The following is a 56,730-nucleotide window of genomic DNA, read 5'->3' as shown; positions in this document are numbered from 1 at the left end:
CGAGGACAAGCAGTCAGCCATCTCGATGGCGGTTGCCATCGTTGCCGAGATGGCCAATGCCGCCACCCGCAAGGGCGTGTCGACCTCGCAGTGGAACCTCCTAAAATCCGCCGTACAATGGACGATCGAAAGCGGGCGAGCGCAGGACGGTATCGATGCGGTGCGCCAGTGGCTCGGCGCCTATCCCGCTGAAGCGGCCAGCGACCTCGACCGGGTCGAGCATCTCATCCCGACCGCGCGCGAACTGGCCTTCAACCTGCGCGATTTTGCTTCCGACGGGGCTTACGGCCATTTCTTCAACGGTCCTTCCAGCTTCGATATTTCCCGCGACGAATTTGTCGTGCTCGAACTTGAACGGCTCAAAGCCATGCCCGATCTTTTCAATGTGATCGTCATGGTCGTGGTCAATGCGGTGACGCAGGAACTCTATCTCTCGGCCCGCGATCGGCCCCGCTTCGTGCTCTGCGACGAGGCCGCGCAATTCCTCACCCGCTCGGAAGGGCAGGATCTCTCGCGCCTCGCCGAGGCCTTCGGCCAGGGCTATCGCCGCGCCCGCAAATATCAGGGCAGTTTCGGCGTGGTTCTGCAAAGCCTCAACGATCTGCTGCTCTTTGGCGGCACCGGCCAGGTGATCCTCGAAAACGCTGCCACGCGCTTTCTGCTGCAAGGCTCGACCTATGCGCAGGCAGCCGAGAACAGGATCATCGACTATTCACCCTTCCTGCTCGATCTCCTCAAATCGGTGCGCAACGCCAAGCCCCATTACAGCGAGATCTTCATCGACAGCCCGCTGGGTGTCGGCATCGCGCGCCTCGTCGTTGATCCCTTCTCTTACTGGATCAACACCTCGGCCCCGCGCGAGGTCGCCGCTTTCGAGAGCCTGATCCGGCAAGGCGCCAGCCCGCTTGAAGCGATCTGCCATCTGGCCGGGGTCGATCCGGCCGAGATCCTCCCCAAAGAGAAGGATATGCAACCATGAACGGACGCAAGCCTCATCCCGACCAGCTGTCGATCCTCTATGGCCAAAGCGAGTCCCCCCAACCCTTGCACCCGCCGCTCACCACCTTCGAAGCCGAACGCGAGGCAGTCCGCTGGCGAGCGCGCCTCGTCCTTATCGAGAGCGTGATGATGGCGGCGCTGATGCTGGGCGCGGGCCTTGCCATGAACCATGGTTTCCGCACCGCTCTGCAGAACGCGGTGCTGGTCGGCATCGCCTGCCTGCTGACCGGCATGCTGCTCATTGGCCTCTCGGCCCTGGCAAGCCGGTTGCTCATGCGTTTGTCGCGCCGGCGGCAGGCGCTCCGCAAGGATCGGAGCGACAAGCTGTGAGCGGCGGCAAGACAACGGTGCCCCGCAGCTTTGCCCGTCTGGCGCCGAACCCTGACGATGCCGAGGATCGCCTGCTCGAGGATCTGTTCGATGTCCCGGGCGAGGTCGGGACAGATGGCCAGGACCGGATGACGATGGCCGGCGAAGCCCTGGCGCTGACAGCAGGCCTTGCCATCGCCTGCCTCGCCCTGGCCTCCGGCCTGCCGCCGATGGCATCGGGCATAGCCGGCCTCCTCGCCACCTGCATCACCGGCTTTACCGCCATGCCTGCCTGGCGGTCATGACCACCCCGGCCGCCACAGCAAACCACGGCAAGGGCGGTCGCATCAGGCCCCGCGCCTTCGCGCCCCTCTGGCTGCTGGCGCTGGCCCTGCCCGGCTTCGCCCATGGCGAGGTTTCCAAGATCGGACGGACCTTTCCGATCGCCGAAGCCGATGCGCTGAGCGAGATTGAAGGCAAGGTTGCCGCCCAGCCCGCGAGCATGGCCAGCCGTTTCGGCCCGATGCGCCAGTGGCAGGCGCTGCGCTCGGCCCCGCTCGCGCCCGCCACCATCAACCGGACTAGGTTTTCCGTGCCCTTCCATACGCTCGAGGAAGACATCCGCCTGCCAGACGGCAAGCTGCTTTATGCCAAAGGTTACACGTTCAACCCCTTGAGCTATGTGACACTGGCCCAGCGCCTCATCATTGTGGCGCCGCGCGATCTCGACTGGGCATTTGCCCGCGCGAAACAGAGCGATTTCATCCTGCTGGCGGCGGGCGGGCCGAAGGATGGCGATGCTATCACATTAAGCAGGAAGAAGGCCCGCGCCCTTTTCATCCTCGAGCCACGGGTGAAGGAACGCCTTGGTCTGACCTTTGCCCCGGTCATCGTCCGTCAGGTCGGTCAGCGCCTCCAGCTCGACGAATATCACCTGCCGCCCCGGAGGGCAGGCTCATGAGGCACCGCTCCCTCGCCCTCGTCGCAGGCGGCGCGCTGCTTGCCTCGCTGGTCGCAGTCACCAGCCCCGCACACGCCTCCAAGTGCGAGGCAGGCACCGTCTTCAACCCGATCACCAAGGTCCGCTGGTCCTGTATCTTCCCGATCACCATCGGCGGCGTGCGCATCGGCGGTGACAGACTCGACAAATCGCTCGACGCGCAAAGTGCCTCCAAGCCGCTCTGCGCCTGCCGCAAGGGCGCCGGTTTCTGGTTCGGGCTCAAGGTCAGCTTCTGGTCGCCCAGCCGCATGGTCGATGTCGTGACCGAGCCGGGCTGCATGATGGGTCTGGGCGCGGATCTGATGGCCACCCGCGGCAGACTTCAGGGCAGCCAATCCTCGATTGCCGACGGCACCAACACGCAAAAGCTCTTTGCCCAGATGCATTATTACATCGCGCCGGTCTGGAAGATGCTCGACATGTTCACCGACCTGCCCTGCTTTGCCGACGAGGGCTTCGATGTAGCACTCATCACCGAGGTCATGCCGACCTGGCAATCAGGGACACTGGGCGCGATCATCCAGCCCGAGAGCATCCTGTTCGGCAATCCGGCCGCGGGCCTTGCCTGCATGGCCGACAGCGCAGCGGCCGCCGCAGGGGCCACGCTCGATCCTTTGTTCTGGTGCATGGGGAGCTGGGGCAACACTTACCCGATCGCGGGCGACATCCATTTCAGCGACAGTGTCGAGGCCTGGGCGGGCCTTGCCGCGCGCGGCATTTTCATGATGGGGCGGCTTGGCCTGTCCACCATCTCCTCATCCGACGGCTGCTCGTTCAAGGCCCAGCCGATCTGGAACAAGAGCCGCTACAAGCTTCAGATCATGGAGCCGGTCAAAGGCGGCAAATGCGTCAATATCGGCCGCCCCGGTTCGCTATGGACCTCGGCCAAACACGCGCCGGGCAAGGACAATGCCCAGTTCATGGTCTTTGAGAAGACGATCTGCTGCGCAGGGGTCTCGACGCCATGAGCGCCCCCCTTCCTCCATTCTGCGAATCCGAGACGGGCCTGGATCGGTCTGCCCGCCACAGCCTCCCTGGCCGTCCGGCCGGATGCGCAGAAGGAGCGACGCCGCCGCCTCTCAGCGGCGTCGCTCCACCCCCACTGCTTAGCGTTGACGCAGAGCTTGCCGCAACCGAAATGCGGCCAGTGTTTTCGATCGCGGTTCTGACCTGCTTTGAAGGGCAGGCCGTCTTCCGGATCGTGGCGGGCGAGGAACCCGCGCTCCCTCACGGCATGCTGTTTCGCCTGCGCAAGGGGCAGCGGCTGGTGACGGGAGGCACGCGATGACCAGCATTTGTCGCCTGCTTCTCGCCCTTCTCCTGAGCGCTATCAACCTCACGCTCACCGATGCGACCCGCGCCCAGACCGTAGAGGATCGCGCCCGCGCCGCCGCATCAGCAGCCCAGGCGAAAAGCGGCACCAGCGAAACGCTCCGCCGGAATTACCTCACCCCCGCTCTGGCAGGCAATGATGTCAGCACGCTCGACGACAGCCAGAGTTTTACCCCCACCATCGCCTGCCGGAAGAGTGCGACCATGCTCGAACTGCTCGCCCAGCCCGCCGTCGGCGGTGATATCGGTACTCTCACCATCTCGCGCGACAGCAATCTCGACGGGTCCTTCGATGAAGTGCTGAGCGTGCCCAGACCCGTCTCAGGCATCTGCGCCAATGGCGTCATCGCTTGCGATCCCGGAAGCTGGAACAATTGCCGGAATTTCCAATGGGGGATCGGATCTGCGGGCAACCTCAAGCTGACCGAGGTCGATCTAAGCCAATTGGCGGGCTGCTATTGCATCAACAATGCCTGCGGCAGCAATCTGGCCTGGGGCAATATGGCCTCCATCCTCAAAGATCTGGGCGGCGGCGTGGTGGGCGCACTCACCAGTGCCGACCCGCGCATCGGGATGGTTGAGGCCAGCGTGGATGGCCCGCTCATTCGCTATAGCGGATCGCAGACCACTGCCTGCACATCGAACCCTTCGCTGACCGTCAGCAGCTATGCGACCAATCCATCAGCACTCTCCGGCGACGCCTATGCCGCCGCGCAGAACAGCAGCGTCTTTCAAACCCTCGCCGGATCACCCGCCGGAACCGGCAGAACTTCCTCCTCACGCGATTGCACCATCACCCGCAATCTGACGCTGACAGCCATCTCGCTCAATGATGTGATCCAGCGCGCCTCGGGCGGCTATGCGACCTCGAACCCGACGCCCGGCAGCGCCGATTTCCTGACAGGTTCGCCCGGCGACAACACGCTCGATGGCGGCTCCTGCACCCTCTTCGATTATCCTATTACGCTCCATGTCGAGAAACCCGAACGGCTGAAGTCTGTCACCATCCCGGCATGGTTCGCCGATGACTGGGGGCAGGTGAGGATCGATGGCGAGCTTATTTCCTACGGGCCGGGCGCATGGACGGGCTCGGGCATACCGCCCGGATCCTGCGATCGCGGCCGTACCAGCTATTTCTCCCCCAACATCGATCTGATGCCCTGGATGACCAAAGGCGATCATACCATAGTCTTGCGCCTCGCGGTCGGCGACCGCGGCGAGGGCAACCTTCAGGTCCATGCCGAGGTCGATACGTCCTGCGAGCTTGCCGAAACACTCACCGATGCCTGCATGGGCGATGCCGCCGATCCGACCTGCACTCTGCAGAGCGAGAGCGTCGATGGTGTCGAGACCTTCCGCAATGGCGTGGCCACCGGCCTGCGACCGCTCGCCCAGACCAGGATCGTAAGTTCAGCCAGTTGTTCGCAAACCGTGACGCGCAGCTTTTTCGAGAAGGAGCGGCGCTATAAATGCGTGGCGACTTCCACCACGCCGGACCTCTCACGCGCCACCTATATCATCGATCATTCGAGCCCAAGCGTGCTGGCAGACCGCATCACAACCGGCGATGGCACAGTCTCCACCACGATCCGCGCCTTTGCGCTGCCGGGCCAGGCTTCGGTGGCGAGTTGCGAGGCGATCTGCAAGACCCGCGCGCCCAAGGCCAACAATGATGCGGCGGTCGATGGCGTGGTGGGCGCAAAACAGAATGCGCCGACCGGCTACGACACATTCTACCATAGCTGCGGTAGCGACAATATCTGTCCCCTGGGCGCGGGCGAGGAACTCGTCAGTGCCTGCGGCTGCCTCGATGATTTTCCCGAAGCGGCGGTGATGATGCAGAGCCTGCGCCTTGGCGGGGCCGATCTTGTCTGCACGGCGAGCCGGCGATGAGCCGAGCACCTTCCCCCGTCCAGCCCCTCCTTCGGCAGATGGTCCTGCCCGCGCTGCTCGGTGCAGGCAGTCTGGCCCTTGCCATGCCCGCACGGGCACAATCTCAGCCTCAGACCGAACAGCTTTGCGCCGCCGATCTCAACGGCAATGGCGATGCCGCCGATCCGGGCGAGATCGCCACCTGCACCGCGATGGCGGGGAGCACGTTTCTCTGCCCGCTCGGACAGGTGACCTGCGCCGCCGACGCGCAGGGAGCCTATAGCTGCCCCCTCGGCAGCCAGTATCAATGCCTGACGCCTGACAGTGGCGGGACACCCGCCTGTTCGCCCAATGCGTGCACGCCCAGCGCCGGTGCAATCACCACCAGCCCGGTGGTCGACGATCTCGGCGCAGCCAATGACGGCACAATCGATGATGCAGGCAATTGCAGCGGCGCGATCGAGATCTTTTCCGGGAGGGCTTTGCGCTGCCGTCCTGCGGGCCTGCTCACCACATTTTCCAATTGCTGCCGCAATCGCGGATCGGTCATCAAGGACGGGACCGGTTCGGCGCTGACCTCGCTCTCGACCAAGATCGCGGTGGCCAAGGGCGTGTTTTCCGGAATGCGGGCAGCCTATGCCGCCTTTCAGGCGGGGGCTTCGGCCAGTCAGGCGGCAAGCGCAGGGGCCGGCGCCATTATCGGCATCGATCCCACCTCGCTTGCGATCAGCCTTGCCATCAATCTCGTCCTCGAATTCCTGCTCTCGGGCTGCGATCAGCAGGATATGGAAGCAGGCATCCTGCGCGGCTCGGGCATGTGCCACGAGGTCGGCGCCTGGTGTTCTTCGAGCATCCTTGGCGTCTGCATCCAGAAGTCGGTCGGCAATTGCTGTTTTAACACCAGGCTCGGTCGCATCATTCAGGAACAGGGCCGCCCGCAACTCAAATCCTTCAACAGCATCGGCTGGGGCAGTCCCAAAACCCCCTATTGCCGGGGCTTTACCCCCGAAGAGTTCCAGGCGCTCGATTTCAGCAGGATGGATCTCTCCGAATATTATTCGGACCTGACCGCCAAAACCCAGAGCAACATCCAGATCGACATGAAGGAGCGGATCGATGCCTATATGCAGACGGTCATACCCTAGGTTTTGCCTCGCCCTTGCGCCGGTCGTGCTGTCCGCCACCGCGTTGGCTCAGGACCGGACCGCACCCGGCAACGCCCGTTCGGCCCCGCAGGCTCAGGGTGATGCAGCGATGGAGCGCCTGAAGGCCGCGGTCACCGCGCAGCAAAAGCGCCGACCGGCGGCTGGAGCACCGCAGCCCGTTCTGCCAGCCAGCGCATTGCCTTCGATCCCCGACAACAAAGCCCGTCGAGCCTTCGAGGGATTGCGCAAACGCTCCCCATTGCCCGCCATGGAAGCCCGCGCCCGCGCGGCACTGGATGCCGGCCGCGCCGGGCTTGCCGCAAGCCGCGAAGCCATGGTGAAACGCGTGGCCCAAGCGCTGGGCCTGGAGGCGCCCGATCGCGCGGCGCTTGAAGGTGCCATCGCCCCCACCGGCCCCAGGGCCTATGTCCCTGTGCTGTTCGCCTCATCCTCGATGCCGTTTTCCCAGCTCCGCGCCTATGTCGCCCAGCTTGAACCTGTCGGCGGAGTAATCGCCTTTCGGGGGATGGTGGGCGGGATGGGCCGCGTCGGCCCGATGGCGAAACTGATCGCTCAGGCGCTGCGGCTCGATCCCGGCTGCGAGGGTCCCGCCTGCGCCATGCGCAAATTACAGGTTATCGTCGATCCGCTGATCTTTCGACAGCATGATGTGCGCCAGGTCCCCGCGCTCACCCTGATCCCGGGCGATCCTACCCGTCCCTATTGCGAACGCGAGGAGGACAGCGAGCGCGGCGCCCATCTCGTCTATGGCGATGCCTCGCTTGCAGCGCTGCTCGATGAATATGCCCGCCTCGGCGGCAAAGAGGGGGTGCGCGATGTTACAACGCGTCTGGAACACCGGTAAGCGCCTCTGGCCTGAGGTGAGACTCCTCCCTCTGCGCGCTGCCGTGGCATTGGGCAGCGCGGGGCTTGGTGAGCCACCACGCCCACAACAGCTCTGGAAAGCCTATTGCATTGTTTTGCCGATTGGTCTCCTCACCTGGTATGCTCTTCCCAGCGTAACGCTGGTCGCCAGCCCTTCGATCGATGCCTATCTGGTCCATGCCGCGCCCGGCCCAATCCGACGCGGGGATCTGGTGTCTTTCAAGCTTTCCCATCCGCTCGCCGGTCCCGTCCAGCTCGATGTCACCAAATATGCCCTGTGCCTGCCCGGCGACAGGATCGCGATGGTCGAGCGGCCTTCCCCGATGCATCCCGGATCTCAAGACGGCTGGTATTATTGCAATGGCAGGCTGCTTGGCTCGAGCCTGCCTGTCGGGCGCGAAAGACAAAAACTTGCGCACTGGCAGCCTGCTTACCCGGTCATCCCGGCAGGCTATATCTATGTGGGCTCAGCCCATCCCCGCGGTTTCGACAGCCGCTATTACGGCCCCATCGCCATCTCCCGCCTGCACCGCATGGAAAAAGTGCTGTGAACCCGCTGATCCGCGCCGGACTGGTCGCAGTAACTCTTGTCCATGCTCCAATGGCACTCGCGCAAAGTGCACCGTCCAGCTGGACCGGCACGCGGCAGGGCTATTGGTGGTATCAGCCACCGCCCAGGACCGCACCGGATGAACCTGCAAGCGAGCCGGATGAACTGGTCAAGCCCGCCATCCCGCCGATGACCGAACTTGCGCGCCTGTCCCCGGCAAAAATCCGCAAGCTGATCGAGGCGCAGCGCGATTATGCCGCCACGGTCCTAAGTGTCGAGGCGGTCACCGATTTCTGGAAGCTGGAGGACTTTGCCCGCCGCAAGGCCCGCGCCTTTGCCGGGGTCACCCAGATCGCCATGCTCGCCCATCCTGAGCTCAATTCAAAAACGGCCAATCCGATGGTGGGCGATGCCCGCGACCGGATGACGGCGCAAAAGGACGCTTTGCGCCGTCAATATCTGCGCGCTCATGGCAACGAATTTGCGCTTGTCATGTTTTCGCGCGCATCCTGCGCCTATTGCCGCGTGCAATGGCCGATCCTCCAGCGGTTTCAGGAAGAAACGGGCTGGCAGGTCTCGGCCATGAATCTTGATCAGCGCGCCGACCTTGCCGCCCGTTTCGGGGTTGAGGTTACGCCCACCACCATGGTCATCCGTCGCAATTCGTCCCAGCGCATGGTGATCGCCAGTGGCGTCGAGGCCTATCCCAATCTCATCCAGACCGCCTATAATGCCGTGCGCCTGCTCTCAGGGGATATCAGGCCCGAGCAATTCCTGACCGGGGCCGGCGAAGAGGACGGGTTCTTCGATGCTCTCGCCAACGGGCCAGTGTCAGCCAGCGATCCGCGAGTGATCGGCGGCGATATGGTGAGCGGGAGGAGGCCGTGACAGAAGCGACCATCAGGCAGTCGGCTTCACTGAGGCAGCAAGACCTTCACGCCCTGCGCCCGCAGCAGGGAAACGGCTTTGCGGTCGAAGGAGGCAAACGTCTCGCCATCGAGCCATTGTCCGCCTTGAGCGATCACGCCATCTGCAAAATCACCTCCTGCATCCAGCATGGCAAGCCCCGCTTCAACAGCAGGCCCTTCGACGGAAACATTCTCGCCGCCGGTCAGCAATCGAAGAGCGTGAGCAATCTCTGCGGATGCAAACCCGTATGCCCGCCCCATGACCCAGCAAAACTCGCACAGAGCCATCACAGGCATCGCTACCAGTTCAGCACGTTCGAGCAGGTTTTGGGCAATCCGGGTCTGTTCAGGATCATCTGCGGCGACGGCACGCACCAGGACATTGGTATCGGCAGTAATCTTCACGGCTCGCCCGCCCAACCCCTGGCGATCACTTCATTCATTTCCTCAATCGAGATGACCCGCTGGCCTTCTCTTTTCAGCAAGCCGAAGGCATCGGAAATCTTGCCCTTGGGCCGCTCGGCCGCAACCTCAATCCGGCCATTGGGCAACTTCTGCACAGTAATCTTCGATCCCGGGTGGATTCCCAAATGCTGGAGCAGATCCCTCCTGAGAGTGATCTGGCCCTTGCTCGTGACGGTCAGCGTGGTCATGGCCTATATCCTTAGCAGCCCCGCCAAGGTAATGCAAAAACGCCTTACCATCAAGATTCTTGTCGTGCTGTTTGCGGTTCCATGGATTGCCCCCTTGTCGGCCCGCCCCATCACCCGCGCTGATGCTGCCCGCGCAGCGATCCATCCCGTCCATGATGCCGCCCAGATGCAGGCATGGCTCGCCCGCGTGCCTGTAACGCGCGACTTCCCGCCCGACTTTGCCGAAACTCTTTCCAGCGCAGCCTCGCTCAACGTAATCGAAATGACCACCGCGCCCGGCTGTCTCCCCTGCGCCGAACTCTGGGCAAGGCTGGGCGAGTTTCGCGCACGCTATCGCTTGCCGGTGCGGATCATAGGCCGCGATGAAGCCATGCTCCGCGCCGGCCGGCTCGGCCTGCCATGGGTGGGACACCCGGTGGCCTGGGTCAGGCCGATAGGTGACGAACGCCGGGCCATTCCCATCGCCATCGGCACCGATCACCTCGTCAATCTGGCGCGCAACGTCTATCTCGCGACCAAGATGCTCTCTGGCGTCAGGCCCGATGTCGGTCTTCGCGCGATGGCCAAATATACCGGCATTGTTGCAGTGGCGGCGCGATCTCCGCAAGGGAGGCCATGATCTATGGCCAGCCTGCCGCGTCTCCTTTCAAAGTGCGAGAGCCTGCAACGCTTCGGCAGCCTGCCGGAGCGGCATCACCTCGATCCCATGGCCCAGTGGGAAGGCCTCCTTGCCGGGATAGATGACAATCTTGCGCACAGGCTGAAGATCCTCGCAGGCGTGGTGAAAGCCGCGCTCAACTTTAGGCGAAAGGCTGCGCTTGACCTCGAATACCCACAAACCCTGCCCCGGCAAATCCAGCACCAGATCGATTTCTGCCCCGGCTGCGCTGCGATAAAAGCAAGCCGCCGTGCCCTCGGGCGATGCCGCGATCAGGTTCTCGATGACAAAACCTTCCCAACTCGCACCCGCAACCGGATGGCCCAGCACATCGTCCCTGGCCGCAAGGCCAAGCAACGTATGCACAAGGCCGCTGTCACGCACATAGACGCGCGGCGATTTGACGAGCCGTTTGAGGCCATTGCCATGCCAGGGCTCAAGCCGCCGTACCAGCAGCAGATCCACCAGGAGATCAAGGTAAGATGCCACCGTCTTGCTGTCGACGCCCAGACTTCGGGCAAATTCCGAGGCATTGAGCAGACCGGACTGGTGATGCGCCAGCATGGTCCAGAAACGCCGCAGAGTTTCTGCAGGAATGCGGGGCCCCAGCATCGGAATATCCCGCTCGAGATAGGTCCTGATGAAATCCCGGCGCCATCGCTGGCTAAGCTGGTCCGAAGCGGCGAGAAAGCTCTCGGGGAAGCCGCCCCTGATCCACAATTGCTCACTGTCCGCTTCGACGGTTTCGAGCGCATCGAAAGGGCGCATTTCCAGAAAACTGATCCGCCCCGCAAGACTTTCGCCCGATTGGGCCATCAGGTCGATCGAAGCCGGTCCCAGCAACAGGAAGCGACCGGACTTCCTGCCCTTGCGTCTTCCCCGATCGATCAGGCCGCGCAGGGTCTGAAACAGATCCGGCATGCGGTGGACCTCATCGAGAATGATGAGCCGGTCGGCATGGCTTTCCAGGTAAAGCTCCGGCTCGCTCAGTTTTGCGCGATCCGCGTCCGATTCCAGATCAAGATAAAGCGCGGACCGTTCATCACCGATCTCCTGAGCGAGCGTCGTCTTGCCGACCTGCCTTGGCCCAAGCAGGGCAACCGCAGGCGCGTGATCGATCCTTGCGATCAGTTCGGGCTTGATCCTTCTTTCAATCATCCATGCATTATTGGATCTTTATTCCGAATTTGCAAGGTTTTTCCCATCACCTCTACAACCTCAAGGGAGGCCCGAATGGCGGCGGGCTTTCCGATTACCTCCCAGGAACAAGGAAAACCGCCATGCCCAAAACCCGCCCGCTCCTGATCCTGTCCCTTCCCGCCCTGCTGGCAAGCTGCGCGGCCAGTGAACCCGCCTTCGCGCAGAGCTGGACCGAAAGCTGGTTCGACAATGCCACCTATAGCTCCCCCGGCAGCTTCAGCGACCAGACCCGCGGCTATGTCACCGCAGGCGGCATGTCGGGACGCTTCGATGTCCATGACGATTATCTGATGTCGCTCTCGCTGCCCAAGGTCAAAGCGGGCTGCGGCGGCATTGACATGTTTCTGGGCGGCATGTCGTTCCTCGACCCTGACTACCTCGTCCAGAAACTCGAGAGCATCCTGCAGGCAGCCCCAGCCGTTGCCTTCCAATATCTCCTCGAAACGCTCGACGAGAAAATGGGCAACATCATCTCGAAGATGGAGGCAGCCACCAATTACCTCAACTCAATCCAGGTCAATGATTGCCGCCTTGCCAATCGCATGGTTCAGATGGCGCGGGGCGATGAGAATATGAGCGGGATCATCGAGGAGATGACCGGCTCCAAATCGGTCTCGGCAGGCTTTGCCAAGAGCTATCAGCAGAGCCGTGAGAAGCTCAAAGCCAACAATGGCAATCCTACCGAGGATCTGAAGGAGGCTCTGGAAAACTGCCCTGCCGAAGTCACCGACATCTTCCGCACCGGCTCACTACTCGCTCATGCGGCCCAGCGCGTCGGCGCGGGCGACTGGGCGGGCGTGATGCGCGCCCGCGTGGGCGATGTCTATATGCGCTGGGATGCGGGTGACAAAGTGCCGGTCTTTTCGGCGATCCCGGCCTGCCCGCATCAGGACAGTGACACGCCCGAGGATTTCCTGACCGGCAAAGTGCAGACCCGCAGCCTCAATGTCCCGGCAACTGCGTCGGACTGTTCGGCGCAGACCGGCAAGGGCGCCCTCGAATTGGCCCGCGAGCGCATGGTCTCGATCAGCGCCAAGATCCGCACCCGCGTCGGGCTTACATCGGAGGAAAAGCAGTTCGTCGCCAATGTAAAGACCTTGCCGGTCTATCGACTGCTCGAATGGGGCGTGCGGCAGGGCGTGCCCGATTCCGTGATCTCCGACACCGATCAGCTGGTGGCCTTGAGCCTTGCCTATCAGATGCTCAATGATCTCACCCGCTCGATCGACTTTACGCTGACCAATGCGGAACGCGGCGCCACGGTGGCCGGAGCCGCCAGTTCCGAGAGCAGCAAGATCTGCCAGACCAAGATTCTCTCGAAGGGGATCGAGCAATTGCGCGACCTGCGCGAAGATGTGCTGCGGCAGCGCGCACAGATGCGCCAGTCTTATCTGGCGGCTCTCAGTCAGGCCAATCTCTCGGCGAGCTATGCCGGGCTGCTGCGCCAGCGCGACCGCGATGCCCGCGATGCCGCAGGCGCCGCCGCCTATCGCAACCGCTGACGGAAAGGCCCCTGCTCATGCGCCTGGCCCTTTCGTGTTTTCCCTACCTGAGGGCACACCGCCAGATCGTTGCCGGATTGCTGACGGTCCCGCCGGCTCTGATCGCCAGTCCGGCTCGCGCGCTGGACGCCAGCTTCTACAGCTATGACGGCTTTGCAGAGACGGTCGACGCGTTCCATCTCGTCTCGCTGATCTTTGCCGACGCGCGCTATGAAACGCTGGTGGTGATCTGCGCTGTGGCAGGAATCGCACTAGGGGCGCTGCTGGCCGGCATCCGCGGACAGGGCATGGGCATCGTCACTTTCGGCTTTCAGATGCTGTTCGGCATCGGCCTCTTCGTCGGCCTCGTTTCGACGACCGGCACGGTTCACGTCTATGACAAGGTGCGCAATGCCTATCAGAGCGTCGGCGGGGTTCCCAATCTCATCGTGATGGTCGCGGGCACCACCAATCTGATGGAACGCGCGCTATCCGAAGTGATCGACGACAATACCGCCGATCCCAATGCCAAACTGGAATTTGGCGCGGGGGGCCATGCCTTCGACCTGTTCCTCAATGCGGTCTCACCGCGCGGGCCGATGAGCGATGCCTTTCTTGAAGCAACGGTCAGGGACTATGTCCGCCAATGCTATCCAGTCGCGAGGACATCGAGCGCCTATCAGGTCGATGACGACCAGCTCTTCCGCACCTCCACCGATCTGCCCACCAGTTTCGCCGCCATGGCCGGGCCCGCCACCTATAGCACCGTCTATTCCGCGACCAATAAGGCCGGCACCACGGTGAGCTGCACCGAGGCGTGGGATGCGATCCAGACGCGCCTGTCCGACCCGGCCCTGTTCGACGATTACGCAAAACAGGTCTGCGCGCGCAGCGGCTATGATGTGAGTGATGCAGGTCAGCTTTCGCGTTGCCGCAGCAATCTGGGCCAGATGGGCGACATGATGATGGGCGCCTCGCTCACCATGCAGGCGCTGATGAGCGATATCATGCTGGGCAATGCGGTGGGCGATGTTCTCTTTGAGGACAGTCCGGCGACCGCTTCGCGAGTCATGGCCAATCGCGCGGTGATCTCAGGCGGACTGGCTTCTATGTCGGTGGCGAATGAATGGATGCCGACCATCCGCGCGACGGTCTTTGGCATCATGCTGTTCATGATGCCGATCGCATTGATGTTCATCCTCACCCCGATCAATCTGCGGGTCGCCAGCTTTGCCTTTGGCCTTTTCGTTTTCGTGGCGCTCTGGGGCGTGATCGATGCCGGCATCTATCAGCTGACCCTCGGACGGGCGATGGCGGTGCTGGCCGAGATGCGCTCGAACCATGTCGGCGCCAATGCCTGGCTGCTGGCTCCCTCCTCGGCGATGAAGGCGCTTGCGATCTTCGGCTCCTTCCGCACGGCAGCGGCCGGCGTGGCGGGCGCCTTTACCTTCACCGTCTTCCGCTTCTCGGGCAATGTGTTCTCCTCTTTCACCGGCGAAGCTCTACAGGCGCAGGGCATGGCCAGCACCGCCGCCGCGCCGTTGATGACCAAGGAAGGCTATGCCTCCGCGCTCGAAGCGCAGGCCTCGGCCTCGGGAACCATGGCGAGGAGCAGCGCCTCAGCAAATTTTGGCGACTTTGGCGAGCGCAGCAATTTTGGCGCCAATCGAAGTTTTGGTATGGCCGGGACCGTGATCGGCGAACATGGCAGCGCTCTGGCGGGCGGCTCCGCCTTTGCGCTCGGCGGGATCGATGCGTCGCGCGAGCTGGGTGGCATCGCTCCTGCCCTTGCCGGGCGCGATCTGGCCGATCCGGCCGGCGCGCAGGCCGTGCGCGCCAATGCCGCCACCGGGGCGATCCATAATTTTGCCGAGAGGGATGCTCTGCGGCGTTTGGGAACGGGCTATTTCGGGGGTGGTCAGGCGGGCGAACGCACCTTTGCCGCCTTCAGCCAGAAGATGGTGCAATGGAAGGCCTTTGGTGACACCAATGCCTATGACATGATGATGTCGGGCGCACAGCGGCATTTCGAACGCGGTGGTTATGCGCCGAAGGATGCCGCCCTCAAAGCTTCAACCCTTATTGCGCAGGCCTCGGCAGATCCGACCTTTGCCAAGCTCTCAGCCAATGCTTTCGATCAGGAGCAGATGCTGCGCAACGATCTCACCAGCGCGCAGATCAGTGCCGGTGCAATGGAGGGCCGCCGAGACTTTGCAGGGAGCCGGGTCGCGGCCGGCGAGCGCAGCAATGTAGCAACCGAACAGGCATGGCGGACCGGCTCCAATGCGGGGCAAAGGCAAGCCGCCGCCATGCTTGGCCTGCCGCTTGACGAGGCCGGCCGCAAGATCGGCTTCATCAACACACTGGCCGGCGAAGCACGCTCCTCGGCGGTCAGCCAGTTGGCACGCAGCACCGGGCGTAATGAAGCGCAGGTCGAGCACGCGCTCGCGACCTATCATGCTGCCAGCCAACTTGGCACGGCCGATGGCGCGGATGCCGAGGCGACGCGCGAGCATACCAGCATCTATGGCCGCACCCGGGAGGCCTCCCGCTATGATTTTGCCGAGAGGTCGGGCAAGCTCGATGCTCAGCGCGAGATGGGGCCTGCTGGCACCCGCTCGACGGCGCGCATCGGCGAAGCAAGGCGGCAGGCCGACAATGCCGGATTTGCGCAAGGGGCCGCCGCCGCCGGCAGTTCTGTGCGCGAAGCCGCGCGGCTCGACAGTTTCATCCAGGCGCTGGGTCGCACAGCAAGCAATCAGACCGACATGGCGGAAGGCCGTGCTCCCGGCATTGCCGATCGCGCGCGCAACGAAAGGCTCGGCCGGATTGTCGAACAGGAACGCCTTACCCGTATGCAAAAGCTGCTTGGCGAGCATGGCGTCAACCTGTCGCGACGCCAGATCGCGATGGATCAGAATGGTGATCTCAGCCTCAATCTCTCACCCGAGGGCGCAGCCGCGATGTGGAAAGGCGGACTCATCAACGAGAGCCAGCTGGGCGCCATCGCCAATGGCGGGCGGGCGCGCTTCAGCTTTACGCATAGCGATCTGCTGGTATCGAGCAGTGCCGGCTTCAGCCAGTCGGCGCGCTCGGACACCAGCACCCGCTTCGAGGCGGGCAAGCAGGCCGGTCCCGATACGATCGAGCATTTCCTCGGCGACGGGCAGCAGGGGCAGGCGATGATGGAAGGATGGCTCAAAGGCGGGTTCGAGATGGACCGCAAGGGGCAATGGCGTTTGAAACCTCAAGTCGCCGACACGCTGCAGCGCGATGTTCAGGCGATCATCGCGCAAACCGGCTGGACCCGCTCGCTCTCGCGCTCGGCGCAGGATCAGACCTCAATGGGCACGGATATCAATGCCGGGATTTCCGGGTCTGCGGGGCGACAGCTTGCGGGCGGGACTGGCAAGACGGGAGGTCGGGCGACAAGCGGTTCGGTTGGGGCGAATGTCAGCGGGAGCGTCGGGTTTCAGAGTTCGGATCGTGGGATGACCTCAGAAAGCGCGGATGCCAAAATGGATATCGTGAATTATGACGTTCGACATGCGATTGCGGCCGCCGAACGCAAGGCCGCCCGATCTCAAATGCCTGCCGAAAGCTTTATTCAAGAACTTCGGAGTCAGGTGCTGGGCAAAGACGGACTGCGGAACCGCTATCTCGATCAGGCGAAAGCTGGGCGAGGAACGTTTGATCTCAACGCACCTATCACCTCGCTGGAGCAATCGTCGATTTTGAGTTCAGGCCGTTTATTCTCGGATACGGGGCAAGGATCAGGAGACGACGAAGACCGATCTGGAAGCCATCGCAATAACTGAGTTCAATCTTCGGGAAGGAGCTTTCGCTGGGAGCAGACAGGTCCCGCTCAGGTTCATGGGTTTCTCCGGTGGTAATCGATGATCTCGGCAACCAGGGTTGCGGCTCCAGCTAACCCTTGGGCTAACAAACGCGAAGCTACAGCGGCTTGCCAGTCAGTTGAACCATAGCAAGGAAATTCTGGGGCCACTTGCCGTGCCGGGCTGCGCCCCTGCGGACGTGCTTCAGCTTGGAGAAGAACCGATCGACCAGGTGGGGCACGCGGTTGAGCCACGTACTTAAGTACGGATTCGATCAAGGGGGCCCTAGGCGGAAGCTTAGCGAACGCGACCTTTTCGCGGAATGGTGTCCGGATGCGATCGGTCTCAGATGCCTTTTCCCCCAATACGATTGTTCCTGCACCAGCATGATCAAGCAGTTTATAGGCAGTTGGAACGTCATGAATGTGCCCGGTGATCGGACTTGGCCGTATAGGGAGACCTGGCCCGTAATGATCGGGTGGATCTTCATCGTAAGCCCAGCTCGGGCGCTCGCCCTCCCATTTTGCCCTTGCTGCCTGCCGACGAGCCCAACGGAGAGGCTGTCGATCATCTGGATGACGTCATCTCTGCGGTAGTGATGGCGTCCATCACCAGATACCGCACTCCTGCTTTGCCCCATCGCATGGAGCGATTGTCGCACGTGGTGCGCGGCCCGTAACGCTCAGGCCAGTCTCGCCAGGGCGCAAAGGACCGCAGCATCCAGCCGATGTCGATCGGAACGCGCCTGCTATCCATGCGGCGCGCGCCTCTGTATTTGTCGGGCAGCAGCGAGAGTACGCGCCCCTCCAACTCGGCCGGCATATACAGGCTCACGCTGACGTTAAAATCAGACTTGCTGCCCCTGATCAACACCCCGGTTTCCCCTCCAAATCAACGCCAAGCCCGCAACCTGCGCCTCCAGCGAAACTTCGTTGTTCAAAGGCAATCGGTCGCCGTCAAACGACAACGCAGCTTTCCTGCAAGCGAAGGCTGGAGACCAAAATCCGGGCGGGCTAAACGTCCGATCAACGTGTTGGCTATGGTATTTCCTATCCTGGCCAGGGGAGGATGCCGGCGACCAATTTTCAATTTAAACAGTGCCTTATTGCGCGCCTAAAGCCACGTCTCGGCTCTGGTCGTTAAGCCCACCTGACAGCTTGCAATCACTTCATTCGATTGACAGGAAAGGCTCGATCGTGCAATTGCTGCGCCGCAATATGCTGGGACGAAATGCCTTCAAACGCTTCTTTAGTGGCCTCTCTTTTCGTACAATGGATCGATAAAAAATGACAAAAATCATTATAATCGATTCGCGCCGAGCAGGCCTAAACCCAAGCAAATGCCTCACCAACACCAGCCGTAACTTGGTTGCCAAAGAATATGGTCCACCACGGAGACGAACGGTTAGGCAATCGAGTGAGTGCAACCGATGATTCACACTGGAGATCGGTCGTGAGTGTGCTGCTGGACCAAATGACCCGCATCAGATTATTGGAAAATTCTGATATGAGGCCCTGGGGGATGCTGGATCATGTTCTCGCAAAGAAAATCGGGAGCAGTCTTGTTTTTGAAGGCTTCTGAGGTCTCGTTTCGCTATGGGGAGGGCAGGATTGAACCAGGCGAAAAACAGGGACATGCGAGATCGAATAGGTTCGCGAAAATGCTGCTGCGGAGATCGGTTTCGATGCTCGATTGCTATCATTTGGGTTATGCGCTTGCGATAATTGCCAAATTGGACTTAATGTGAGCACATCACCTCTAAAGATTATCGGCATTTTATAATTTCACATAATTATTAATTTAATAAATAACTTTCTGCGACATGGCTATTGATAGTCTAAGGAGCTAATAGTGTCTCACCCCAAAAAAGCGCTTATTACTGGGATTACCGGCCAAGACGGATCATACCTTGCTGAGCTCTTGCTTGAAAAAGGCTATGAGGTTCATGGCATTAAGCGCCGGGCATCTTCTTTTAACACGCAACGCATCGACCATATCTATCAAGACCCCCATGCCTCAAATCCCAATCTCAAACTGCATTATGGCGACCTCACCGACACTTCCAATTTAACCCGTATCGTGAAAGAAATTGAGCCGGACGAGATCTATAATCTTGGCGCACAAAGCCATGTGGCGGTGAGCTTTGAGGCACCTGAATATACGGCCGACGTTGATGGCGTTGGTACCTTGCGTTTACTTGAAGCGATCCGCTTTCTTGGTCTCGAAAAGAAAACACGCTTCTATCAGGCGTCGACGTCTGAACTCTATGGTCTTGTGCAGGAAACGCCTCAAAAAGAAACAACGCCATTTTACCCGCGTTCGCCCTATGCAGTCGCAAAACTGTACGCTTACTGGATTACAGTAAATTACCGGGAAGCCTATGGTATTTATGCCTGTAACGGCGTTCTTTTTAATCACGAGAGTCCTCGTCGTGGTGAGACTTTTGTTACCCGCAAGATCACGCGCGGCCTGGCCAACGTTGCTCAAGGGCTGGAAAGCTGCATCTACATGGGCAACATTGATTCTCTGCGAGATTGGGGGCACGCCAAGGATTATGTTCGCATGCAGTGGATGATGCTTCAGCAAGAACTGCCTGAAGATTTTGTCATTGCCACGGGAGTTCAATATTCCGTACGCGAGTTCATCATTTGGTCTGCGGCACATCTAGGGATCACCCTACGGTTCTCGGGAACTGGCGTTGACGAGGTTGGCATTGTCGAAGATATCCAGGGCAGCGATGCACCCGGAGTAAAGGTGGGGGATGTGATCGTCCGCGTGGATCCACGATACTTCCGCCCGGCAGAAGTCGATACACTGCTTGGTGATGCGACAAAGGCCAAGGAGAAGCTGGGCTGGGTTCCTGAAATCAGCGTGCAAACGATGTGTGGAGAAATGGTCAAGGAAGACTTACACACCGCCAAGCGCCACGCCCTACTAAAGAAGCATGGCTTTGAACTGCCGGTTTCGATTGAGATTTAAAGGGGGCAGGAGCGATGCGTATATTTGTGGCAGGCCATCGAGGTATGGTTGGCGGCGCGATCACACGTAAACTGCGTGAGCGAGGCATCGACGTTGTTTGCCGTACCCATGCTGAGCTGGATCTAGCTGACCAGACCGCAGTCCGCGCGTTCTTTGCCACTGAAAAGGTTGATGGGGTAGTGTTGGCCGCTGCCAAAGTTGGCGGCATTTATGCGAATAATACCTATCCGGCTGATTTCATCTATTCAAATTTGATGATCGAAGCAAACGTCATTCATCAGGCCTATGCCTCCGGCATACAGCGACTGCTTTTCCTGGGGTCATCATGCATTTATCCCCGTGATGTCCCTCAACCTTTGAGTGAAGATGCTTTGCTGACGGGGAGGCTGGAGCCGACCAACGAACCTTATGCCATAGCTAAAATCGCAGGTATCAAACTTTGCGAAAGCTACAATCGTCAGTATGGCACTGACTTTCGCAGTGTAATGCCTACCAATCTTTACGGCCCTGGCGACAATTTTCATCCTGAAAACAGCCATGTAATGCCAGCGCTTATCCGCAGATTTCACGAAGCCACGCAAAATGGACTAAATGAAGTCGTCGTATGGGGATCAGGCAAGCCGATGCGCGAATTCCTGCATGTTGATGACATGGCAGATGCCTCGCTCTTTGTATTCGATCTGGACAAGCCGACTTACGAAGCAAATACCCTGCCCATGCTAAGTCACGTCAATGTCGGATTTGGTGAAGATGTGACAATCGCGCAGCTGGCTGCAACGATTGCTGAAGTTACTGGATTTAAAGGAACAATTTCCTTCGATGCATCGAAGCCCGATGGCACGATGCGAAAGCTGATGGATTCGGGGCGGCTGAATGCAATGGGCTGGAGGCCGCTGATCGATCTTCATTCTGGCATCGAAGAGACGTACAGATGGTTTCTAAAAAACATCGAGCAAGATCGATCTTATTCATAAAGGTAATAATACTCGCGTGATTGCTTATACGGAGGGTGGGACCGTCAAGGGAGGTAATGCCTGACCCTGTCCCGGAATTGCCACCGGCCAGAACGAGAGGTCCAGCGCTTCATCGGCCGGGATTAACCCCGACCGATTAAGCAAATTCGGCAGGCGTCATGACCCCTAGGGACGTGTGAGGACGGCTCTCGTTGTACAACACGGCGGCGCAACGCCCACGGGACCGATGTCCGAGAAGTTTTCTATAAATGGCACCCCTGGAATGGGTTACCGGTTCACGTCCATCAGGTCGTGGAACGATGCGGTTTAATCGTTTTCCGCTGCAACCTCACAGCGTTGTCGCCTGATCGCTGGCGCGAGATACCGGCATGGATGTTTGACCGTGCGATTTGCAACCTGATGCGCATTGAGGCTTCACCTCAAGTGGATATCGGCGCGTTGAACGCTCTGTTTCAGCTCCTACAGATGACTTCGGCTTCGCAGGTTTCGAGCGCAGCATTGAGCCCTCACGATTCGTATTCGGGAGTTCTTGATGGCACGCAAACCGATGACAGTGCAGCTCGATCTGTTCTCCAATCCAGGCCCCTCCGGGGGCGCGCAGGCCCCGCAATGGCAATCTCTTCCGCCGCCAACACGCCAGACATTGGCGCCGCTGATCGTGCGCCTGCTCCTCGAGCATATCACCGGCGCTCCCGCCGCAGAACAACGGGAGATGCAGGATGACCTTTGAGAAGATCAGCCCGCAGCATCTCGAACGCAAAGCGATCCTGTATGTCCGGCAATCGTCGGCCCATCAGGTTCTTCACAACCGGGAGAGCCGTGCCCTCCAATACGCAATGCGTGATCGCCTAGTCACTCTGGGATGGTCACACATCGAGACCATTGATGAAGACCTTGGCCGATCAGCCGCCGGAGGTGTGACGCGCATCGGTTTCGACCGGATGGTGGCGGAGGTCTGCCTTGGCAAGGTTGGCGCGGTGGCGGCACGGGAAGTCTCACGTTTTGCCCGTAACAGCCGGGACTGGCAGCAGCTTATCGAGATGTGTCGCGTGGTCGATACGGTGTTGGTCGACCAGGAGGCGGTGTACGCCCCGCGTCAGGGCAACGACCGGTTGCTGCTTGGCCTGAAGGGTGATCACACTAATCGACGGTCCTCGACGACCGAGACAACTTCGATCCATCCCCTTCCGCCCGATCCGGGGTGGCCACCCCGGATCGGGCATCTCATGATGCCCCAGCAGGCGGAAATGTCATAAGACAAGAGAACGCCGTGAGACAGATCATGCTTACCGAAGAAGACGAAAAGAAGATTTCCTCGCCGCCGTTTTGATGATATCCAGAGTAAGTGGCGGGCTGACCATCGTCAGAGTGGATATGCCCAAATGAAGAATCCGATGATAAACAGTCAACTCCTGGCTGAACAGCCTGATTGCGCGTCTGATTTTAGCAAACCGCTCACCCTTCGTATATCCGATGTCCAGCGGATGACGGGCCTTGGACGTACGAAAATATACAAGCTCATTACCAACGGCGAACTTTCGATAATAAAAATCGGTCGGGCTACTCTAATCCCGCTATCCAGTTTGGAAGCATTGCTGGTACGGGGCCAGCAGCATCGCAGCTAATTGGGCCAATGCTCAGGTAAAATCGCCGAATCATTTTGCTCCCGTAAGGCATCAAGGTAGTCGGACCACCATTGAGCCATCTCCACGCGCTCATTCCAATGCGCGCCGCGGTGATAGGCCGCACGCACTTTACTGACATCGCCATGCGCTAGAGCGCGCTCGATCGCGTCCGGCGACCATTTGCCGGACTCGTTGAGCAAGGTACTTGCCATTGCGCGAAAGCCGTGGCCTGTCATTTCATCGGTGGTATAGCCCAGCCGACGCAATGCTCCGTTGATCGTATTTTCACTCATGGGACGCGCCCGGCTTCGGACAGACGGAAATACATAGCCTTTTGGACCACTTAGTCTCCGAACATCTTTAAATAAATCAATCACTTGCCTCGAAAGCGGCACGTAATGAGCCTTACGCACTTTCATCCTTTCGGCGGGTATGACCCAAAGTGCGCCCTCCAGATCAATCTCGTTCCAAAGAGCTTGGCGGAGCTCACCGGGCCTTACAAAGACATGAGGTGCTACTTTAAGCGCCAACCTAGCAATTCCAATGCCTTGGTAGCTGTCAATATCTCGTAGCAATTGGCCCACCTTGTGCGCCTCGGTGATCGCGCCGTAGTGTGTAACCTTAGGAGATGCTAAAGCGCCACGCAGATCACGGGTAGGATCAGATCTGAGGCGAGCGGTGGCGACGGCAAACCTGAACACGCTCCCCGCCAACTGCAAGGCGCGACGCGCGCTTTCAAGTTTTCCCTTTCTTTCAATCTTGCGTACGGCGGCCAAAACATCTGCAGGCTCAATGTCAGCAATAGCCATCCGCCCGATCGACACCGATACTAAGCCCAGAAGATGCTCGCAGCGCTCGGCTGTTGAAGGAGCCCAAGGCTTGTGACCATCGCCTTTACGCTTCTTGCAATATTCAGTGGCCAGCAAAGCGAATGAATTTCCGGCCAGTTCCTGCCTGCGAAGCTTTTCCCGACGCCTCTCGCGCGAGGGATCAGAGCCCGCAGCGATCAATTCACGAGCCTGGTCACGCCGCTTGCGCGCTTCGGCGAGCCCCACCGAAGGATAGATCCCTAATCCTAACTTCTTCTCCCGCCCGTCAAACCGATATTTGAAGCGCCAAAGCTTACTTCCTGTCGGCTGCACCTGCAAAAACAGACCCAACGAATCAGCTATTTTATAGGATTTTTCACGCGCTTTTGCGTTACGAATTGCAAGATCACTCAAAGCCATTTTCAATGCTCCACGAAGTGCGCTCCGCAACCATCGCAAGAATCAAACAGCACCACCTCCACCACCCTTCACAATTCAGATGGCGTCAAAAATACGATGGCGAACAACCACGAACATCATTTCAAAAGCATATCACATTTTAAGGTTTTTATCCAAAAGTCATGAATTTTTTGGATATTCTAAATCGACAATCTCAATAATTCTTACTTCGCAACTTATCAAGATAGTTACCCCACCACTGAGCCATCTTCACACGTTCTTTCCAATGGGCACCGCGGTGGTAAGCGGCCCGCACTTTGTCGCTGTCGCCGTGAGCCAGGGCACGCTCAATAGCATCGGGAGACCATTTGCCGCTTTCATTCAGCAAAGTTGAAGCCATGGCCCGAAAGCCATGCACAGTCATTTCGTTGCTGGAATAGCCCAATCGTCGCAGGCTGGCATTGAGCGTATTATCGCTGATCGGGCGCTCCCGAGTACGAACCGAAGGGAATACATACCCGGATGGCCCTGAAATCTTGAGCGCATCTCGGAAACGAGCAACCGCCTGGGTGGACAGGGGAACCTGATGCTCCTTGCGCATTTTAGTTTTCTCGGCAGGGATAACCCAGACAGCTTCATTCAGGTCGATCTCGCTCCATATTGCATGACGAAGCTCACCTGGCCGGACAAATACATACGGAGCAAGCTGTAAGGCGATCCTGACAACTTCTCCGCCCTCATACCCATCGAGCGCGCGCAACAGTTCACCAACACGACGAGGCTCCGTAAGAGCTCCGTGATGCATGACCGTTGGCGAGGAGAGAGCTCCGCGTAAATCCCGCGTCGGATCGGATTTCACCTGGGCAGTTGCCACTCCGTAACGGAATACAGCACCAGTAAGTTGCATGGTACGACGAGCACTCTCCAGATTACCCTTTCTCTCGATATTCCGGATAGCGGAGAGGACATGGATTGGCTCGATTTCACCAATGCTCATGTCACCGATCACCCCCAAAATCATACTCAATAAATATTCATTTCTCTTTGCGGTCTCATCTCCCCACTTATCTCCACCGTTATTTTTTCTTTTCTCGCAGTACTCTTCAGATAAGGACCGAAACGTTCCTCCACTATCAACCTTTTTTGAGATGGTTACCCGCTGTTTTTCGCGGGAAGGATCAATTCCGCGCGCTACGAGTTCACGAGCCTGAGCATGACGCACGCGAGCTTCGCCTAGACTGACCTGCGGATAGCTACCCAAGGCGAGCAACCTCTCATGCCCATCGATCCGGTATTTGAAGCGCCAGAGTTTGCCTCCAGTCGGAGTGACCAAAAGAAAGAGTCCTCCACCATCGGCCAGCTTGGTGGCCTTTGGACCGGGCCTGAAGTTTCTAATTGCCATATCCGTGAGCATATTATTTCCTCGCATTATCAGGTTATTAGACCCAATATACCCCCAGCGTTGGGGGTATCGGCTATGACGAGGCGGTGCATACCCCCAGCGGGGCCCCCACATTCGGGTGATTGCGGGGGAATGCAGGCGAACGCCAACGGCCCTGATAAGGCGAAATATAGCAGGTTTTCTGTGCTTTAGGAGGTGACCGGGAACGCTGCTGGTTCGAGAATTGGAGCGGGTGAAGGGAATCGAACCCTCGTATTCAGCTTGGGAAGCTGCTGCTCTACCATTGAGCTACACCCGCAGGCGCGTTGAAAGCATTGGGGCTTTCGCTTGCGATGCCTGAAACAGGGCATATCCCCTCAGACAGGCGGGCCGATTGCCACAGTCGAACGGCATTGGTCAATACAAGTTTTTGCAAAATCGCGCCTTATGCTTCCCAGAAGCGCAAATCGGGCTAAACCGCGCATCATGACCAACACGATCCGCCCAGCCACACCTGATGACATTCCCCTGATCGCGCAATTGATCCGCGACCTGGCCGAATATGAGAAGCTCTCGCACGAGGTCCGTTTTGATGAGGCTGCTCTTAAACAGCACCTGTTCGGCCCACACCCGATGGCCGAGGTGGTGATCGGCCAGATCGACGGCGCGCCGCAGGGCTTCGCGCTCTTCTTCCACAATTTCTCCACCTTCGAGGGCCGTCCGGGCATTTATCTGGAGGATCTCTATGTCCGCCCCGCCGCGCGCGGCTCGGGGCTGGGCAAGGCCCTGCTGCTCCATCTGGCCGCTCTGGCGCAGGATCGGGGCTGCGCGCGGCTGGAATGGAGCGTGCTGGACTGGAACACGCCCTCGATCGAATTCTATCGCCGCATGGGCGCAAAACCGATGGAACAATGGACGGTGATGCGCGTTGATGGCGCAACTTTGGCTCAACTCGCCGCTGACTCGCGTGATTCCATCGCAGGTGAATAGAAAAATTTACCCCGTTGCCCTATTGCAACAGACATGGGAATCGCGAATCAGAATAACATGTTGAGCCGTCGTGCATTGTTGGGTGGACTGGCCCTTGGCGGGGTCGCCATGGCCACTCCCCTGCGTGTTGCCGCACAGGCTTCGGGCCTCTCCGAATATGAACGCCGCGTGGTGGGCATCGCCATGCGCGAGCGGGATCGCGTCGGCGCGATGCTGGCGCGCCCCGATGTCGTGGCCATTGCCGACTTCAGCAAACCTTCGCATGATGCGCGGCTGCACTTTGTCGACATGGTCGGCGGTGCGGTGCGTTCGCATCTGGTGGCCCATGGTCGCGGGTCGGACCCGGCCCATGTCGGCTGGCTCAAGCAGTTTTCGAACAGCGTCGGCTCCTATGCCACCTCGCGCGGGGCCTATCTGACTGCGGGCCAGTATGAGGGCAAATATGGCGCCTCGATGCGGCTGCGCGGGCTGGATCTGGACAATTCCAATGCGTTCGACCGCGCCATCGTGATGCACCCGGCATGGTATGCCGCGCCCGATATGGTGTCCAAATTCGGCAAGCTGGGCCGTTCGGAAGGCTGCTTTGCCATGGCGCCCGAGGATTTCAGCCTTGTGCTGGGCCATCTGGGCGCGGGCCGCCTGCTTTACGCCGACCGCATCAGCGAGGCGTAAGTCCGGCGCGGCGCCGCTGATCGGTTCAGCAGCGCCGCCCCCCGCCGATTACAGCGGGTTATCCAGCTTGATCACTTCCTCATTGCTCTTGCGCTGGGTCGTGTGCAGCGCGCGCGGCGCATGGAAACTGTCGATCACCGGCCCATCGCGGCCATAGAGATCGTTGAAGGCCGCCAGCGAACCATTGATGTCGCGGCCATAAGTGAAATAGGTGAGATAGACCGGGAAGGTCCGCGTCATCGGCACCTTCTTGTACTTGCCCGCCTCAAACGTGGCCACGGCATCTTCCTGGCTCATCCCCGCGCCCAGAATGGCCATCGTCATGCCCAGTTCCACCGCGCGATCGGTGCGGATGCAGCCATGCGAGAAGGCGCGCACCGACGCATCGAAGAGCTTTTTCGACGGCGTATCATGCAGATAGATCGCATGAGGATTGGGCATGTCGATCTTCATCCGGCCCAGTGAATTGGTGTTGCCCGGCTGCTGCACCACCTGCAGGCTGCCGTCCTCCATCCGCGTCACCTTATAGCCGGCGCGCGGGCGGGCGAGCAATTGCTGGCCCAGCCCCTCGCCCACGACGATGGATTGCGGCACGGTCCATGTCGGGTTGAACACCACCGCCTCGACCTTTTCGGCCAATTGCGGCGTGGCGGTGCGGCCCGGCTTGCCCACGATGGTGCGATAGGTGCGGATGTTGCGGCCATTGACCGCAAGGCGCAACTGAAACTCGGGCACATTGGTGATCAGATAGACCGGCCCCAGATCGCGCGGCAACCAGCGCCAGCGATCCATATTGATGCGAATCGCGTCGCGCAGCTTGGTCTGCGCCTTGGGCGTGGCGGCCAGCGCTTCTTTGAGCGCGGCATAATCGGGATAGGTCGGCGCGAGGCCCGCCAGCGTGCCGGGCACGTCATGGTTGGTGGTGGCGCGCTGCATCAGCGCGGTGGTGGGATTGTCATCCTGATCGGGATCGACGGCGAACCATTGCACCCGCGCGGTCATCGGCGTGCGCCCGTCGCGCAGATCCTCGACCAGCCATGCGAAACTCTTGCTGGCCTGCTGGTCCAGCGCGTCGCCCGCCCCGGCGCGAATCGCGGCGCGCAGCGCATCGGGTTGATAATCGGCGGGAAACAGGCCCTCCTCGCCGATCGCCATGATCGCGGCCAGCAAATCGCCCGCATCGGCCACGGTCCAGTTGACCACCGCTTCCTGCACCGGCGTGGCGCCCGGCGACGGGCTGGGCGTGGGATAGGGGGTCGGCGTGCCGGAAGGGGTGGCCGAAGGGGTCGGCAATGGCGTGGGCCGCAGGGTCGGTCCGGCGCTGGGGGTTGCGCTCGGGCGCGGGCTGGGGGAGGCGCCGGGTCGGGGGCTGGGCGTCGCGCTGCCGGTGGGTGTGGACGTGGGCGCGGGTGTCGCCATGCTGGCCGGGCGCACATTGGGCAGCTTGCCCAGCCCCTGCTTGCCCTCGATCGGACGATCCTGCGCCATGGCGGGATAAAGGGCGCCCAGCCCCGTCCCCAAGGCCAGAATCATTCCGCCCATCATCAGCTTGCGCGTGTTCATCATCATTCAACGCCCCTTTTCGCCCGGCCCAAACCACTCAATTCAACGACAGCCAAGCACAGTTCGTCGCACACCATCCAGTATTGCCCCTGTCTGTTGGCTGAACACCGCGCCGCATGCAAGCTCGACCTACCTTCTCATAGTGACGGCTTGGCGCAAGCCCGCTAGGGTCTTAACGATCATGGCGCGCCCTTTGTTTCTTCCCCTAGTTGCCGCCGCGGGCGGAATTGCCAGTTTCAGCGTGATGGACGCGCTGATGAAGCGGGCGTCGATCGATACCGGGGTGCATGCGGCCTTGCTTTGGCGCAACATCATCGGGGCGGGTTTTGGCCTGGCGGTGTGGCAAATCGCCCATCCGGGGGCGTGGCCGGGACGGCGTATGGCGATGCATGCCATGCGCGCGGGCGTCACCAGCGCGATGGCTTTCGCCTTTTTCTGGGGCATTGTGCGCACGCCGATGGCGGTGGGCATGGCGCTGTCTTTCATCGCGCCGATCATTGCGCTGTTCATGGCCGGTTTGACGCTTGGCGAGGCGATCACGCGGCGCGCGCTGGGGGCCTCGGTGCTGGGGCTGCTGGGGGTGGGCGTGATCGGGCTGGGGCGGATGCAGGTGGGCGGCGCGCTGGCGCAGGACGCATGGCACGGCATGCTCGCGCTGCTGGGCTCGGCGGTGCTCTATGCCGCCAATCTGGTGATGCAGCGCCATCAGGCGCAAATGGCCCCGCCCGCCGAAATCGCCTTTTTCCAATCCTTGTTTACCGCCTGTTTCCTGACCCTTGCGGGTCTGGTGATCGGCATGCCGCCCATCCCGCAAGGGACGGTCTGGCGCGATCTGACCGGGTCTGCGGGCCTGTCTTTTGTCTCGCTGATGCTGCTGTCATGGGGCTGGGCGCGGGCGCCGGCGCATAGGCTGCTGCCGGTGGAATATTCGGGTTTTCTCTGGGCCGCGCTGATGGGCTGGATCTGGTTTGGCGAAAGGCTCGATCTCTACACGCTGGGCGGCGCAGTGCTGGTCGTGGCGGGCTGCTGGCTGGGCGCGGGGGGACAGAAAGGCGAGCATACCGAGCAGGTCGCGCTGTGATCGCGCGCACCGTGGCAAAGGGCATTTCTCCGACAATCCGGCGGCCTTTTACGCTTATTTTGGATAACAATTCGCAATAGCAACAATATCGCGGCAACCTGCCGCTCTTCATTCCTTTTTCCACCTTTCGCGCCCTTGACGCGGGGCGGAATCACGCGCATCGGCCCTCATGCTGCAACCGCCCAAAGGCGGGCGAGATCGCGCCTGAACGCGCCTTTTCGTCTTTTTCGTCTCTGGGCCAATTGAGGTGAGGAAGACGCCCGTATGACCCAGGTCGGACAGGACTCGCTCGGCACCCGCTCGAAACTGAGCGCCGGTGGCAAGGAAGTCGCTTATTATTCGCTGAAGAAGGCCGCCGAAAAGTTTGGCGACATCAGCCGCCTGCCGTTCTCGATGAAGGTGCTGCTGGAAAACCTGCTGCGCTTTGAAGACGGTGGTTTCACCGTTTCGACCGCAGACATCCAGGCGATCGTCGACTGGCAGAAGAACCCCAGCGAATCGTCGAACGAAATCCAGTACCGCCCCGCGCGCGTGCTGCTTCAGGACTTCACGGGCGTGCCCTGCGTGGTCGATCTTGCCGCGATGCGCGATGCCATCGCCAAGCTGGGCGGCGACACGTCGAAGATCAACCCGCTGGTTCCCGTCAACCTCGTCATCGACCACTCGGTGATGGTGGACGAATTCGGTCATCCCAAGGCGTTCGAACAGAACGTGGAGATCGAATATCACCGCAACATGGAGCGCTATGACTTCCTGAAGTGGGGTTCCAAGTCGCTCAACAATTTCTACGCCGTGCCGCCGGGCACCGGCATCTGCCACCAGGTGAACCTGGAAAACATCGCGCAGGCGGTGTGGACCAGCGTTGACCAGAACGGCGAAACCGTTGCCTATCCCGACACCTGCGTCGGCACCGACAGCCACACCACCATGGTCAACGGCCTTGGCGTGCTGGGCTGGGGCGTGGGCGGCATCGAGGCCGAAGCCGCGATGCTGGGTCAGCCCGTCTCGATGCTGATCCCCGAAGTGGTCGGCTTCAAGTTCACCGGCAAGCTCAAGGAAGGCGTAACCGCGACCGACCTCGTGCTGACCGCCACCAACATGCTGCGCAAGCATGGCGTGGTGGGCCGCTTCGTCGAATATTTCGGCCCCGGCCTTGCCGACCTGTCGCTGGCCGACCGCGCCACGCTGGCCAACATGGCCCCCGAATATGGCGCGACCTGCGGCTTCTTCGGCATTGACGGCAAGACGCTGGACTATCTGCGTCTGACCGGCCGCGACGAAGGCCAGATCGAACTGGTCGAAGCCTATGCCAAGGAGCAGGGCTTCTGGATCGACCCGGCCATCGAACCGATCTTCTCGAGCACGCTCGAACTCGACCTCTCGACGGTCGTTCCCTCGCTCGCCGGTCCCAAGCGTCCGCAGGACCGCGTCTCGCTTCCCGAAGTGGACGACGTGTTCAACGCCGACATGGCCAATGTCTACAAGAAGGCCCAGACCCGCGTTCCGGTCGAAGGCAAGGACTTTGACATCGGCGACGGCGACGTGACCATCGCGGCGATCACCTCCTGCACCAACACCTCGAACCCCTCGGTTCTGGTGGCTGCCGGTCTGGTTGCCAAAAAGGCCGACGAGCTGGGCCTCAAGCCCAAGCCCTGGGTCAAGACGTCGCTCGCCCCCGGTTCGCAGGTCGTCACCGACTACCTCGAAAAGGCCGGTCTCCAGAAGCACCTCGACAATGTCGGCTTCAACCTGGTCGGCTATGGCTGCACCACCTGCATCGGCAACTCGGGTCCGCTGGCCGAACCGATCAGCAAGGCGATCAACGAAAACGGCCTCGTCGCCGCCGCCGTGATCTCGGGCAACCGCAACTTCGAAGGCCGCGTCTCGCCCGACGTGCGCGCCAACTTCCTCGCTTCGCCGCCGCTGGTGGTGGCCTATGCGCTCAAGGGTACGGTGATCGAAGATTTCACCACCACCCCGATCGGCGTGTCGAACGAAGGCAAGGACGTGTTCCTCAAGGACATCTGGCCGACCAACGAAGAAGTTGCCACCACGATGGCAGGCTGCATGGACCGTCCGATGTTCATGGCCCGCTATGCCGACGTCTATAAGGGCGACAAGCACTGGCAGGCGATCAACGTCACCGGCTCGGAAACCTACAAGTGGCAGGCCGGTTCGACCTATGTCGCCAACCCGCCCTACTTCGAAGGCATGACCATGGAACCGGCCCCGGTTCAGGACATCATCGAAGCCAAGCCGCTGTTGATCCTGGGCGATTCGATCACCACAGACCACATCAGCCCCGCCGGCAACATCAAGGCCGACAGCCCCGCTGGTGAATGGCTGATGGAGCGTCAGGTCGCCAAGGCCGACTTCAACAGCTATGGCGCGCGCCGTGGCCACCACGAAGTGATGATGCGCGGCACCTTTGCCAACATCCGCATCAAGAACGAGATGGTCCCCGGCATCGAAGGCGGCATGAGCCGCTACGGTGAAGAAGTCGGCGCCGTGTTCGACGTTGCCCAGAAGCACAAGGCCGACGGTACGCCGCTGGTGGTGATCGCGGGCAAGGAATATGGCACCGGTTCGTCGCGTGACTGGGCCGCCAAGGGCACCAACCTGCTGGGCGTGCGCACCGTGATCGTCGAAAGCTTCGAGCGTATCCATCGCTCGAACCTGGTCGGCATGGGCGTGCTGCCGCTGCAGTTCAAGGATGGCGAAAACCGCCAGACCCTGGGCCTGGACGGCGACTGCTCGTTCACGATCCACGGCGTTGCTTCGCTCAAGCCGCGTCAGGACGTGACCGTGGAAGTCACCCGCAAGGATGGCACCAAGTTCACCTTCACCGCGCTGTGCCGCATCGATACCGCCAATGAAATCGAGTATTTCAACAATGGCGGCATCCTGCAGTACGTGCTGCGCAAGCTGGCCGCGTAAGCGATCGCTTGATGCCAAAGAGAGGGGGCGGCCTTCGCGGGCCGCCCCTTTTTTATGGGCGCAAGGTTTGTCGGGGCCATAAAAAAGGCGCCGCCGGGATCACCCGGCGGCGCCTTTTTATACGCGGATGGAGGGCCTCAGGCGGCCTGAGCCTTGCCCTTGCGGCGGCGGGCGAACATCGCCCCGGCCGCGCCGCCAAACAGCAGCAGCATCGGCGGAGCGGGAACCTGCGTGCCGCCGGTTGTGCTGGTGGTGCCCCCGGTAGTGGTCGTGGTCGTCGTTCCGCCAGTGGTGGTGGTCGTGCCGCCTGTCGTGGTGGTTGTACCTCCTGTGGTAGTGGTCGTAGTCCCCCCGGTGGTGGTCGTGGTGGTGCCGCCTGTGGTCGTCGTCGTTGTGCCTCCGGTGGTGGTCGTGCCGCCCGTGGTCGAGGTCGAGCCCGAGGTGGAGCCGCTGGAGTTCACCACGATCACATTGCCGCTGGTCCCGCCAAAGAAGCCGCCGATATAGCCGCCGCCAAAGCCCCAGTTGCTGTAATAGCCGCGCGCGCGTTCGGCCGAGAGCGGGCTGGGGGCGGGGGCGGGCGTGTTGGGCGTCAGATCGGCGGCGGGCAGACCCGGCGGCGGCATCGGCACCATCGCGGTCCGCGTCACCGTCTTGGTGCAGCAATCCTTTTGCACCACGACCGTGCGCGTCACCACCTCCTTGCGCACCACGGGGGCCTTATGAGCCTTGGCGTGTTTGACATATTGCGGTTTGTTGCTGCTGGCCTTTTCGGCGATATGCACCGCACCGCCGCCAATCAGCGCGGTGCCTGCCACCAGACCGGCAACTTTGGCGAGCCCCAAACGAACCGACATAACCATCTCTCTTTCCTGTGGTCGGCAGAGGCCCGCACCCTTTCGGACGCAAGGCGATTCTGCCCTCACCTGAGAGATCATGCAGCGGAGGTAAGGGGACAACCGTATGGGGGCGCTTGCCATGTCCTGAATCGGGACTGGCGAAGATTCATCAAGACTTAACCAACAAGTGTCCTGCTATGGCACAAGAATCGGGATTCACTCCCCCTCGCCGGCTTCAAACAGCCCGCCCTGCGCGCCCTGTCCGCTGGGCGGGGTCAGGCCCAAATGCTGCCAGCCACGGTCATTCAGGCAGCGCCCGCGCGCGGTGCGCGCCACCATGCCAAGCTGGATCAGGTAAGGCTCGATCACTTCCTCGATCGTATCGCGCGGCTCGGAAAGGCCCGCCGCCAGCGTGTCGGCCCCCACCGGCCCGCCCTTATAGATATCGGCGATCATCGTCAGATAGCGGCGATCCTGGGCATCCAGCCCCGCATTGTCGACCTCGAGCCGGGTCAGCGCATTGTCGGCGATAGACTGGGTAATCACCTCGCTGCCCGCAACATGGGCGAAATCGCGCACGCGGCGCAGCAGGCGCCCGGCCACGCGCGGCGTGCCGCGCGAACGGCGGGCGATTTCGCGCGCGCCCTCGGCCGCAATGCCGATGCCCAGCAGGCCCGCCCCGCGCGAGATGACCCGTTCAAGCTCATCCACACTGTAAAATTGCAGCCGCACCGGAATGCCGAAACGATCGCGCAGAGGCGTTTGCAGCAGGCCCGCGCGCGTGGTCGCGCCGATCAGTGTGAAAGGCGGCAGGTCGATCCGCACCGAGCGCGCCGAAGGGCCTTCGCCGATCATCAGATCGAGCGCGCGGTCCTCCATCGCGGGGTACAGCACTTCCTCGACCACCGGATTGAGGCGGTGGATTTCGTCGATGAACAGCACATCGCCATGCTCAAGATTGGTCAGCAGCGCGGCCAGATCGCCCGCCTTGGCGATCACCGGGCCGGAGGTGGCCTTGAAATTGACGCCCAACTCGCGCGCGATGATCTGCGCCAGCGTGGTCTTGCCCAGCCCCGGCGGGCCGAAAAACAGCGTGTGATCCAGCGCCTCGCCACGCGATTTGGCCGATTCGATGAAGACGTGCAGGTTGTCCTTGGCGGCCGCCTGCCCCACAAATTCGGCCAGCGATTTCGGACGCAGCGCGGCGTCCATATCCTCGATCTGGCGATGGGCGGAGAGGAGGGGGTTATCGGTCATGGATGGGGCCGTTCAGAAAGTGCGTGGCCAAGGACTTGGTACAAGAAACGTCGGTAATGCTTGAACAAAACAACCAGCATGAACGGGACACTCAAATGACTCGCGAAAGAGTAGAGCAACTCCCATATGCTTCTCACAGGGCAACCTTGCTCTGTAAAATGGCACTCCGGTTCACCAACGGCCAAGAAATCCATCGACCATCGCAGCAAGATAGCCCCTGCGACCATCGCATAAATCCCATAGGCCAGAAAGCGTAGCGCGGCCTTCATCCCGCTGCCTTCTTCAACGCCACGCGGATTAGCGCGGAAACCCCCGCCTCCTCGCCCAGTTCGGCGATGGCGGCATCAGTGGCGCTGGCGGCGATGTTCGGTTTGAAGCCAAGGTTCTGCAAAGCCGAGACGACATCGCCCGCGACATTGCCCTCCGGCATCGCGACACCGGCCGAAACCGCCGCGCCCGCCGGGCCCGTTGGCAATGCCCCCGCCTTGTCCTTCAATTCATTGACGATGCGCGCGGCCAGTTTCGGCCCCACACCATTGGCCCGCGCGACCATCGCGGCATCTCCGCCCGCGCAGGCGCGCTGCAATTCCTCAACCGTCAGCGCCGACAGGATCGCCAGCGCGACCTTTGAGCCCACACCCTGCACCACCGTCAGCAGCTTGAACCAAGCCCGCTCCCCGGCGCTGGTGAAACCGATCAGGCGCATATCCGTCTCGCTCACCTGCATCTCGGTATAGACCGTGCAGGCATCGCCCCGAATGCCCAGCGCCGTCAGCGTCCGCCCCGAGCAGAACACCAGATAGCCAACGCCATTGACGTCAATCACCGCCCAGTCAGGGCCGAAGTCGTCCAATATGCCGGTGAGTTTCGCAATCATGCGCGCACCCTAGCCGGGGGAGAACGATTTGGGAACATTTTTTGACAGGGAGGGGAAGGTTTGCCTCCGGCGGGCAAAGGGCGGGGCCCTTTGCAATCCCGTTATGGGGTGGCGCGAGGTTGGCTTCGGTGCGGATGGGGCCGATGTTTTTAAAGCCTGTGGCGCGGCGAGCACAACGCCAGAAGCGCCGCAGGCTTTAAAATCAACCCGCGCGCCCATCCACCAACGCCGCCGCCATAGCGCAACATAGACAATACCGGGATTGTTAAGGGCCCCCGCCCTTAACCCGCCGGAGGCAAAAACCCCCAACAGATCAAATATGACTCCCCACATGATGCGCATGGGTAATCGCCACGGCCAGCGCGTCCGCCGCATCCGCCCCCGCCAATTTAACCCCCGGCAGCAGCACTTTGAGCATATGCTGCACCTGTTCCTTGGCCGCGCCGCCCGTGCCGACCAGCGCCTTTTTCACCACCTTGGAAGGGTATTCCGACACCGGCAGCCCCGCGCGGGCCAAGGACAGCAAAGCCGCCCCCCTCGCCTGCCCAAGTTTGAGCGTGGATTGCGGGTTCACGTTGACGAAGATTTCCTCGACCACGCCAAAGTCAGGCCTGTAGATCTCGATCACGCGCGCGATGGTCGTGTCCAGTTCGAGCAGGCGCGAGGCCATCGAACCTTCCTTGTCGGTGCGGATCTGGCCATTGGCGACATGGCTGATGCGGCTGCCCGATTTGGCGACAATGCCCCATCCGGTGCAGACGAGGCCCGGGTCGATGCCTAAAATTATCATGCAGGCCCTATAAAGCAAAAGGGCGGGAGGATCATCCCCCCGCCCCTTATGGGATCGCGGAAAACCGGATCAGCCCAGCGTGGCCATGATCTCGTCGGGGATTTCGTAATTGCCCCAGACGGTCTGGACGTCATCGTCATCTTCGAGCACGTCGATCAGCTTCAAGAGCGTGGCGGCGGCATCGGCATCAACCGTCGCCTTGATCTGCGGGCGCCAGGCCAGCTTCACGCCCTCGGCCTCGCCCAGAACCTTTTCCAGTTCGCGCGCGACGGGGTGGAGCGAATCGACCGCAACCCAGATCGAGTGGCTGCCGGGGTTTTCGTCCCCATCGCCCATATCCGATTCGACGTCTTCGGCGCCGGCCTCGATCGCCGCTTCCAGCACCTTGTCCTCATCGCCCACGCTGGCGGGATATTCGATCAGGCCGAGGCGGTCAAAGCCATGCGACACCGCGCCGCTGGCGCCAAGGTTGCCGCCGTTCTTGGCAAAGGCGGTGCGCACGTTGGTGGCGGTGCGGTTGCGGTTGTCGGTCAGCGCCTCGACGATGATCGCCACGCCGCCCGGGCCATAGCCCTCATAGCGCACTTCTTCATAGTTTTCAGCATCGCCCTTGCTCGCCTTGTCGATGGCGCGCTGGATATTGTCCTTGGGCATCGACTGGGCCTTGGCCGCGTTGACGGCGGCGCGCAGGCGCGGGTTCATGTCCGGATCGGGCATACCCATCTTGGCCGCCACGGTGATTTCGCGCGAAAGCTTGGAGAACTGCGCCGAACGCTTCTTATCCTGAGCGCCCTTGCGGTGCATGATGTTCTTGAATTTGGAATGGCCTGCCATGGATCACTTCATATCGCTATGTGTGGAGTTGGCAGCGCCGATAGCCGAGATGCGGCCTTTGGGCAAGGCAGGGGCAAGGGCGGGAGGGCGGAAATCCGCCCCCCCTCCTTTACCCGGATCGATCAGTCGATGCCCAGAGCGTTGAGGTAAACCTCCAGGATCGCTTCCTGCTCCTTGCGGTCGTCCGGCTTCATCTTGCGGATGCGGACCACCTGCTTCATCGCCTTGGGGTCATAGCCGGTGGCCTTGCCCTCGTTATAGACATCCTTGATGTCGTCGCTGATGCCCTTCTTTTCTTCTTCCAGACGCTCGATACGCTCGATCAGCAGGCGCAGGCGTTCGTCAGCTGCCATTTCAGCCATGGGTAAAATCTCCGAAATTGGTCAAAGTTGAGAATCGGTTTGCCCGGCCAGATAGCGGGACGCGGCCTCAAGGGGAATACAGGGGGCGAGTAATCCCCAGCGTTGCGATCAGCGCCCTGTCAGTGGCCGGGTGCGTTCTTGGCCAGACTTTCCTTCATACGCGCCATCTGCTCCGGCGTCGCCTCGGTCTGATAGCGGCTTTTCCATTCATCGGCGGGCATGCCGTGGATCACCTCGCGCGCCGCGCCCTTGTCGAGCGGGGCACCCGCCGCTACGATCCAGTCCGCAAGACAATTGCGGCAAAAACCGGAGAGGCCCATCAGGTCGATGTTCTGCGCATCATGGCGATGGCGCAGGTGGCGGACCAGCCAGCGAAAGGCGGCGGCGGCATGTGCATCGTCGAGTTCATCGAGCGGATCGGGAATCGTTTGTTGTGCATTCATATTCATGGGTCCATCCGGAGTGAGTTGTTCTTGGGTTTGCAACCAGCCTTTGCCATAGGCTGATGCCCGTCCCAAAGGGAGAAATCGGTGTGACGAAACTCAATCCGCGCGGCCGCAAGGTCAAGATTCTTGCAACGCTCGGCCCGGCCAGCAGTGATCCGGAGATGATCGAGAAGCTGGTGCGTGCGGGGGCGGATGCTTTCCGCGTCAACATGAGCCATGCCGATCATTCGGTGCATACCAAAACCATCGCCAATGTGCGCGCGGTCGAGGCCAAGCTGCGCAAGCCCATCGCCATCCTGGCCGACCTTCAGGGGCCGAAACTGCGCGTGGGCGCGTTCAAGGATGGCCGGGCGGTGATCCGCCATTCGGGCCATTTCACCTTCGACCGCAATCCCGAGCCGGGCGATGAGAACCGCGTGTGCCTGCCGCACCCGGAACTGTTCGGCATCCTGCAAAAGGGCCAGCGCCTGCTGATCGACGACGGCAAACTGCGCCTTCGCGTGATCCGCGCCGATGAAAACGAAATCCTGTGCAGCGCCGAAGTGGGCGGGGTGATCTCCGACCGCAAGGGCGTGAACATTCCCGACGCGGTGGTGCCGGTTCCGGCGCTGACCGAGAAGGACCGCCGCGATCTGGCCTTTGCGATCGAGCATGGCGCGGATTTCATCGGCCTGTCGTTTGTTCAGCGTCCCGAGGACGTGGCCGAATGCCGCCGATTGATGGGTGGCCATGGCGCATTGATCGCCAAGATCGAAAAGCCCGCCGCGCTTGAAACGCTCGAAGGCATCATCGAACTGTCGGACGGCATCATGGTGGCGCGCGGCGACCTTGGCGTCGAACTGCTGCCCGAAGAAGTGCCGCCGATCCAGAAGCGGATTGTCGAACTGACGCGCCGCAGCGGCAAGCCGGTGATCGTGGCGACGCAGATGCTCGAATCGATGATCGAGAGCCCCGCGCCCACCCGCGCCGAAGTCTCGGACGTGGCCAATGCGGTCTATGACGGCGCCGATGCGGTGATGCTCTCGGCCGAAACGGCGGCGGGTCAGTGGCCGGAAGAAGCGGTGACGATCATGCACCGCATCGCCACGCAGGTCGAAAACGATTCCTACTATCGCCAGCGCGTCCATCTGGCCGAGATCAACCCCGACCAGACCACCGCCGACGCTCTGGCCAAGGCCTGCGCCGCGATTGCCGATACCGTCACGCTGACGGGCCTCATCGTGTTCACCGGTTCGGGATCGACCTCGCGCCGCGTGGCGCGCGAGCGTCCCTCGGTGCCGATGCTGGTGCTGACGCCCAGCCAGAACACCGCGCGCCGCTCCGCGCTGCTGTGGGGCGCCCATGCGGTCCACACGCGCGACATCGGTTCGTTCGAGGAAATGATCGCCAAGGGCAAGCGCATGGCGCTGCGCCACGGTTTCGGCGTGGCCGGGTCCAAGTTGGTTGCGCTGGCGGGCGTTCCCTTCGGCACGCCGGGGGCGACCAACCTGCTCCATGTCGTGACGCTGCGCGGCAATGAACTCGAACTCTATCGCGCCGTTGAGGAAGACGGCAGCGACGCGGAGTAAAGCCTGATGCATCCCCTCGCCCCGCCACTGGAACGTAGCTTGCGCGCCGTGGCGGGCGCGATGGCCGATGCGCGCGATCCCTGGTGGATCATCGGCAGCGGCGCGGTCGCGCTGCTCAGCGCGGGTTCGGTCACGGTGGCCGATCTTGATATCCTGCTGTCCGAAGGCGATGCGGAGCGCGTTCTGCCCGCGCTGGGGCTGAACGCCGCGCCGGGCGGGGTGGACAGCCGGTTCCGCTCGGGCATCTATGCCCGGTGGGATGCGCCCGAATTGCCGGTGGAATTCATGGCGGGTTTTGCCCTGAATCACGATGGGCAATGGCAGGACGTGGCCCCGACCAGCCGAATCGCGCATCATCTGGGCGATACGGTGCTTTACACGCCGTCTCGCGAGGAAATGCGCGCGATCCTGCTCTCCTTTGGGCGGCCCAAGGATCTGCGCCGCGCCGAAATGCTACGCTAGAAGATCAACCGCCTCAGCCAGCGCATGGTGGCAGCGGGTGAGGTCTTCCGGCGTGATGGAATAGGGCGGCATCAGATAGGCGGTGTTGCCCAAGGGCCGGATCAGCAGCCCCCGCTCGCGGAAAAACGCCAGCAGGCGCGGTTGCAGGCCTGAGAGATAGCCCCCCTGCGGCACGCGGTAATCCAGCGCGAGGATCGTGCCGCATTGGCGGATATTCTCCACCCCCGCCACATTCGCCAGCATCGCCGCCCCCGCCGTCTGTCGCGCGGCCAGCGTGTCGATGCGCTGCTGCACCGGCTCGTCGCGCCACACGCCAAGGTTGGCCACCGCCGCCGCGCAGGCAATCGCATTGGCGGTATAGGAACTGGAGTGGAAAAAGGTCTTTGAGCGGTCGGGCGCGTAATGCGATTCGTAAATCGCCTCGGACGCCATCGTCACCGCCAGAGGCAGCGCCCCCCCGGTGATCCCCTTGGCAAGGCACAGGATATCGGGCCTCACCCCCGCCTGTTCACAGGCCAGCATCGTGCCCGTCCGGCCCCATCCGGTCATCACCTCGTCCGCGATGAAGAGCACGCCATGGGCCGCGCAAATCCGCGCCATCTCGGCCAGAACGGCGGGCGGATAGAACAGCATCCCCCCCGCGCCCAGCACCAGAGGCTCGACGATAAAACCTGCCGCATCGTCGCCCGCGCAAAAGCGTTCCAGCGCGTCATAGGTCGCCTGCTCGGCCCCGGCATGGGGGAAGGGCACGGTATCGACGGCGAAGAGCAAAGGCTCATAGGCGGCATTGTAAACGCCGCGCTCGCCGATGCTCATCGCGCCGATCGTGTCGCCGTGATAGGAATGCTGCATCACGGCGATGCGCTGGCGCTGCCCCTGCCCCAGATGGCGCCAATGACCCAGCGCCATTTTCAGCGCGACCTCGACGCAGGTGGAGCCGGAATCGGAGAAGAACGCGTAGGGCAGGCTGGTGATGCCCACCAGACCCTCGGCCAGATCCTGCGCGGGCTGATGCGTCCATCCAGCAAAGATCAACTGATCCAGCTTGCCCGCCTGCTCGGCAATCGCGCGGGCGATGGGCGGATAGGCATGGCCATGCGTCGTCACCCACCAGCTGGAAATCGCATCGACGATGCGGTCGCCCTCGGCGGTATAGAGGCTCGCCCCCTCGGCCCGCGCGATCAGGGGAATGGGTTCGCCAAGGCCATGCTGGGTGAACGGATGCCAGATGGGCGAGCGCGTCACAGGTCAAACTCCGCCATGGCGGCCGCCAGCGTTTCGGGTGTCACCGAGGCAAGGCGCGGCAGATGACCCAAACGGCGCAGGCCGGTATGAGCACAGAGGAAACGCATCGATTCCTCCTCGGCAGGCCCAGCGTCACCGATAAAGGCCAGCCCGGCAATCGCGCAGCCCCGCGCCCGCAGCGCCTCCACCGTCAGCAACGTATGGTTGATCGTCCCCAGACCAGTGCGCGCGGCCACCACGACAGGAAGCCCCCATTCGGCAAACTGATCAGCATAAAGGCGCGTGTCGGACAAAGGCACCAGCGCCCCGCCCGCGCCTTCCACCACCAGCGGCCCATCGCCCTCGGGCAGGGTCAGGCGGGCCGGATCAATCGTCACCCCATCAATCGCGGCGGCCCAATGCGGGCTGGCGGGGGTGATCAGGCGATAGGCTTCGGGATGGATCGTTGCGCCGGGGACGAGCCGGGCGATGCATTCGCTGTCGGTCTCCTCCTTCAGCCCCGATTGCACGGGCTTCCAGTACCGCGCCCCAAGGCGGCCCACCAATCCGGCGGCCAGCACGGTCTTGCCGATGCCCGTATCGGTGCCGGTAACGATCAGCCCGCGCATCGGTTAAACGCGCGCGCCGAACAGGGCCGAGCCGACGCGAATATGCGTCGCGCCCAGCGTAATCGCGGTTTCAAAATCGCCGCTCATCCCCATCGACAGGCCGGAAAGGCCATTATCCGCCGCCAGCTTGGCCAGCAGAGCAAAGAAGGGCGCCGCCTCAATATCGGCGGGCGGCACGCACATCAGTCCGGCCAGCGGCAGGCCCGCCTCGCGCACCTGCGTCAAAAGTGCGGGAAGATCGGCCACCGCGCAGCCGCCCTTCTGCTCCTCGGCGCCAATGTTGACCTGAATGAAGCAGGGAATGCGGCGGCCAAGCTTGTCCATCGCCTTGGCCAGCGCCGTCACCAGACTGGGGCGGTCAACCGAATGGATCGCGTCGAACAGCGCGACCGCATCCTCGGCCTTATTCGATTGCAACTGGCCCACCAGATGCAATTCGATATCGGGATAGCGGGCTTTCAGTTCGGGCCATTTGGCCTGCGCTTCCTGCACCCGGTTTTCGCCAAACACGCGCTGGCCCTGCGCGATCAGCGGCTCGATCTCCTCGACCGGCTTGGTCTTGGAAATGGCGATCAGCGTGATGTCGCTGTCCTTGCGGCGGGCGATGCGGGCGGCGGCGGCGATTTTTTCGCGCACTTGCCCAAGCGAAGAATCTGGTTCCATCATGGCGCGGTGCTATAGCGCGATGATGCCCCCGCGCCAGCCCCTTTCCCTTTTGTCCCTGCCCAAACTCTGGCTGATTTCGGACGCGCGCAATGATGCCGTGCTTGAGCACGCGCTGCGCCGGATGCCGCGGGGCAGCGGGCTGATCTATCGCCACTATCATTTGCCAGAGGCCGAGAGGCGCGCAAGGTTTCGCGCGTTGGTCCGGATCGCGCGGGCGCGCGGGATGGCGGTGGTGCTGGCAGGCGATGCGGCGATGGCGCGGCGCTGGGGGGCGGATGGGGCCTATGGCGCGGGACAGGCTTTGGCCACGGCGCATAATCTGCGCGAATTAAGGATGGCGCGGGGCGCGGCGGGCGTGCTGCTCTCGCCGGTGTTTCCCACGCGCAGCCATCCGGGCGGGCGGGTGCTGGGCGCGGTGCGTTTCCGCCTGCTGGCCGCGCGCAGCCTTGTGCCGGTGATCGCCCTTGGCGGGATGAACCGGGCGCGGGCGGGCGCGCTGAAATGGCCGCGCTGGGCCGCGATCGACGGGCTTTCCCCCACGCATTGACGCGGCGATTCTTGACGCGGACTCCCCCAAAGGCGCATTATACCGGCAATTTCCCTCCTTTTGTCGAGATGAACATCCCATGGCCACACGGCCCATCAAGCACAGCGGCGCATCATGGCGCCTGATCCTGCGGCGCAGCGTGCTGCGCAGCGCCGAATTGCTGGGCGCGGGCCTGTTGGGGCTGGGCGCGGTGCTGCTGGCGGTGGCCTTGCTCACCTATCATCAGACCGACCCTTCGGCCTCGACGGCCTCGGGCGGGGCGGTGCTCAACTGGCTGGGTAGGCCGGGGGCCTTTGTGGCCGATGGGGCGCTGTTGATGTTCGGGCCGATGGCGGGGCTGGCGGTGCCGCTGCTGCTGATCTTTGCCCGCCAGCTCTGGCTGGTCGCCGAAGCGGAGGAAGAGGGCGAAGATGAGGCCGTGCCGCTGCACCAGCAATATTGGCTGCGGCCCACCGCCGTGCTGGTGCTGGGCATGGGGCTGCTCGCCAGCGCGCTCTCGCTGGGTTTTGGCGAGCATCCGGGCAATCTGCCTGCCTCGCCGGGCGGGATCATGGGGCTGCTGGGCGCGGCGGCGATTCGCGCGGTGGCCGGATGGCTGCCGGAGGTGGCGCAGGGCTGGGCGGCGGGCGTGCTGGGCGTGCTGGCCTTTGTCGGCGGGATCGCTGCGATTACGCGGGTTTTCGCCATCGATTGGGGCTGGGTGCTGACCATGCCGCTGCATTTCCGGCGCAGACATGCCGAGGGCGAGGAGGCCCCTGCCCCCGCCCGCCGCGAAAAGCGCCAGCCCAGACCCGCGACGACCGAGGCCGAGACGGAAGCCGAAGACCTGCCCTTTACCCCCGACGAACCATCGGCAGGCCCGCGCAAAGCGCCCCAGATCAGCGACCCGGCCACCAAGGCCAAGCCCGCCGAAATGGGCAGTCTGGCCAAGCAGGGCGATCTGTTCGGCACCTGCGAATTGCCCGGTCTCGACATTCTGGCCGATCCGCCGCCCAATTCGGCGCCCAAGGTCGACAAGCTGGCGCTGGAGCGCAACGCCAAGCTGCTCGAAACCGTGCTCGACGATTTCAACGTCAAGGGCGAGATCACGGGCGTGCGCACCGGGCCGGTCGTCACCATGTATGAACTGGAACCGGCCGCGGGCATCAAGGCGGCGCGCGTGGTGGGTCTGGCCGATGATATCGCCCGCAACATGAGCGCGATTTCGGCCCGCGTTTCGCCGGTGCCGGGGCGCACCGTCATGGCCATCGAACTGCCCAATGCCGACCGCCAGATGGTCAGCTTCAAGGAGCTGATCGCGTCTGAGAAATTCGTCGGGGCCAAGGGCCTGCTGCCGATGATTCTGGGCAAGGACATTGCGGGCGAGCCGATCATCGCCGATCTTGCCACCATGCCTCACCTGCTGGTGGCGGGCACGACCGGGTCGGGCAAGTCGGTGGGGCTCAACTGTATCCTGCTGTCCTTGCTCTATCGCCTGACGCCCGCGCAATGCCGGATGATCTTGGTCGATCCCAAGGTGCTAGAACTGAAGTCCTATGAGGACATTCCGCATCTGCTGTCCCCGGTTGTGACCGAGCCTGCCAAGGCGGTGCGCGCGCTGAAATGGGCGGTGGAGGAAATGGAGCGCCGCTATCGCCAGATGAGCGAAATCAACGTGCGCAACATCGTCAATTTCAACGAAAAGGTGCGCAGCAACGCGGCCAAGGGCAAGCCCTTGGGGCGGCGGATCTCGGTCGGCTTCGACCCCGAAACCGGCGAGGAGCTGTATGAGGACAAGCAGCTTGATTACGAGGTACTGCCGCTGATCGTGGTGATCGTCGACGAGCTGGCCGACCTGATGGTAACGGTGGGCAAGGAGATCGAAGTGCTGATCCAGCGTCTGGCGCAGAAATCGCGCGCGGCGGGCATCCACCTGATCATGGCAACGCAGCGCCCGTCGGTCGACGTCATCACCGGCGTCATCAAGGCCAACCTGCCCACGCGCATTTCCTTTGCCGTGACCAGCCGCATCGACAGCCGCACGATCCTTGGCGAACAGGGGGCCGAGCAATTGCTGGGCAAGGGCGACATGCTGTTCAAGCCCTCCTCCGGCCCGATTGTCCGCGTCCACGGACCTTTCGTCTCGGACGAGGAGGTCGAGCATGTGGCCGACCACTGGCGCGCGCAGGGCAAACCCAATTACGTCGATTCGGTCACCGAGGAACCCGAAGAGGGCAGCTTCGGCTTCGACGATCTGGACGCCACCGCCAGCGACAATCCCGAAGAACGCAAATATCGGCAGGCCTGCCACATCGTGTTCGAGAGCCAGAAGGCCAGCACGAGCTGGCTGCAGCGCCAGATGGGCGTGGGATACAACACCGCCGCCAAATGGATCGAGCGGATGGAAAATGACGGCCTCGTCGGCCCGGCCAACCACGTGGGCCGCCGCGAAGTCTATCGCGACAAGGACGGGAATCCGCTCTGATCGGGGGATCATGGGGTGAGCGGGAATGCATCCGCTCACCGCTTATCCCCATGCTGCGGGTGCGAAAGCCGATGAACCGTTGTTAAGCCACGATAGAGCGCGACCTCCGGACATTCCCTAATTGCCATCGGCTGGCTACACCTTGGCCATCGACGCCAACAAGCGGTGCCGATAAGCGCTAAGGGGTTTTCAGTGGTCCGGGTTTCCTTTTTCAACGCAAAGCTGATCCGCGCCGCTATCGCCCTGATTTTCGCCGCTTTCATCTCGGTTCCGGCCTCAGCACAAGTGCTGCAATGCGCTCCCTACGCCCGCGAGGTTTCCGGCATCGCCCTTTCGGGCCGCGCCGCTGGCTGGTGGGATCAGGCCGAGGGCCGCTATGATCGCGGCACTGCACCCAAGGCTGGGGCTGTCCTTGCCTTCCGCGCCACCCACTCGATGCGCGCAGGCCATGTCGCCATGGTTTCCAAGGTGATCGACGAACGCCACGTTCTGCTTAACCACGCCAACTGGTCGCGCCCCGGCATGATCGAACGCAGCGCCATGGCCGAAGACGTCTCGGCCAACGGCGACTGGTCAGAAGTGCGCGTGTTCTACGCCCCCACCGGCAAGCTGGGCATGCGCTCCTCGCCCACCTATGGCTTCATCTATGCTAACAAGGCCGACCGTCTGGACGGCACCAAGCTGGCGATGCGCGACTGAGTTTTCCGAGTTGAAAGTTAGGGTGCCTCCGGCGGGTTAAGGGTCTCGACCCTTAACAATCCCAAGATTGTAGAATCTCCCAAAGCACAACGCCGCCGCGCCGCAGGCTATTAAACCGCTTCGCGGATGCGCACATACCTGCGAACTTGAGCACCACCCCATAATGGGATTGCAAAGGGACAAGTCCCTTTGCCCGCCGGAGGCAAAACCTCCTACCCCGGCCAGCCACCCTCCGGCGCAAAAGCCGCCGCAATCTCCCCCGACACCCGCGTCAGCCGCAGCGTCTCCTTGTCCAGCATCGCCCATGTGCTGCGCGCCGAAACGATGGCCTTGCCCGCGTCGTTGCGGAAATCGATCCGCCGGTCAAAGCGCGCACCGATCGGGCCTTCGGGGATAAAGGTCTCAGCCGTAACGCTCTGCCCCTGCGCGATATTGCCGCGATAGTCGATCTCGTGCCGCGTGACGACCCAGACATAGCGCTCCACATGCTCGGGCGCGGCGTCCTGCATCCAGTGCGCGGTGGCCACGGCCTCCATCCACTGCACCCAGACGGCATTGTTGACATGGCCCATGATGTCGATGTCATCGGGGCCTGCGGTGAAGGTGTGGGTATAACGGTTGGGCATGGGAGGAGTTTGGGGACAGGCATCCGGAAGGCAAGGGGTTTTCGTTGAAAGGAAGTGGGCCTCCGGCGGGCAAAGGGTCTCGACCCTTTGCAATCCCATTACTGGGGTGGCGCCAAAATCCGCCAACAAACTCCTTTCCGCGAAGCGGTTTATAAAGCCTGCGGCGCGGCAACGTTGCGCTTCGGGCGCCCCCACGCCCAATCTGGACAATATCGGGATTGTTAAGGGCCCCCGCCCTTAACCCGCCGGAGGCCCCCTTAAACCCCTAAACTCAAACCCCCAACTGCCAGAGGATAAACGCAAATTCCTCCGCCGTTTCGGTCAGCGATTCGAAGCGCCCCGATTTCCCGCCATGCCCTGCGCCCATATTGGTTTTCAGGATCAGCTCATTGCTGTCGGTCTTCAATTCGCGCAACCGCGCGACCCATTTCGCCGGTTCCCAATAGGTCACGCGCGGATCGTTCAGCCCCGCCGTCACCATCAGCGGCGGGTAGTCCTGCGCCTTCACCTGATCATAGGGCGAGTAGGAGCGGATCAGTTGAAAGGCGGCCTTGTCCTCGATGGGGTTGCCCCATTCGGGCCATTCGCCCGGCGTCAGGGGCAGGCTCTCGTCCAGCATGGTAGAGAGCACATCGACGAAGGGTACATGGGCCACCACCGCGCCCCACAGGGCCGGATCGGAATTAATGACCGCGCCCATCAGCTCGCCGCCCGCCGATCCGCCCGAGATGCTGATCCGCCCCGGCGCGGTATAGCCAAGTTCGCACAGCCCGCGCGCCACATCGACGAAATCGTTGAACGTGTTGGTGCGCGCCTCGCGCTTGCCCGCCTTGTACCATGCGCGGCCCATGTCGTCGCCGCCGCGGATATGCGCGATGGCATAGGCAAAGCCGCGATCCACAAGGCTCAGGCGCGTGGTGGAAAAGCCCGGGCTGATCGCAATGCCATAGGCCCCATAGCCATAGAGGTGCAGCGGGCCGGCGCCCACACGATCCTTGCGATAGAGGATGCTGACCGGCACCAGCGTCCCGTCGCGTGCCTCGATCTCCAGCCGCTTCGTCTCGTACAAAGAGGCGTCATAGCCGCTGGGTATCTCCTGAACCTTCAGCAGCTCAAGGCTCTTGTCGGCCAGATGGTAGTCATAAACGCTGGCCGGGCTGACCATGCTTTCATAGCTGACGCGCAGGCGGTCCACCGCCCATTCGGGATTGTCGGCCAATCCGGCCTCATAGGAATCCTCGGGGAATTCAATCGGCTCGATCCGCGCGGGGGCGTCGTAATAGCGCAATTCGATGCGATCGAGCCCGCGAACCCGGCCCTCGATCACATAGAAATCACGGAACAGGTCAAAGCCCGTCAGATAAAATTCGTCGCAGCCTTCGATCAGGCTGGTCCATTCCCCCGGCGCCGAGAGGGACGCGGTGGCCAGCCGGAAATTCTCATGCGTATCATTCGCGTGGATGTAGAGCACCCCATCGCGCTCATCGACATCATATTCGACGCCCTCGACACGCGGACGCACCAGAATCGGCGCGGCCAGCGGATCATTCGCCGGGATCAGACGGACTTCGCTGGTTTCATGATCGCTGGTCGAAATGATCAGCCATTGCTCATTGGCCGACAGCGAGGAGCCGACGCGGAAGCCATCGTCATCCTCGTGATAAAGCTCGACATCCTCGGAAACCGGGCGGCCCAGCCAGTGCAGGCGGGCATTGTCGGTGCGCCAGTTCTCATTGGCGAGGCTATAAACCAATCCCTTGTCGCCCGCGACCCAGACCAGCGAGGAGAGCGTCCCTTCGATCACATCGGGCAGCATCTCGCCGGTGGCCACAACCTTGATCCGGGCGGTGAAACGTTCCGATCCATTGTCATCCACGCTCCAGGCCAGCAATTTGCCATCAGCCGAGAGCGAAATCGCGCCGAGGCGGAAATATTCCTTGCCCTCGGCCAGCGCCACCTCGTCGAGCAGCAATTCATCATCGCCGCCCGCCACGGGCTTGCGCCACCATTTCTTATATTCGGCGCCTTCCTCATATTCGATCCAGTAGAGGTAATCGCCATCCTTCTGCGGCACGCTCTTGTCGGCTTCCTTGATGCGGGCGCGCATTTCGGTGAACAGGGCGTCGATGCGGTCCTTCTGCCCGGCCATCCGGCTTTCAAACCACGCATTTTCCGCGTTCAGATGCGCCAGCACCGCCTCATCCTTCACCTCTGGATAATCGGCATCGCGCAGCCACGCGTAATCATCGGTGACGGTGATGCCGTGGTGGGTGAAGCTATGCGCCTGTTTGGCGGCAATCGGGGGGCGAGGCTGGCTGGAATTGCTCATAGCTTGCATCTATGTTGGCAAGCCCCCCTCCGCAAGCCAGAGGTGTGGGAAACAAAGGAAAGCGCGTCCCAATGCCGAACAATATCCACACTGAACGCCTTGCCGCTCTGCGCGCCGAACTGGCCGCACAGGGGCTGGACGGTTTTGTCATCCCGATTTCCGATGAGCATATGAGCGAATATGTCGGTGCCTATGCCCAGCGGCTGGAATGGCTGACCGGCTTTGGCGGGTCGGCGGGGACGGCGGTGGTGCTGGCCGATCAGGCCGCGATCTTTGTCGATGGACGCTATACTTTGCAGGTGCGCGATCAGGTGGATGGCGCGCTGTATGAGTATCAGAATGTCCCGGCCACCAGCCCCGCCGCATGGCTGGGCGCGCATGCGCCGCTGGGGGCACGGATCGGTTATGACGCCTGGCTGCATGGCCGCCCATGGGCGCGGGCCGTGGAAAAGGCGCTGGAGCCGCGCGGCGCGACGCTGGCGGCGGTGGATCGCAATCCGGTGGATGCGGTTTGGGCCGATCAGCCGACGCGCAGCCTTGCCCCCGCCCTGCCCCATCCGACGGCTCTGGCGGGCGTGCCTTCGGAGGCCAAGCGCGCCGAAGTGGCCGAATGGCTGGGCGCGCGCGGGGCCGATGCGGCGGTGATTGCCGCGCTCGATTCGGTGGCGTGGCTGCTGAATATGCGGGGCACGGATGTGTCGCGCACGCCGGTGGCGCTGTCCTTTGTGGTGGCCCATGCCGATGGCACGGCCGATCTCTTCATCGCGCCCGAAAAGGTGACGCCCGAATTGCGCGCCCATCTGGGCAATGCGGTGCGGGTCTGTCCACGCGAGGATTTCGTCCCCGCGCTCCATGCGCTTTCGGGCAAGAAGGTGGTGGTCGATCCCGAACGCAGCGTGGCGGCGATCTTCGAGGCCCTTTCGGGCGCGCGGATCATCGAGGAGCGCGACCCCTGTGTCCTGCCCAAGGCGATCAAGAACCCCATCGAACAGGCGGGACACCGCGCCGCGCAGGCCCGCGACGGCGCAGCGGTGACGCGCTTCCTCCACTGGCTGTCCGTCGAAGGCCCCAAGGGCGGTATAACGGAAATGAGCGCGGCCGAGGCGCTGCACCAGTTCCGCCGGGAATGCGGCGACCTGCGCGACCTGTCGTTCGACACGATCAGCGGCGCGGGGCCGAACGGCGCCATCGTCCACTATCGCGTTTCGGAGGAAACCAACCGCGCGCTTGATCCTTCCAGCGTCTATCTGGTCGATTCGGGCGGGCAATATCCCGATGGCACCACCGACATCACCCGCACAGTCTGGATCGGCCCCGGCACGGCCCCGGACGAGGTGCGCGACCGTTTCACCCGCGTCCTGAAAGGTCATATCGCGATTGCCCGCGCGGTCTTTCCGGCGGGCACCAACGGATCGCAGCTCGACACGCTGGCGCGCCAATATCTCTGGTCTGCGGGTCTGGATTATGCCCATGGCACCGGGCATGGGGTGGGCAGCTTCCTTTCCGTCCACGAAGGGCCCCAGCGCATCGCCAAATCCAGCGGCGGACAGGCGGGCACCGGGCAGGAACTGTTGGCGGGCATGTTCCTGTCGAACGAGCCGGGCTATTACAAGACCGGAGCCTATGGCATCCGCATCGAAAATCTCGTGCTCGTCGAGGAGCGCACCATCGAGGGCGCGGAAGGCGCCTATTTCGGCTTTGAAACGCTGACCCATGTGCCGATCGAGCGCGCGCTGGTCGATGACCGCCTGCTGACCCGCGACGAGGTGGCATGGTGGAACGCCTATCACGCGCGGGTGGAAAGCATCATCGCCCCGCAATTGTCGGGCGAGGCGCTGGACTGGCTGAAGGAGCAATGCGCGCCGCTTGGGTGACGCTTGCGGGGGCGGGCTCGTTCCCATATTGTTCCATGGAAGGCGACTCGGGCTACCTCAGAGCGCCATCAGGAGAGCAATGATGATCGGCTATGTCACACTGGGCACGCAGGATTTGCGCCGCGCGGCGGAGTTTTATGACGCCATCGCCGCCGAAATGGGCGCAGGCCGCATGGGCGGCGATGAGCGCTATATCTCGTGGGGCGTGCCGGGCGGTCCGGCCGGGATCGGCATCACCCTGCCCTTTGACGGACAACCCGCCAGCGTGGGCAATGGCGTGATGGTCGCGCTGGAGGCGAAGGACCGCGATCAGGTCGACCGCCTTCACGCGCTGGCGCTGGAATTGGGCGGATCATGCGAAGGCGCGCCGGGCGAGCGTTTCCCCGGCTTCTACGTTGCCTATTTCCGAGACCGGGATGGCAACAAACTCAATGCCTTCGTCTTTGCCCCCGGATTTGGAGAAGGCCATGACGCATAATCTGGCCACCCATCCGGTCCACCTCGGCCTTGGCGGAACGGCCTGCGCGGAACCGGAATTTACCGGCATGGACTGGTACGGCGCCTATGTCGCGCGCCATGCCTCCGATGGCGTCGAGGGGCGGCTGGTCAGCCTGCATTCGTTCACGCAGGACTGGGATTCATGGGAAATGCATCCCGAGGGCGAGGAGGTGGTGATCTGCCTTGATGGCGAAATCACGCTGATTCAGGAGGATGCCCAAGGGGTGCGGCAGGAGGTGGCGCTGAGCGCCGGGGAATGTGCGATCAATCCGCGCGGGGTGTGGCATACGGCCAATGTCGCCGCATCGGCCCGGGTGCTGTTCATCACCGCAGGGTGGAACACGCAAGGCCGCGCGCGATCCGGCGGATAGTACGTAATGGGCAGGACCGGCGCGACAATTGGCGACAAAAATCGGCGGTTCCGGCATAATGGCGCGACAGTCGGGGCATAGAACAGCCATGAAAGCTGCAGCCGCCCCGGCCTCTCCCCTCCCCCTTCAAGGCATGGGTAACGGTTGCAGCTTTCATTCAACTCTCTTTTGCCCCCCAAGAAGAGTTCACTGTAAGGATCGCTAGGATGAGGAAACTTTCTATCGGGCTTTCCGCCATTGCCCTCATGGCGGTTTCGGCGGCCCATGCGCAGGCGCCCGCAACGCCCCCGGCGCCGTCTGCCGGCCCTCACGCCATGGGCCATGGCATGCCCCCCCGCGCCATGCCCCCGATGAAGGACATGACCCGCGCCGAAGCCAAGGCCCATGCCGAAAAGATGTTCGACATGATGGACATCAATCATGACGGCAAGCTGGACAAGGCCGACCGCGAGGCGCGCGAGGCCAAGCATTTCGACGCCATGGACACCAACCATGATGGCCAGTTGAGCCGCCAGGAATTTGAAGCCGCCCATGACAGGATGCGCGAACGGATGAAGCATGGCATGGGCGCCATGGGTGGCGATCATGACATGCCCCCCCCGCCTCCGGGCGGACCGGACGGCAAAATGGATCACGGCAACATGGGGCCGGGCGGCCCCGGCATGAAAGGTCCGCGCGGACATCATCGCATGGGCCGCGGCATGATGATGATGGGCCTGATGCGCCAGGCCGATCCCAATCACACCGGCACCGTGACCAAGGACGCCTTTGTCGGCGCCGCGCTCAAGATGTTTGACAGCGCGGATGCCAATCACGATGGCAAGGTCACGCCCGAGGAACGTCGCGCCGCAATGAAGGCTCATATGGGCCAGAACATGGGCGGGCGCGGTCCGGGTGGCCATCGCCCTGAACATGGCGGCCATGACATGCCGCCCCCGCCTCCTGCGGGGCAGTAAGGTAAGGTTGAAGTGAACAGCGACAGCGACATTACTCCGCTGCGCCTCCTGCTGGTCGATGACGAGCCGGATCTGCGCGAACCTCTGGCCTCCTATCTGGAGCGTCAGGGGTTTGCCGTCCGGCAGGCGGCCAGCGCGGCCGAGGCGCGCAGCATCATTGCCCTTGATGTGCCCGATCTGGTCTTGCTCGACATCATGATGCCGGGCGAGGACGGGCTGTCGCTGTGCCGCCATCTGACCGAGGCGCGTTCGATTCCGACGATCTTCCTGACCGCGCGCGGCGAGGCGACCGACCGGATCGTGGGGCTGGAGATCGGCGCGGACGATTATGTCGTCAAGCCTTTCGAGCCGCGCGAGCTGGTCGCCCGCATTCGCAGCGTGATGCGCCGCACCCATCGCGGGGCGCTGCCCGAGCTGCAGGCCAATGAGGATTTTCAGTTCGATGGCTGGCGGCTCGATCCGCTCAAGCGGCGGCTGATTGCGCCCGATGGCGCGATCGTGGCGATTTCCTCGGTGGAATTCCGCCTGCTGATGGCTTTCCTCGAACATCCCCGACAGGTGCTGGACCGCGACCGCCTGCTCGACATGGTGCAGGGGCGCGAGGCGCATCTGTTCGACCGCGCGGTCGACAATCAGGTCAGCCGCCTGCGCCGCAAGATCGAGGTGGACAGCCGCAATCCGCAATTGATCCAGACCGTTTGGGGCGGCGGCTATATGCTGGCCGCCGATGTGCGCCGGGTGCCCACGGTGGACGCATGAAACGCTGGGATCCCAGCCGGTTTCTGCCGCCCCGACTTTTACCGGGCAGCCTGACCGGACAGGTCATGCTGGCGCTGGCGGGCGCATTGTTGCTGGCCCAGACGATCAGCGCGATCCTGCTCTACAAGGCGCAGGCCGAATATCGCGAACAGCAGGTGACGCAGGAACTGGCGATGCGCGCGGCCATCGCGCTGCGCCACCGCGACGAGGTGGACGCTCCGGAAGGAGGCCCGCCCCCTCCTCCGCCCGGCCCGCCCGAGCGCGGCCCGCATCACCATGATGGCCCGCCGATGATGGTCGGGCGAGGGCCGGACGACATGCCGCGCGGGCCGCGCCCGGTGCGCATGGCCGATTTCCGCCCCAATCCGGGCGACGAGGCCAAGCCCGAAATCACCCAGCGCCTCAATGAGCTGCTCGGCTCGCAGGATCTGAAACCCCAGCATCTGATGGTGGTCGAGCGCGATATTGCCGACGATCCCTTCTGGAAAAAGCGCGTCGATCGCCGCTATGCGATGATGGGCGACCATGCCCCGCCCAAGCCCAAACATGTGCTGGTGGCCGCCGCGCAGGCGCAGACCGGCGGCGACTGGATGGTGGTGCGCTCCTCCGTGCCCGCGCGCGATCCGTGGCTGCTGGCCACGCTGATTGCCCAGACACTGTTCATCTATGCCGTGCTGGTGGGCGCGATTGCGCTGATCCTGCGACGGATCGCGCGACCTCTGGCGGCGCTGACCAGCCGGGTCGATCAATTCGCCCGCACCCGCGAATCCACCGACCAGCTTGAACCGCAAGGCCCCGCCGATGTGCGTCATCTGATCGAGGCGCATAATGCGATGGAAATGCGCATCACCTCGCTGATCAATGAAAAGGACGTGATGCTGGGCGCGATCGGCCATGATCTGAAAACGCCGCTGGCCGCGCTGCGCGTGCGGATCGAGAGCGTGGAGGACGATGCCGAGCGCGACAAGATGGCCAAGACCATCGAGGACATCACCCGCTCATTGGACGACATTCTCTCGCTGGCCCGCGTGGGCCGCCCCAGCGATCCGGTGGAATCGACCGAACTGGCCGCCCTCGTCGCCTCGATTGTCGAGGAATATGAGGATATGGGCGAGGATGTGGAATTCGACCACGCGCCGCGTCTGGTCATGCCCGTGCGCGCGACATGGCTGCGCCGGGCCTTGCGCAATCTGATCGGCAATGCGCTGCGCTATGCGGGCAGCGCGCAGGTGACGATGGTGCGCGAGGAGGCCGAGGGGCGCGGCTGGGCGGTGATCCGCGTGGTCGACCATGGCAAGGGGATCGGCGGCGACATCGAGAAGATGTTCGAGCCTTTCACCCGCGGCGAACCTTCGCGCAACACTGCCACCGGGGGCGCGGGCCTTGGCCTGACGCTGGCCCGCGCGATTGCGGACCAGCATGGCGGGCGGCTGACGCTGCATAACCAGACCGACGCGCGCGGAGCGGTCACCGGCCTGATGGCCACGCTCTGGCTGCCGCTTCCTGCCTGATTATGGCGGGCTGATTATTTGGCGCGCACCATCGCGGCGGAAACCTCGGCTGCGCGCGCGTCCTTCAACACGCCGCAACTATGGACCTGTTCGATGACGCGGGCCAGCTCCAGCTCGCCGGTCTTGCCCGCCAGCCGCGCGCCGAAATCCTTCTGGATCGCCTCGGATTTTTCCACCGAACAGAAGGTGCCGAACACCTGCGGCAGGCGCGAGGCAAGGAAGATGCCCGAGCTGCCCGAGAGCAGTTCATCGGCATGGGCGCGCAGCCAGTCATAGCCCATGTCGCGCGTCTTGGTGTTCACCGCCACGCCCATCACCAATTGCACCCTTTCGGACAGGCGCAAGCGCTTGTCCTTGGCATCGTCGAGCAGCCATTGCGCGACATCCGCCTTGCCTGACCCGGCCAGAGCCGAAAGCGCGGAGGGGCGGAACAGCGGGTCCTGCGAAGCCAGCGCCTGTTCAAACAGGGATTTGGCCGCCGCCATGCGGTCCGGCTGCGCCTCCAGCCATGCGCCAAGGCCCACGCCATACCATGCCGGATCGAGCGCCGCCTTGTTGCCCCCCAGCCATGCGCCCGCCGCGCCTGCCAGCGTGGAGAGCAGCGCCGGATCGCGCGCCACGCCCGCCATCTTGCGCACCAGTTGGGCGCGGCGCTGGGAAGCCTCGGCGTCCTCGCCCGCATAGGCGCCCAACGCCGGATTGAACCCTGCCTTGGTCAGCATCGGCGCATAGAGCCGCGTGAAGAAGGCGCGATAGGCCGCCTCGGCCGGGGCGTCATAGAAACCGGCGCGCTCGAGCGTCTGCATCCATCCGGTGGCCGCCGCGCCGGCATAGGAATCGGGGTTATTCACCATGGTACGCGCCATTTGCAGCAGCAAAGCGGGCCGCGCGCGCCCGGCCTGGAAACTGGCCCACAGGCTGTCGGCCACGGCCAGCGCCTCGCCGCCCGGAAGGCCCGCCGAAATCGCCAGCAGACGTTCCCAATCGGCCTGCGGCATATCGAAACGGTAATAGCCGGTGCCGCCCGCATTGGGAATCATCGCGCCATTGACGATGATGCTGATGATCGCCGCCTCGCCGTCCAGCAACTGGCACTGGCGGATCTTTTGCACCCGCACGCAAAAGGGGATCGACCATTTCTGGGGCGGGGCCTGCGTGCCCAACCGGGCATAGCGGCTCTGCACCGCGTAATATTCGCCCTTGCCGCCGCTGAAGGTCAGCAGGGGAATGCCCTGCTGGTCGGTAAAGCTCTGCATCGCGGGCAGGATGCGCGGATCGCCCGAAGCCTTGGCCAACGAGGCGAAGAAGTCGGCGCTGGTGGCATTGCCGTAGCGATGCGCGGCCATATAATCGCGCACGCCCGCCTTGAACGCATCATCGCCCATAAAGGCCGCGATCATCGCCACCACATGGCCGCCCTTGCCATAGGTGATCGAATCGAAGGCCGCGTCGATCTGGGCGTTGGTGTCGATTTTCTGATGGATCGGCCGCCCCGCCAAGAGGGCGTCGGTGCCCATCGCGGCAAAGCCTTCCTCCAGCGCGCCCGCGCCGATGTTGAGATCGCCCCGCCACTCGTTGCCGATGCGATAGCCCATCCAGTTGGCAAAGCTCTCGTTGAGCCAGATGTCATCCCACCACGCGGGCGTCACAAGATCGCCGAACCATTGATGCGCCAGCTCATGCGCGACCACCATGCCGAAAGCGCGCTTTTGCGCCGTGGTGGCCGCATCGTCGAGGATCAGCAGATTGTCCTGATAGAGGTCGGCCCCGGCATTCTCCATCGCGCCGGGCATGACGGGCGCGGTGATCTGGTCCAGCTTGGGATAGGGGAAAGCGGTGCCGAAATAGTTTTCCAGATGGGTGACGATGCTCTTGCTGTTCTCCAGCGCGAAGGCGAGCTTGTC

54 protein-coding genes, 1 tRNA gene and 1 pseudogene (2 of these 56 only partly in view) are annotated in these 56,730 nt (G+C 62.4%); 35 read left to right on the top strand and 21 right to left on the bottom strand.

What is annotated here, in order from left to right; translation table 11 throughout:
- The 11 genes from FHW92_RS12050 to FHW92_RS12000 all read left to right on the top strand — a co-directional run.
- On the top strand, nt 1-979 hold the 3' portion of the coding sequence (locus tag FHW92_RS12050) for a TraC family protein (protein ID WP_168603468.1). Its footprint begins 1,538 nt before the window's first position; only the last 979 of its 2,517 coding nucleotides appear in the window; its start codon lies beyond the left edge, outside the window; the stop codon is at nt 977-979.
- On the top strand, nt 976-1,329 hold the full coding sequence (locus tag FHW92_RS12045) for a hypothetical protein (protein ID WP_168603467.1): 354 nt from the start codon (nt 976-978) through the stop codon (nt 1,327-1,329). The genes FHW92_RS12050 and FHW92_RS12045 overlap by 4 nt, the downstream gene beginning before the upstream one ends.
- Nucleotides 1,326-1,613, top strand: a complete 288-nt coding sequence (locus tag FHW92_RS12040; RefSeq protein WP_168603466.1) for a hypothetical protein — start codon at nt 1,326-1,328, stop codon at nt 1,611-1,613. The genes FHW92_RS12045 and FHW92_RS12040 overlap by 4 nt, the downstream gene beginning before the upstream one ends.
- Nucleotides 1,610-2,269: a conjugal transfer protein TraW gene (locus FHW92_RS12035; protein ID WP_246870077.1), complete on the top strand. Its 660-nt coding sequence runs from the start codon at nt 1,610-1,612 to the stop codon at nt 2,267-2,269. The genes FHW92_RS12040 and FHW92_RS12035 overlap by 4 nt, the downstream gene beginning before the upstream one ends.
- On the top strand, nt 2,266-3,276 hold the full coding sequence (locus FHW92_RS12030) for a TraU family protein (RefSeq protein ID WP_168603465.1): 1,011 nt from the start codon (nt 2,266-2,268) through the stop codon (nt 3,274-3,276). Before FHW92_RS12035 ends, FHW92_RS12030 begins: the two co-directional genes overlap by 4 nt.
- 170 nt (nt 3,277-3,446) lie before the next feature.
- Nucleotides 3,447-3,596 (top strand): hypothetical protein, encoded by a 150-nt coding sequence (locus FHW92_RS12025; protein ID WP_168603464.1) that lies wholly within the window; start codon nt 3,447-3,449, stop codon nt 3,594-3,596.
- Complete coding sequence (locus tag FHW92_RS12020) at nt 3,593-5,533, top strand: hypothetical protein (RefSeq protein ID WP_246870076.1); 1,941 nt, start codon at nt 3,593-3,595, stop codon at nt 5,531-5,533. Before FHW92_RS12025 ends, FHW92_RS12020 begins: the two co-directional genes overlap by 4 nt.
- Nucleotides 5,534-5,616: 83 nt before the next feature.
- On the top strand, nt 5,617-6,657 hold the full coding sequence (traN, locus tag FHW92_RS12015) for a conjugal transfer protein TraN (protein WP_246870125.1): 1,041 nt from the start codon (nt 5,617-5,619) through the stop codon (nt 6,655-6,657).
- Nucleotides 6,658-6,682: 25 nt separating this feature from the next.
- Complete coding sequence (locus tag FHW92_RS12010) at nt 6,683-7,522, top strand: type-F conjugative transfer system pilin assembly protein TrbC (RefSeq protein ID WP_349237677.1); 840 nt, start codon at nt 6,683-6,685, stop codon at nt 7,520-7,522.
- On the top strand, nt 7,494-8,093 hold the full coding sequence (locus FHW92_RS12005) for a S26 family signal peptidase (RefSeq protein WP_168603461.1): 600 nt from the start codon (nt 7,494-7,496) through the stop codon (nt 8,091-8,093). Before FHW92_RS12010 ends, FHW92_RS12005 begins: the two co-directional genes overlap by 29 nt.
- 50 nt (nt 8,094-8,143) lie before the next feature.
- On the top strand, nt 8,144-8,980 hold the full coding sequence (locus FHW92_RS12000) for a conjugal transfer protein TraF (RefSeq protein ID WP_168603597.1): 837 nt from the start codon (nt 8,144-8,146) through the stop codon (nt 8,978-8,980).
- Between the two features lie 26 nt (nt 8,981-9,006).
- On the opposite strand, the gene FHW92_RS11995 is transcribed toward FHW92_RS12000, so the two are convergent.
- On the bottom strand, nt 9,007-9,405 hold the full coding sequence (locus FHW92_RS11995; protein ID WP_168603460.1) for a type II toxin-antitoxin system VapC family toxin: 399 nt from the start codon (nt 9,403-9,405) through the stop codon (nt 9,007-9,009).
- A complete protein-coding gene (locus FHW92_RS11990) occupies nt 9,402-9,653 on the bottom strand; it encodes an AbrB/MazE/SpoVT family DNA-binding domain-containing protein (RefSeq protein WP_168603459.1) in 252 nt (83 codons plus the stop codon). The genes FHW92_RS11995 and FHW92_RS11990 overlap by 4 nt, the downstream gene beginning before the upstream one ends.
- Before the next feature lie 31 nt (nt 9,654-9,684).
- Here FHW92_RS11990 and FHW92_RS11985 point away from each other — a divergent pair, with 31 nt between their 5' ends.
- On the top strand, nt 9,685-10,272 hold the full coding sequence (locus FHW92_RS11985) for a hypothetical protein (RefSeq protein ID WP_168603458.1): 588 nt from the start codon (nt 9,685-9,687) through the stop codon (nt 10,270-10,272).
- A gap of 27 nt (nt 10,273-10,299) precedes the next feature.
- Here FHW92_RS11985 and FHW92_RS11980 read toward each other — a convergent pair whose 3' ends face one another.
- Complete coding sequence (locus FHW92_RS11980) at nt 10,300-11,469, bottom strand: ATP-binding protein (RefSeq protein ID WP_168603457.1); 1,170 nt, start codon at nt 11,467-11,469, stop codon at nt 10,300-10,302.
- Between the two features lie 122 nt (nt 11,470-11,591).
- On the opposite strand from FHW92_RS11980, the gene FHW92_RS11975 reads away from it, so the two are divergent.
- Together FHW92_RS11975 and FHW92_RS11970 are read left to right on the top strand one after the other, a co-directional pair.
- A complete protein-coding gene (locus tag FHW92_RS11975; RefSeq protein ID WP_168603456.1) occupies nt 11,592-13,013 on the top strand; it encodes a conjugal transfer protein TraH in 1,422 nt (473 codons plus the stop codon).
- 17 nt (nt 13,014-13,030) lie between these two features.
- Nucleotides 13,031-16,810, top strand: a complete 3,780-nt coding sequence (locus FHW92_RS11970) for a conjugal transfer protein TraG N-terminal domain-containing protein (protein WP_168603455.1) — start codon at nt 13,031-13,033, stop codon at nt 16,808-16,810.
- A 136-nt stretch (nt 16,811-16,946) separates the two neighbouring features.
- Here the strand turns inward: FHW92_RS11970 and FHW92_RS11965 are convergent.
- Nucleotides 16,947-17,650, bottom strand: a pseudogene (locus FHW92_RS11965) (transposase).
- A 630-nt stretch (nt 17,651-18,280) separates the two neighbouring features.
- Between FHW92_RS11965 and FHW92_RS26070 the strand changes: the two are divergent.
- From FHW92_RS26070 to FHW92_RS26065, 6 genes are all read left to right on the top strand, one after another.
- Entirely contained in the window at nt 18,281-18,409 is a 129-nt protein-coding gene (locus FHW92_RS26070) for a hypothetical protein (RefSeq protein ID WP_282599734.1), read from the top strand.
- Between the two features lie 270 nt (nt 18,410-18,679).
- Nucleotides 18,680-19,807, top strand: coding sequence for a GDP-mannose 4,6-dehydratase (gmd, locus tag FHW92_RS11960; RefSeq protein WP_168603454.1), 1,128 nt, complete (start codon nt 18,680-18,682; stop codon nt 19,805-19,807).
- 14 nt (nt 19,808-19,821) lie between these two features.
- Entirely contained in the window at nt 19,822-20,781 is a 960-nt protein-coding gene (locus FHW92_RS11955; protein ID WP_168603453.1) for a GDP-L-fucose synthase, read from the top strand.
- A gap of 532 nt (nt 20,782-21,313) precedes the next feature.
- Entirely contained in the window at nt 21,314-21,511 is a 198-nt protein-coding gene (locus FHW92_RS11950; RefSeq protein ID WP_168603452.1) for a hypothetical protein, read from the top strand.
- Complete coding sequence (locus FHW92_RS11945) at nt 21,501-22,037, top strand: recombinase family protein (protein WP_246870075.1); 537 nt, start codon at nt 21,501-21,503, stop codon at nt 22,035-22,037. Before FHW92_RS11950 ends, FHW92_RS11945 begins: the two co-directional genes overlap by 11 nt.
- A gap of 126 nt (nt 22,038-22,163) precedes the next feature.
- Complete coding sequence (locus FHW92_RS26065) at nt 22,164-22,406, top strand: helix-turn-helix domain-containing protein (RefSeq protein ID WP_349237676.1); 243 nt, start codon at nt 22,164-22,166, stop codon at nt 22,404-22,406.
- Here the strand turns inward: FHW92_RS26065 and FHW92_RS11935 are convergent.
- From FHW92_RS11935 to FHW92_RS11925, 3 genes are all read right to left on the bottom strand, one after another.
- Nucleotides 22,403-23,635 (bottom strand): integrase arm-type DNA-binding domain-containing protein, encoded by a 1,233-nt coding sequence (locus FHW92_RS11935; RefSeq protein ID WP_168603451.1) that lies wholly within the window; start codon nt 23,633-23,635, stop codon nt 22,403-22,405. The genes FHW92_RS26065 and FHW92_RS11935 overlap by 4 nt on opposite strands.
- Before the next feature lie 193 nt (nt 23,636-23,828).
- Entirely contained in the window at nt 23,829-25,028 is a 1,200-nt protein-coding gene (locus FHW92_RS11930) for an integrase arm-type DNA-binding domain-containing protein (RefSeq protein ID WP_168603450.1), read from the bottom strand.
- A gap of 212 nt (nt 25,029-25,240) precedes the next feature.
- Nucleotides 25,241-25,314 (bottom strand) — tRNA-Gly (locus FHW92_RS11925).
- Nucleotides 25,315-25,481: 167 nt separating this feature from the next.
- On the opposite strand from FHW92_RS11925, the gene FHW92_RS11920 reads away from it, so the two are divergent.
- A complete protein-coding gene (locus tag FHW92_RS11920) occupies nt 25,482-25,985 on the top strand; it encodes a GNAT family N-acetyltransferase (RefSeq protein WP_168603449.1) in 504 nt (167 codons plus the stop codon).
- 57 nt (nt 25,986-26,042) lie between these two features.
- Entirely contained in the window at nt 26,043-26,657 is a 615-nt protein-coding gene (locus tag FHW92_RS11915) for a murein L,D-transpeptidase catalytic domain-containing protein (RefSeq protein ID WP_168603448.1), read from the top strand.
- Nucleotides 26,658-26,705: 48 nt separating this feature from the next.
- Here the strand turns inward: FHW92_RS11915 and FHW92_RS11910 are convergent, their stop codons facing one another.
- Nucleotides 26,706-28,226: a L,D-transpeptidase family protein gene (locus tag FHW92_RS11910; RefSeq protein WP_246870074.1), complete on the bottom strand. Its 1,521-nt coding sequence runs from the start codon at nt 28,224-28,226 to the stop codon at nt 26,706-26,708.
- Nucleotides 28,227-28,413: 187 nt separating this feature from the next.
- Between FHW92_RS11910 and FHW92_RS11905 the strand changes: the two genes are divergently transcribed.
- Nucleotides 28,414-29,301 carry a DMT family transporter gene (locus FHW92_RS11905; RefSeq protein ID WP_246870073.1) on the top strand — a complete coding sequence of 296 codons (888 nt, stop codon included), beginning with the start codon at nt 28,414-28,416 and terminating at the stop codon, nt 29,299-29,301.
- 264 nt (nt 29,302-29,565) lie between these two features.
- Nucleotides 29,566-32,238, top strand: coding sequence for an aconitate hydratase AcnA (acnA, locus tag FHW92_RS11900; RefSeq protein WP_168603446.1), 2,673 nt, complete (start codon nt 29,566-29,568; stop codon nt 32,236-32,238).
- A 137-nt stretch (nt 32,239-32,375) separates the two neighbouring features.
- On the opposite strand, the gene FHW92_RS11895 is transcribed toward acnA, so the two are convergent.
- From FHW92_RS11895 to FHW92_RS11865, 7 genes are all read right to left on the bottom strand, one after another.
- Complete coding sequence (locus FHW92_RS11895) at nt 32,376-33,095, bottom strand: PEP-CTERM sorting domain-containing protein (protein ID WP_168602906.1); 720 nt, start codon at nt 33,093-33,095, stop codon at nt 32,376-32,378.
- A 198-nt stretch (nt 33,096-33,293) separates the two neighbouring features.
- A complete protein-coding gene (gene ruvB / locus FHW92_RS11890) occupies nt 33,294-34,334 on the bottom strand; it encodes a Holliday junction branch migration DNA helicase RuvB (protein WP_168603445.1) in 1,041 nt (346 codons plus the stop codon).
- Between the two features lie 265 nt (nt 34,335-34,599).
- The gene (gene ruvA / locus FHW92_RS11885; protein ID WP_168603444.1) at nt 34,600-35,211 is read right to left on the bottom strand and encodes a Holliday junction branch migration protein RuvA; all 612 of its coding nucleotides are present in this window, start codon (nt 35,209-35,211) and stop codon (nt 34,600-34,602) included.
- A 313-nt stretch (nt 35,212-35,524) separates the two neighbouring features.
- Nucleotides 35,525-36,001 (bottom strand): crossover junction endodeoxyribonuclease RuvC, encoded by a 477-nt coding sequence (gene ruvC, locus FHW92_RS11880; protein WP_168603443.1) that lies wholly within the window; start codon nt 35,999-36,001, stop codon nt 35,525-35,527.
- A 69-nt stretch (nt 36,002-36,070) separates the two neighbouring features.
- Entirely contained in the window at nt 36,071-36,835 is a 765-nt protein-coding gene (locus FHW92_RS11875; RefSeq protein WP_168603442.1) for a YebC/PmpR family DNA-binding transcriptional regulator, read from the bottom strand.
- A 122-nt stretch (nt 36,836-36,957) separates the two neighbouring features.
- Nucleotides 36,958-37,197, bottom strand: a complete 240-nt coding sequence (locus FHW92_RS11870) for a DUF2312 domain-containing protein (protein ID WP_168603441.1) — start codon at nt 37,195-37,197, stop codon at nt 36,958-36,960.
- 119 nt (nt 37,198-37,316) lie between these two features.
- A complete protein-coding gene (locus FHW92_RS11865) occupies nt 37,317-37,646 on the bottom strand; it encodes a DUF1244 domain-containing protein (protein WP_168603440.1) in 330 nt (109 codons plus the stop codon).
- Between the two features lie 83 nt (nt 37,647-37,729).
- Between FHW92_RS11865 and pyk the strand changes: the two genes are divergently transcribed.
- Together pyk and FHW92_RS11855 are read left to right on the top strand one after the other, a co-directional pair.
- Complete coding sequence (pyk, locus tag FHW92_RS11860; protein ID WP_292688525.1) at nt 37,730-39,211, top strand: pyruvate kinase; 1,482 nt, start codon at nt 37,730-37,732, stop codon at nt 39,209-39,211.
- A 6-nt stretch (nt 39,212-39,217) separates the two neighbouring features.
- On the top strand, nt 39,218-39,673 hold the full coding sequence (locus FHW92_RS11855) for a hypothetical protein (protein ID WP_168603438.1): 456 nt from the start codon (nt 39,218-39,220) through the stop codon (nt 39,671-39,673).
- Here the strand turns inward: FHW92_RS11855 and FHW92_RS11850 are convergent.
- Genes FHW92_RS11850 through FHW92_RS11840 form a run of 3 tightly spaced genes read right to left on the bottom strand, consistent with a single transcriptional unit; the run spans nt 39,665 to nt 42,192 of the window.
- Nucleotides 39,665-40,918 (bottom strand): adenosylmethionine--8-amino-7-oxononanoate transaminase, encoded by a 1,254-nt coding sequence (locus FHW92_RS11850; protein WP_168603437.1) that lies wholly within the window; start codon nt 40,916-40,918, stop codon nt 39,665-39,667. The genes FHW92_RS11855 and FHW92_RS11850 overlap by 9 nt on opposite strands.
- Nucleotides 40,915-41,526 carry a dethiobiotin synthase gene (gene bioD / locus FHW92_RS11845; RefSeq protein ID WP_168603436.1) on the bottom strand — a complete coding sequence of 204 codons (612 nt, stop codon included), beginning with the start codon at nt 41,524-41,526 and terminating at the stop codon, nt 40,915-40,917. Before bioD ends, FHW92_RS11850 begins: the two co-directional genes overlap by 4 nt.
- A 3-nt stretch (nt 41,527-41,529) precedes the next feature.
- Nucleotides 41,530-42,192 (bottom strand): YggS family pyridoxal phosphate-dependent enzyme, encoded by a 663-nt coding sequence (locus FHW92_RS11840; RefSeq protein WP_168603435.1) that lies wholly within the window; start codon nt 42,190-42,192, stop codon nt 41,530-41,532.
- Here FHW92_RS11840 and FHW92_RS11835 point away from each other — a divergent pair.
- From FHW92_RS11835 to FHW92_RS11825, 3 genes are all read left to right on the top strand, one after another.
- Entirely contained in the window at nt 42,191-42,739 is a 549-nt protein-coding gene (locus tag FHW92_RS11835) for a thiamine phosphate synthase (RefSeq protein WP_168603434.1), read from the top strand. The two genes, FHW92_RS11840 and FHW92_RS11835, sit on opposite strands and share 2 nt — an antisense overlap.
- Nucleotides 42,740-42,818: 79 nt before the next feature.
- Nucleotides 42,819-45,203, top strand: coding sequence for a DNA translocase FtsK 4TM domain-containing protein (locus FHW92_RS11830; RefSeq protein ID WP_168603433.1), 2,385 nt, complete (start codon nt 42,819-42,821; stop codon nt 45,201-45,203).
- A gap of 225 nt (nt 45,204-45,428) precedes the next feature.
- Entirely contained in the window at nt 45,429-45,902 is a 474-nt protein-coding gene (locus FHW92_RS11825) for a CHAP domain-containing protein (protein ID WP_168603594.1), read from the top strand.
- Between the two features lie 212 nt (nt 45,903-46,114).
- On the opposite strand, the gene FHW92_RS11820 is transcribed toward FHW92_RS11825, so the two are convergent.
- Nucleotides 46,115-46,528 carry an acyl-CoA thioesterase gene (locus tag FHW92_RS11820; RefSeq protein WP_168603432.1) on the bottom strand — a complete coding sequence of 138 codons (414 nt, stop codon included), beginning with the start codon at nt 46,526-46,528 and terminating at the stop codon, nt 46,115-46,117.
- Nucleotides 46,529-46,799: 271 nt separating this feature from the next.
- Complete coding sequence (locus tag FHW92_RS11815; RefSeq protein ID WP_168603431.1) at nt 46,800-48,857, bottom strand: S9 family peptidase; 2,058 nt, start codon at nt 48,855-48,857, stop codon at nt 46,800-46,802.
- 71 nt (nt 48,858-48,928) lie between these two features.
- On the opposite strand from FHW92_RS11815, the gene FHW92_RS11810 reads away from it, so the two are divergent.
- From FHW92_RS11810 to FHW92_RS11785, 6 genes are all read left to right on the top strand, one after another.
- Entirely contained in the window at nt 48,929-50,731 is a 1,803-nt protein-coding gene (locus FHW92_RS11810) for an aminopeptidase P family protein (protein ID WP_168603430.1), read from the top strand.
- 82 nt (nt 50,732-50,813) lie between these two features.
- Entirely contained in the window at nt 50,814-51,209 is a 396-nt protein-coding gene (locus FHW92_RS11805) for a VOC family protein (RefSeq protein ID WP_168603429.1), read from the top strand.
- Nucleotides 51,199-51,600 carry a cupin domain-containing protein gene (locus tag FHW92_RS11800; RefSeq protein WP_168603428.1) on the top strand — a complete coding sequence of 134 codons (402 nt, stop codon included), beginning with the start codon at nt 51,199-51,201 and terminating at the stop codon, nt 51,598-51,600. Before FHW92_RS11805 ends, FHW92_RS11800 begins: the two co-directional genes overlap by 11 nt.
- A gap of 206 nt (nt 51,601-51,806) precedes the next feature.
- Entirely contained in the window at nt 51,807-52,556 is a 750-nt protein-coding gene (locus tag FHW92_RS11795) for an EF-hand domain-containing protein (protein WP_210428460.1), read from the top strand.
- A gap of 12 nt (nt 52,557-52,568) precedes the next feature.
- Nucleotides 52,569-53,315: a response regulator gene (locus FHW92_RS11790; protein WP_168603427.1), complete on the top strand. Its 747-nt coding sequence runs from the start codon at nt 52,569-52,571 to the stop codon at nt 53,313-53,315.
- Nucleotides 53,312-54,826, top strand: coding sequence for an ATP-binding protein (locus FHW92_RS11785; protein WP_168603426.1), 1,515 nt, complete (start codon nt 53,312-53,314; stop codon nt 54,824-54,826). The genes FHW92_RS11790 and FHW92_RS11785 overlap by 4 nt, the downstream gene beginning before the upstream one ends.
- Nucleotides 54,827-54,840: 14 nt before the next feature.
- On the opposite strand, the gene FHW92_RS11780 is transcribed toward FHW92_RS11785, so the two are convergent.
- Nucleotides 54,841-56,730: the 3' portion of a M1 family metallopeptidase gene (locus tag FHW92_RS11780; protein ID WP_246870072.1), read on the bottom strand. It continues 861 nt past the right edge of the window; the window shows 1,890 of its 2,751 coding nt (coding positions 862-2,751); its start codon lies beyond the right edge, outside the window — the gene reads right to left on this strand; the stop codon is at nt 54,841-54,843.

The organism is Novosphingobium sp. SG707, assembly GCF_012275515.1.
Lineage (GTDB): Bacteria > Pseudomonadota > Alphaproteobacteria > Sphingomonadales > Sphingomonadaceae > Novosphingobium.
Note: the sequence above shows the minus strand (reverse complement) of the source record. Positions and strands in the feature narration are given on the sequence as shown.

Excerpts from the sequence above, each read along its gene's own strand:
- FHW92_RS11815 (WP_168603431.1), bottom strand. The coding sequence starts at position 48,857 with ATGAGCAATTCCAGCCAGCCTCGCCCCCCGATTGCCGCCAAACAGGCG.
- FHW92_RS11835 (WP_168603434.1), top strand. The coding sequence starts at position 42,191 with ATGGCGCGGTGCTATAGCGCGATGATGCCCCCGCGCCAGCCCCTTTCC.
- FHW92_RS11785 (WP_168603426.1), top strand. The coding sequence starts at position 53,312 with ATGAAACGCTGGGATCCCAGCCGGTTTCTGCCGCCCCGACTTTTACCG.
- bioD (WP_168603436.1), bottom strand. The coding sequence starts at position 41,526 with ATGCGCGGGCTGATCGTTACCGGCACCGATACGGGCATCGGCAAGACC.
- FHW92_RS11920 (WP_168603449.1), top strand. The coding sequence starts at position 25,482 with ATGACCAACACGATCCGCCCAGCCACACCTGATGACATTCCCCTGATC.
- FHW92_RS11810 (WP_168603430.1), top strand. The coding sequence starts at position 48,929 with ATGCCGAACAATATCCACACTGAACGCCTTGCCGCTCTGCGCGCCGAA.
- FHW92_RS11990 (WP_168603459.1), bottom strand. The coding sequence starts at position 9,653 with ATGACCACGCTGACCGTCACGAGCAAGGGCCAGATCACTCTCAGGAGG.
- FHW92_RS12000 (WP_168603597.1), top strand. The coding sequence starts at position 8,144 with ATGGCACTCGCGCAAAGTGCACCGTCCAGCTGGACCGGCACGCGGCAG.
- FHW92_RS11910 (WP_246870074.1), bottom strand. The coding sequence starts at position 28,226 with ATGATGATGAACACGCGCAAGCTGATGATGGGCGGAATGATTCTGGCC.
- acnA (WP_168603446.1), top strand. The coding sequence starts at position 29,566 with ATGACCCAGGTCGGACAGGACTCGCTCGGCACCCGCTCGAAACTGAGC.
- FHW92_RS11970 (WP_168603455.1), top strand. The coding sequence starts at position 13,031 with ATGCGCCTGGCCCTTTCGTGTTTTCCCTACCTGAGGGCACACCGCCAG.
- FHW92_RS12020 (WP_246870076.1), top strand. The coding sequence starts at position 3,593 with ATGACCAGCATTTGTCGCCTGCTTCTCGCCCTTCTCCTGAGCGCTATC.
- FHW92_RS11950 (WP_168603452.1), top strand. The coding sequence starts at position 21,314 with ATGGCACGCAAACCGATGACAGTGCAGCTCGATCTGTTCTCCAATCCA.
- ruvC (WP_168603443.1), bottom strand. The coding sequence starts at position 36,001 with ATGATAATTTTAGGCATCGACCCGGGCCTCGTCTGCACCGGATGGGGC.
- FHW92_RS11935 (WP_168603451.1), bottom strand. The coding sequence starts at position 23,635 with ATGGCTTTGAGTGATCTTGCAATTCGTAACGCAAAAGCGCGTGAAAAA.
- FHW92_RS11875 (WP_168603442.1), bottom strand. The coding sequence starts at position 36,835 with ATGGCAGGCCATTCCAAATTCAAGAACATCATGCACCGCAAGGGCGCT.
- FHW92_RS11820 (WP_168603432.1), bottom strand. The coding sequence starts at position 46,528 with ATGCCCAACCGTTATACCCACACCTTCACCGCAGGCCCCGATGACATC.
- FHW92_RS12045 (WP_168603467.1), top strand. The coding sequence starts at position 976 with ATGAACGGACGCAAGCCTCATCCCGACCAGCTGTCGATCCTCTATGGC.
- FHW92_RS11945 (WP_246870075.1), top strand. The coding sequence starts at position 21,501 with ATGACCTTTGAGAAGATCAGCCCGCAGCATCTCGAACGCAAAGCGATC.
- FHW92_RS12035 (WP_246870077.1), top strand. The coding sequence starts at position 1,610 with ATGACCACCCCGGCCGCCACAGCAAACCACGGCAAGGGCGGTCGCATC.
- FHW92_RS12030 (WP_168603465.1), top strand. The coding sequence starts at position 2,266 with ATGAGGCACCGCTCCCTCGCCCTCGTCGCAGGCGGCGCGCTGCTTGCC.
- traN (WP_246870125.1), top strand. The coding sequence starts at position 5,617 with ATGCCCGCACGGGCACAATCTCAGCCTCAGACCGAACAGCTTTGCGCC.
- FHW92_RS11985 (WP_168603458.1), top strand. The coding sequence starts at position 9,685 with ATGCAAAAACGCCTTACCATCAAGATTCTTGTCGTGCTGTTTGCGGTT.
- FHW92_RS11955 (WP_168603453.1), top strand. The coding sequence starts at position 19,822 with ATGCGTATATTTGTGGCAGGCCATCGAGGTATGGTTGGCGGCGCGATC.
- FHW92_RS12025 (WP_168603464.1), top strand. The coding sequence starts at position 3,447 with ATGCGGCCAGTGTTTTCGATCGCGGTTCTGACCTGCTTTGAAGGGCAG.
- FHW92_RS11870 (WP_168603441.1), bottom strand. The coding sequence starts at position 37,197 with ATGGCTGAAATGGCAGCTGACGAACGCCTGCGCCTGCTGATCGAGCGT.
- FHW92_RS11795 (WP_210428460.1), top strand. The coding sequence starts at position 51,807 with ATGAGGAAACTTTCTATCGGGCTTTCCGCCATTGCCCTCATGGCGGTT.
- FHW92_RS11855 (WP_168603438.1), top strand. The coding sequence starts at position 39,218 with ATGCATCCCCTCGCCCCGCCACTGGAACGTAGCTTGCGCGCCGTGGCG.
- FHW92_RS11895 (WP_168602906.1), bottom strand. The coding sequence starts at position 33,095 with ATGTCGGTTCGTTTGGGGCTCGCCAAAGTTGCCGGTCTGGTGGCAGGC.
- FHW92_RS11915 (WP_168603448.1), top strand. The coding sequence starts at position 26,043 with ATGTTGAGCCGTCGTGCATTGTTGGGTGGACTGGCCCTTGGCGGGGTC.
- ruvB (WP_168603445.1), bottom strand. The coding sequence starts at position 34,334 with ATGACCGATAACCCCCTCCTCTCCGCCCATCGCCAGATCGAGGATATG.
- FHW92_RS11800 (WP_168603428.1), top strand. The coding sequence starts at position 51,199 with ATGACGCATAATCTGGCCACCCATCCGGTCCACCTCGGCCTTGGCGGA.
- FHW92_RS11975 (WP_168603456.1), top strand. The coding sequence starts at position 11,592 with ATGCCCAAAACCCGCCCGCTCCTGATCCTGTCCCTTCCCGCCCTGCTG.
- FHW92_RS12005 (WP_168603461.1), top strand. The coding sequence starts at position 7,494 with ATGTTACAACGCGTCTGGAACACCGGTAAGCGCCTCTGGCCTGAGGTG.
- FHW92_RS11930 (WP_168603450.1), bottom strand. The coding sequence starts at position 25,028 with ATGCTCACGGATATGGCAATTAGAAACTTCAGGCCCGGTCCAAAGGCC.
- FHW92_RS11805 (WP_168603429.1), top strand. The coding sequence starts at position 50,814 with ATGATCGGCTATGTCACACTGGGCACGCAGGATTTGCGCCGCGCGGCG.
- FHW92_RS26065 (WP_349237676.1), top strand. The coding sequence starts at position 22,164 with ATGAAGAATCCGATGATAAACAGTCAACTCCTGGCTGAACAGCCTGAT.
- ruvA (WP_168603444.1), bottom strand. The coding sequence starts at position 35,211 with ATGATTGCGAAACTCACCGGCATATTGGACGACTTCGGCCCTGACTGG.
- FHW92_RS11830 (WP_168603433.1), top strand. The coding sequence starts at position 42,819 with ATGGCCACACGGCCCATCAAGCACAGCGGCGCATCATGGCGCCTGATC.
- FHW92_RS11865 (WP_168603440.1), bottom strand. The coding sequence starts at position 37,646 with ATGAATATGAATGCACAACAAACGATTCCCGATCCGCTCGATGAACTC.
- FHW92_RS11840 (WP_168603435.1), bottom strand. The coding sequence starts at position 42,192 with ATGATGGAACCAGATTCTTCGCTTGGGCAAGTGCGCGAAAAAATCGCC.
- FHW92_RS11980 (WP_168603457.1), bottom strand. The coding sequence starts at position 11,469 with ATGATTGAAAGAAGGATCAAGCCCGAACTGATCGCAAGGATCGATCAC.